General features: G+C 72.0%; 54 protein-coding genes and 3 pseudogenes (1 of these 57 only partly in view). 18 read left to right on the top strand and 39 right to left on the bottom strand.

Annotated elements, in window-relative coordinates; all coding sequences use genetic code 11:
• From HHX33_RS31715 to HHX33_RS31670, 10 genes are all read right to left on the bottom strand, one after another.
• On the bottom strand, positions 1 to 588 hold the 5' portion of the coding sequence (locus HHX33_RS31715) for a carbohydrate ABC transporter permease (protein ID WP_117409740.1). Its footprint begins 270 nt before the window's first position; only the first 588 of its 858 coding nucleotides appear in the window; its start codon is at positions 586 to 588; its stop codon lies off the left edge, out of view.
• The gene (locus HHX33_RS31710; protein ID WP_117409739.1) at positions 585 to 1,511 is read right to left on the bottom strand and encodes a carbohydrate ABC transporter permease; all 927 of its coding nucleotides are present in this window, start codon (positions 1,509 to 1,511) and stop codon (positions 585 to 587) included. Before HHX33_RS31710 ends, HHX33_RS31715 begins: the two co-directional genes overlap by 4 nt.
• Positions 1,512 to 1,518: 7 nt before the next feature.
• Positions 1,519 to 2,691, bottom strand: coding sequence for an extracellular solute-binding protein (locus tag HHX33_RS31705; RefSeq protein ID WP_310741611.1), 1,173 nt, complete (start codon positions 2,689 to 2,691; stop codon positions 1,519 to 1,521).
• A gap of 387 nt (positions 2,692 to 3,078) precedes the next feature.
• On the bottom strand, positions 3,079 to 3,666 hold the full coding sequence (locus tag HHX33_RS31700; protein ID WP_117409737.1) for a GTP-binding protein: 588 nt from the start codon (positions 3,664 to 3,666) through the stop codon (positions 3,079 to 3,081).
• Positions 3,647 to 4,021 carry a DUF742 domain-containing protein gene (locus HHX33_RS31695; protein WP_117409736.1) on the bottom strand — a complete coding sequence of 125 codons (375 nt, stop codon included), beginning with the start codon at positions 4,019 to 4,021 and terminating at the stop codon, positions 3,647 to 3,649. The genes HHX33_RS31700 and HHX33_RS31695 overlap by 20 nt, the downstream gene beginning before the upstream one ends.
• Positions 4,018 to 4,452 (bottom strand): roadblock/LC7 domain-containing protein, encoded by a 435-nt coding sequence (locus HHX33_RS31690; RefSeq protein ID WP_117409735.1) that lies wholly within the window; start codon positions 4,450 to 4,452, stop codon positions 4,018 to 4,020. Before HHX33_RS31690 ends, HHX33_RS31695 begins: the two co-directional genes overlap by 4 nt.
• Entirely contained in the window at positions 4,449 to 6,731 is a 2,283-nt protein-coding gene (locus HHX33_RS31685; protein ID WP_182877791.1) for a nitrate- and nitrite sensing domain-containing protein, read from the bottom strand. The genes HHX33_RS31690 and HHX33_RS31685 overlap by 4 nt, the downstream gene beginning before the upstream one ends.
• A 204-nt stretch (positions 6,732 to 6,935) precedes the next feature.
• Positions 6,936 to 8,501 (bottom strand): prenyltransferase/squalene oxidase repeat-containing protein, encoded by a 1,566-nt coding sequence (locus HHX33_RS31680; RefSeq protein ID WP_310741610.1) that lies wholly within the window; start codon positions 8,499 to 8,501, stop codon positions 6,936 to 6,938.
• 2 nt (positions 8,502 to 8,503) lie between these two features.
• On the bottom strand, positions 8,504 to 9,406 hold the full coding sequence (locus tag HHX33_RS31675) for a terpene synthase family protein (RefSeq protein ID WP_182877790.1): 903 nt from the start codon (positions 9,404 to 9,406) through the stop codon (positions 8,504 to 8,506).
• Positions 9,403 to 10,674, bottom strand: coding sequence for a cytochrome P450 (locus HHX33_RS31670; protein ID WP_220502412.1), 1,272 nt, complete (start codon positions 10,672 to 10,674; stop codon positions 9,403 to 9,405). The genes HHX33_RS31675 and HHX33_RS31670 overlap by 4 nt, the downstream gene beginning before the upstream one ends.
• 754 nt (positions 10,675 to 11,428) lie before the next feature.
• Between HHX33_RS31670 and HHX33_RS37795 the strand changes: the two are divergent.
• Positions 11,429 to 12,028: pseudogene (locus HHX33_RS37795) on the top strand (SGNH/GDSL hydrolase family protein); the annotation flags it as partial.
• Between the two features lie 5 nt (positions 12,029 to 12,033).
• Here the strand turns inward: HHX33_RS37795 and HHX33_RS37790 are convergent.
• Complete coding sequence (locus HHX33_RS37790; RefSeq protein ID WP_396786129.1) at positions 12,034 to 12,261, bottom strand: hypothetical protein; 228 nt, start codon at positions 12,259 to 12,261, stop codon at positions 12,034 to 12,036.
• Positions 12,262 to 12,283: 22 nt separating this feature from the next.
• On the opposite strand from HHX33_RS37790, the pseudogene HHX33_RS37785 reads away from it, so the two are divergent.
• Together HHX33_RS37785 and HHX33_RS31660 are read left to right on the top strand one after the other, a co-directional pair.
• Positions 12,284 to 12,571 (top strand): annotated as a pseudogene (locus HHX33_RS37785) (cellulose binding domain-containing protein); the annotation flags it as partial.
• Between the two features lie 294 nt (positions 12,572 to 12,865).
• Positions 12,866 to 15,091: a sialidase family protein gene (locus tag HHX33_RS31660; protein WP_182877788.1), complete on the top strand. Its 2,226-nt coding sequence runs from the start codon at positions 12,866 to 12,868 to the stop codon at positions 15,089 to 15,091.
• Here the strand turns inward: HHX33_RS31660 and HHX33_RS31655 are convergent.
• Positions 15,075 to 15,989: an SDR family oxidoreductase gene (locus tag HHX33_RS31655; RefSeq protein WP_182877787.1), complete on the bottom strand. Its 915-nt coding sequence runs from the start codon at positions 15,987 to 15,989 to the stop codon at positions 15,075 to 15,077. The two genes, HHX33_RS31660 and HHX33_RS31655, sit on opposite strands and share 17 nt — an antisense overlap.
• A gap of 107 nt (positions 15,990 to 16,096) precedes the next feature.
• On the opposite strand from HHX33_RS31655, the gene HHX33_RS31650 reads away from it, so the two are divergent.
• Complete coding sequence (locus HHX33_RS31650; RefSeq protein ID WP_117410479.1) at positions 16,097 to 16,300, top strand: EF-hand domain-containing protein; 204 nt, start codon at positions 16,097 to 16,099, stop codon at positions 16,298 to 16,300.
• A 185-nt stretch (positions 16,301 to 16,485) separates the two neighbouring features.
• Positions 16,486 to 17,139 (top strand): IclR family transcriptional regulator, encoded by a 654-nt coding sequence (locus HHX33_RS31645; RefSeq protein ID WP_259403069.1) that lies wholly within the window; start codon positions 16,486 to 16,488, stop codon positions 17,137 to 17,139.
• 3 nt (positions 17,140 to 17,142) lie between these two features.
• On the opposite strand, the gene HHX33_RS35330 is transcribed toward HHX33_RS31645, so the two are convergent.
• The gene (locus tag HHX33_RS35330; RefSeq protein WP_220502411.1) at positions 17,143 to 17,319 is read right to left on the bottom strand and encodes a hypothetical protein; all 177 of its coding nucleotides are present in this window, start codon (positions 17,317 to 17,319) and stop codon (positions 17,143 to 17,145) included.
• A gap of 87 nt (positions 17,320 to 17,406) precedes the next feature.
• Here HHX33_RS35330 and HHX33_RS35325 point away from each other — a divergent pair, with 87 nt between their 5' ends.
• From HHX33_RS35325 to HHX33_RS31625, 4 genes are all read left to right on the top strand, one after another.
• Entirely contained in the window at positions 17,407 to 17,544 is a 138-nt protein-coding gene (locus tag HHX33_RS35325) for a hypothetical protein (RefSeq protein WP_220502410.1), read from the top strand.
• 406 nt (positions 17,545 to 17,950) lie between these two features.
• Positions 17,951 to 19,123 (top strand): homogentisate 1,2-dioxygenase, encoded by a 1,173-nt coding sequence (locus HHX33_RS31635; protein ID WP_182877786.1) that lies wholly within the window; start codon positions 17,951 to 17,953, stop codon positions 19,121 to 19,123.
• Positions 19,120 to 20,211 carry a fumarylacetoacetase gene (gene fahA / locus HHX33_RS31630; protein ID WP_182877799.1) on the top strand — a complete coding sequence of 364 codons (1,092 nt, stop codon included), beginning with the start codon at positions 19,120 to 19,122 and terminating at the stop codon, positions 20,209 to 20,211. The genes HHX33_RS31635 and fahA overlap by 4 nt, the downstream gene beginning before the upstream one ends.
• 38 nt (positions 20,212 to 20,249) lie before the next feature.
• Positions 20,250 to 21,482: a L,D-transpeptidase gene (locus HHX33_RS31625; protein ID WP_310741608.1), complete on the top strand. Its 1,233-nt coding sequence runs from the start codon at positions 20,250 to 20,252 to the stop codon at positions 21,480 to 21,482.
• Positions 21,483 to 21,503: 21 nt separating this feature from the next.
• On the opposite strand, the gene HHX33_RS31620 is transcribed toward HHX33_RS31625, so the two are convergent.
• A complete protein-coding gene (locus tag HHX33_RS31620) occupies positions 21,504 to 22,619 on the bottom strand; it encodes a sensor histidine kinase (protein WP_220502409.1) in 1,116 nt (371 codons plus the stop codon).
• An 82-nt stretch (positions 22,620 to 22,701) separates the two neighbouring features.
• Complete coding sequence (locus HHX33_RS31615) at positions 22,702 to 23,355, bottom strand: response regulator transcription factor (protein WP_117410482.1); 654 nt, start codon at positions 23,353 to 23,355, stop codon at positions 22,702 to 22,704.
• Between the two features lie 147 nt (positions 23,356 to 23,502).
• On the opposite strand from HHX33_RS31615, the gene HHX33_RS31610 reads away from it, so the two are divergent.
• From HHX33_RS31610 to HHX33_RS31600, 3 genes are all read left to right on the top strand, one after another.
• Positions 23,503 to 23,961, top strand: coding sequence for a hypothetical protein (locus HHX33_RS31610; RefSeq protein WP_182877785.1), 459 nt, complete (start codon positions 23,503 to 23,505; stop codon positions 23,959 to 23,961).
• A gap of 110 nt (positions 23,962 to 24,071) precedes the next feature.
• Positions 24,072 to 24,503, top strand: coding sequence for an NfeD family protein (locus HHX33_RS31605; protein WP_117410474.1), 432 nt, complete (start codon positions 24,072 to 24,074; stop codon positions 24,501 to 24,503).
• A gap of 5 nt (positions 24,504 to 24,508) precedes the next feature.
• Positions 24,509 to 25,621, top strand: a complete 1,113-nt coding sequence (locus tag HHX33_RS31600) for an SPFH domain-containing protein (RefSeq protein WP_182877784.1) — start codon at positions 24,509 to 24,511, stop codon at positions 25,619 to 25,621.
• Between the two features lie 22 nt (positions 25,622 to 25,643).
• On the opposite strand, the gene HHX33_RS31595 is transcribed toward HHX33_RS31600, so the two are convergent.
• From HHX33_RS31595 to HHX33_RS31555, 9 genes are all read right to left on the bottom strand, one after another.
• Positions 25,644 to 27,464 (bottom strand): YfjP family GTPase, encoded by a 1,821-nt coding sequence (locus tag HHX33_RS31595; protein ID WP_182877783.1) that lies wholly within the window; start codon positions 27,462 to 27,464, stop codon positions 25,644 to 25,646.
• The gene (locus HHX33_RS31590) at positions 27,461 to 29,200 is read right to left on the bottom strand and encodes an ABC transporter (protein WP_182877782.1); all 1,740 of its coding nucleotides are present in this window, start codon (positions 29,198 to 29,200) and stop codon (positions 27,461 to 27,463) included. The genes HHX33_RS31595 and HHX33_RS31590 overlap by 4 nt, the downstream gene beginning before the upstream one ends.
• A gap of 131 nt (positions 29,201 to 29,331) precedes the next feature.
• Complete coding sequence (locus tag HHX33_RS31585) at positions 29,332 to 29,994, bottom strand: hypothetical protein (protein ID WP_182877781.1); 663 nt, start codon at positions 29,992 to 29,994, stop codon at positions 29,332 to 29,334.
• A gap of 3 nt (positions 29,995 to 29,997) precedes the next feature.
• Complete coding sequence (locus HHX33_RS31580) at positions 29,998 to 31,509, bottom strand: sensor histidine kinase (protein ID WP_259403068.1); 1,512 nt, start codon at positions 31,507 to 31,509, stop codon at positions 29,998 to 30,000.
• On the bottom strand, positions 31,484 to 32,173 hold the full coding sequence (locus HHX33_RS31575; RefSeq protein WP_182877780.1) for a response regulator transcription factor: 690 nt from the start codon (positions 32,171 to 32,173) through the stop codon (positions 31,484 to 31,486). Before HHX33_RS31575 ends, HHX33_RS31580 begins: the two co-directional genes overlap by 26 nt.
• Positions 32,170 to 32,790 (bottom strand): hypothetical protein, encoded by a 621-nt coding sequence (locus tag HHX33_RS31570; RefSeq protein ID WP_182877779.1) that lies wholly within the window; start codon positions 32,788 to 32,790, stop codon positions 32,170 to 32,172. The genes HHX33_RS31575 and HHX33_RS31570 overlap by 4 nt, the downstream gene beginning before the upstream one ends.
• A gap of 53 nt (positions 32,791 to 32,843) precedes the next feature.
• A complete protein-coding gene (locus HHX33_RS31565) occupies positions 32,844 to 34,142 on the bottom strand; it encodes an ABC transporter permease (protein ID WP_182877778.1) in 1,299 nt (432 codons plus the stop codon).
• Complete coding sequence (locus HHX33_RS31560) at positions 34,139 to 34,879, bottom strand: ABC transporter ATP-binding protein (RefSeq protein ID WP_182877777.1); 741 nt, start codon at positions 34,877 to 34,879, stop codon at positions 34,139 to 34,141. Before HHX33_RS31560 ends, HHX33_RS31565 begins: the two co-directional genes overlap by 4 nt.
• Positions 34,876 to 36,027 carry an efflux RND transporter periplasmic adaptor subunit gene (locus HHX33_RS31555; protein ID WP_182877776.1) on the bottom strand — a complete coding sequence of 384 codons (1,152 nt, stop codon included), beginning with the start codon at positions 36,025 to 36,027 and terminating at the stop codon, positions 34,876 to 34,878. Before HHX33_RS31555 ends, HHX33_RS31560 begins: the two co-directional genes overlap by 4 nt.
• Before the next feature lie 133 nt (positions 36,028 to 36,160).
• Here HHX33_RS31555 and HHX33_RS31550 point away from each other — a divergent pair, with 133 nt between their 5' ends.
• The gene (locus HHX33_RS31550; RefSeq protein ID WP_182877775.1) at positions 36,161 to 38,122 is read left to right on the top strand and encodes an efflux RND transporter periplasmic adaptor subunit; all 1,962 of its coding nucleotides are present in this window, start codon (positions 36,161 to 36,163) and stop codon (positions 38,120 to 38,122) included.
• Between the two features lie 9 nt (positions 38,123 to 38,131).
• On the opposite strand, the gene HHX33_RS31545 is transcribed toward HHX33_RS31550, so the two are convergent.
• From HHX33_RS31545 to lhgO, 4 genes are all read right to left on the bottom strand, one after another.
• Entirely contained in the window at positions 38,132 to 38,431 is a 300-nt protein-coding gene (locus HHX33_RS31545; RefSeq protein ID WP_182877774.1) for a helix-turn-helix domain-containing protein, read from the bottom strand.
• The gene (locus tag HHX33_RS31540; protein WP_182877773.1) at positions 38,428 to 38,784 is read right to left on the bottom strand and encodes a type II toxin-antitoxin system RelE/ParE family toxin; all 357 of its coding nucleotides are present in this window, start codon (positions 38,782 to 38,784) and stop codon (positions 38,428 to 38,430) included. Before HHX33_RS31540 ends, HHX33_RS31545 begins: the two co-directional genes overlap by 4 nt.
• Before the next feature lie 117 nt (positions 38,785 to 38,901).
• Positions 38,902 to 39,624 (bottom strand): response regulator transcription factor, encoded by a 723-nt coding sequence (locus HHX33_RS31535; RefSeq protein WP_182877772.1) that lies wholly within the window; start codon positions 39,622 to 39,624, stop codon positions 38,902 to 38,904.
• 18 nt (positions 39,625 to 39,642) lie between these two features.
• Positions 39,643 to 40,827: an L-2-hydroxyglutarate oxidase gene (gene lhgO, locus HHX33_RS31530; protein WP_182877771.1), complete on the bottom strand. Its 1,185-nt coding sequence runs from the start codon at positions 40,825 to 40,827 to the stop codon at positions 39,643 to 39,645.
• Positions 40,828 to 40,917: 90 nt separating this feature from the next.
• Between lhgO and HHX33_RS31525 the strand changes: the two genes are divergently transcribed.
• Together HHX33_RS31525 and HHX33_RS31520 are read left to right on the top strand one after the other, a co-directional pair.
• The gene (locus tag HHX33_RS31525) at positions 40,918 to 41,280 is read left to right on the top strand and encodes a hypothetical protein (protein ID WP_117408357.1); all 363 of its coding nucleotides are present in this window, start codon (positions 40,918 to 40,920) and stop codon (positions 41,278 to 41,280) included.
• Positions 41,281 to 41,333: 53 nt separating this feature from the next.
• Positions 41,334 to 41,768 (top strand): CBS domain-containing protein, encoded by a 435-nt coding sequence (locus tag HHX33_RS31520; protein ID WP_182877770.1) that lies wholly within the window; start codon positions 41,334 to 41,336, stop codon positions 41,766 to 41,768.
• A gap of 120 nt (positions 41,769 to 41,888) precedes the next feature.
• On the opposite strand, the gene HHX33_RS31515 is transcribed toward HHX33_RS31520, so the two are convergent.
• The gene (locus HHX33_RS31515) at positions 41,889 to 42,968 is read right to left on the bottom strand and encodes a hypothetical protein (RefSeq protein ID WP_182877769.1); all 1,080 of its coding nucleotides are present in this window, start codon (positions 42,966 to 42,968) and stop codon (positions 41,889 to 41,891) included.
• A 92-nt stretch (positions 42,969 to 43,060) separates the two neighbouring features.
• Positions 43,061 to 44,170 carry an epoxide hydrolase family protein gene (locus HHX33_RS31510; protein WP_182877768.1) on the bottom strand — a complete coding sequence of 370 codons (1,110 nt, stop codon included), beginning with the start codon at positions 44,168 to 44,170 and terminating at the stop codon, positions 43,061 to 43,063.
• Positions 44,171 to 44,232: 62 nt separating this feature from the next.
• Here HHX33_RS31510 and HHX33_RS31505 point away from each other — a divergent pair.
• Positions 44,233 to 45,183, top strand: a pseudogene (locus tag HHX33_RS31505) (helix-turn-helix transcriptional regulator); the annotation flags it as partial.
• 6 nt (positions 45,184 to 45,189) lie between these two features.
• Here the strand turns inward: HHX33_RS31505 and HHX33_RS31500 are convergent.
• From HHX33_RS31500 to HHX33_RS31490, 3 genes are all read right to left on the bottom strand, one after another.
• Complete coding sequence (locus tag HHX33_RS31500; protein WP_182877767.1) at positions 45,190 to 45,942, bottom strand: SDR family NAD(P)-dependent oxidoreductase; 753 nt, start codon at positions 45,940 to 45,942, stop codon at positions 45,190 to 45,192.
• A gap of 116 nt (positions 45,943 to 46,058) precedes the next feature.
• The gene (locus HHX33_RS31495; protein ID WP_182877766.1) at positions 46,059 to 46,640 is read right to left on the bottom strand and encodes a TetR/AcrR family transcriptional regulator; all 582 of its coding nucleotides are present in this window, start codon (positions 46,638 to 46,640) and stop codon (positions 46,059 to 46,061) included.
• Positions 46,641 to 46,677: 37 nt separating this feature from the next.
• Positions 46,678 to 47,850 (bottom strand): FAD-dependent monooxygenase, encoded by a 1,173-nt coding sequence (locus HHX33_RS31490; protein ID WP_182877765.1) that lies wholly within the window; start codon positions 47,848 to 47,850, stop codon positions 46,678 to 46,680.
• Positions 47,851 to 47,902: 52 nt separating this feature from the next.
• On the opposite strand from HHX33_RS31490, the gene HHX33_RS31485 reads away from it, so the two are divergent.
• Positions 47,903 to 48,472, top strand: coding sequence for a PadR family transcriptional regulator (locus tag HHX33_RS31485; protein ID WP_259403067.1), 570 nt, complete (start codon positions 47,903 to 47,905; stop codon positions 48,470 to 48,472).
• A gap of 33 nt (positions 48,473 to 48,505) precedes the next feature.
• Here HHX33_RS31485 and HHX33_RS31480 read toward each other — a convergent pair whose 3' ends face one another.
• Entirely contained in the window at positions 48,506 to 50,935 is a 2,430-nt protein-coding gene (locus tag HHX33_RS31480; RefSeq protein ID WP_182877764.1) for a substrate-binding and vWA domain-containing protein, read from the bottom strand.
• A gap of 62 nt (positions 50,936 to 50,997) precedes the next feature.
• The gene (locus tag HHX33_RS31475; RefSeq protein WP_182877763.1) at positions 50,998 to 51,219 is read right to left on the bottom strand and encodes a hypothetical protein; all 222 of its coding nucleotides are present in this window, start codon (positions 51,217 to 51,219) and stop codon (positions 50,998 to 51,000) included.
• Between the two features lie 548 nt (positions 51,220 to 51,767).
• Here HHX33_RS31475 and HHX33_RS31470 point away from each other — a divergent pair.
• Positions 51,768 to 52,736: an aldo/keto reductase gene (locus HHX33_RS31470; protein ID WP_111697532.1), complete on the top strand. Its 969-nt coding sequence runs from the start codon at positions 51,768 to 51,770 to the stop codon at positions 52,734 to 52,736.
• 112 nt (positions 52,737 to 52,848) lie between these two features.
• Here the strand turns inward: HHX33_RS31470 and thpR are convergent, their stop codons facing one another.
• The 4 genes from thpR to HHX33_RS31450 all read right to left on the bottom strand — a co-directional run bounded on the left by thpR (position 52,849) and on the right by HHX33_RS31450 (position 55,547).
• Positions 52,849 to 53,421 (bottom strand): RNA 2',3'-cyclic phosphodiesterase, encoded by a 573-nt coding sequence (gene thpR, locus HHX33_RS31465; protein ID WP_111697531.1) that lies wholly within the window; start codon positions 53,419 to 53,421, stop codon positions 52,849 to 52,851.
• The gene (locus tag HHX33_RS31460) at positions 53,384 to 54,637 is read right to left on the bottom strand and encodes an MFS transporter (RefSeq protein WP_182877762.1); all 1,254 of its coding nucleotides are present in this window, start codon (positions 54,635 to 54,637) and stop codon (positions 53,384 to 53,386) included. Before HHX33_RS31460 ends, thpR begins: the two co-directional genes overlap by 38 nt.
• 5 nt (positions 54,638 to 54,642) lie before the next feature.
• Positions 54,643 to 55,086, bottom strand: a complete 444-nt coding sequence (locus HHX33_RS31455) for a MarR family winged helix-turn-helix transcriptional regulator (protein ID WP_182877761.1) — start codon at positions 55,084 to 55,086, stop codon at positions 54,643 to 54,645.
• Positions 55,087 to 55,289: 203 nt separating this feature from the next.
• Positions 55,290 to 55,547, bottom strand: coding sequence for a VOC family protein (locus tag HHX33_RS31450; RefSeq protein ID WP_220502406.1), 258 nt, complete (start codon positions 55,545 to 55,547; stop codon positions 55,290 to 55,292).
• Between the last annotated feature and the right edge of the window lie 166 nt (positions 55,548 to 55,713).

The raw sequence follows: 55,713 nt of genomic DNA, 5'->3' as shown, positions 1-55,713 counted from the left end.
CAGGATCCGCCAGAAGAAGCCGAACGGGGTGCACCCGTCGAGGATCGCCGCCTCCTCGATCTCTCCCGGGATGGCCCGGAAGAAGCCGCGCAGGATGATGATCGTCATCGGCATGCCGAAGGCGGCCTGCGGAAGGATCACGCCGAGCGGGTTGTCGAGCAGCCCGAACATCCGCAGCAGCACGAACAGCGGCAGGATCGCCACCGCGAACGGGAACATGAGCCCGGCGGCGAACATCGTGAACAGCGCCTCGCGGCCACGGAAGGCGAACCGGGCGAACACGAAGGCCGCCAGCGCCGAGACCGCGACGACCACGAGCGTGGTCAGCACCGCGATGTAGGTGCTGTTCCAGAGCATGTGCCAGAACGACCCCGAGGCGAGAATGCCTCCGTAGTTCTCCGGCATCCAGGGGTCGGGCAGGCCGATCGGGTTGCTGGAGAGCTGCCGGGTTGTCTTGAAGCCGCCGAGCACGGCGTACACCAGCGGGACAGCGACGAACAACGCCGTGATCACGACGATCGTGTGCAGGGACAGGCTGCGCAGGAGACCGCCCGACGCCGGCGACTGCTTGTGGCGGTTGGTGCTCATCGCTGTTCTCGCAGCACGGTGGAGGCTCCTTGGAGGTCACGCCGCATGACGTATCTCTGGTAGAAGAGCGCGAACACGAGGCTGATGAAGAACATCACCACGCTGATCGCACTCGCGTAGCCGACCTGGAAGCGCTTGAAACCGAACTGGAACATCGTCACGGCCATGGTCTCGGAGGAGTGCGACGGGCCTCCGCCGGTGATGATCCAGACCAGGTCGAACAGCTGGATCGCACCGATGACCGACAGGAACACGCTGATGCGGATGGTGGGGCCGAGCAGCGGCAGCGTGACGTAGCGGAAGACCTTCCAGCCGGTCGCGCCGTCGATCTGGGCGGCCTCGGTGAGCTCCCTCGGGATGCCCTGGCGCCCGGCGATGTACAAGATCATGTGGAAGCCGAAGTACTTCCAGGTCATGACGATGAACACCGACATCATCACCGACGACGGGTCCGCGAACCAGTCGAGGGGGTCGACCCCGAACCAGCCCAGGACGACGTTGGCCAGGCCGTCCGTCGGCGACAGGATCATCATGAACAGGACCGCGGTGATCGCCTCGGACAGCATGTACGGGGCGAAGAACAGCAGGCGGAAGAAGGCCCGGCCGCGGATCCTCTGGTTGAGCAGCATGGCGATGCCCAGCGAGAGGGGAAGCTGCACCACCAGCGACAGGATGATCAGCAACAGGCCGCGCCACAGGTCGCCCAGGAAGACCTCGTCCGCCAGCAGGCGGGTGAAGTTCGCCAGCCCGACGAAGTCGGTGGGCAGGCCGCGCATGCCGTTCCACTTGAAGACGCTCGCGTAGAAGGCGAGCAGGATCGGCGCCACCACAAGCCCGAAGAAGAGCACGAGCGCGGGCAGCAGGAACAGGAGGATCGTGGTGAACCCCCGGAGCCGGCGGCTCCGGGGTCTCGTCGTCTTCACGCGGCAGTTACTCCGACTTCGCCGTTTCCGTGATGGCCTGAGCCACCTGCTCCGGCGTCTTGGTTCCACCGATCAGCTGGGCCACGCTGTCGTTGACCTCCTGGCCCACGGCCGGCGGGTACGCCTGGTCGAGGTAGAGCTGGAACCCGGTCGCCCCGGCGAGGTTCTTGGCGACCACGCTCAGGTTGGGGTCGGTGACCGCGTCCTCCTCGCCCTTGAGCACCGGAAGCACGCCGCCGGTCGCGACGGCCTTGCGGTGCTCGGTGCTCTCGGTGAGGAACTTCACCCACTCGATCGCCTCGGCCGGCGCCTCGGCGCCGATCGCGAAGCCGCCACCGCCGCCGAAGGCGTCGGTGACCGCGCCGGCGCCGCCGTCGACGGCCGGGAAGGGGAAGAAGCCGAGGTCGTCGCCGAGGCCCTTGCCGGCGTCCTTCTCGACCGCGGGCGCCCACTGGCCCATCAGCTCCATGGCGGCCTTGCCGTCGCCCATGGTCGCGGCCTGGCCGCCCGGGTCGCCGTACGTCGCGCCGAGGAAGCCCTTCTGGAACGGCTGGAGGTCAGCGAGCTCCTTGAGCTTCTGCCCCGCCTGCACGAAGGGCGCGCCCGTGAAGTCCTTGCTCTCACCGGCCTGCTTCAGCGCGTCGAGGCCGCCGATCCGCATGGCGAGGTAGGCCCAGTAGTAGTGGCCCGGCCACTTGTCCTTGCCGCCGAGGGCGATCGGGGTGACGCCGGCCGACTTGAGCTTCTTGACGTCGTCGATGAGCTGCGACCAGGTGCTCGGGGGCTCGGCGATCCCGGCCTTCTTGAACAGGGCCTTGTTGTACCAGAAGCCGACCATGCCGATGTCGTCCGGGATCGCGTACGTCTTGCCCTCGATCTGGTACGCCGACAGCGCCGCGTCGGTGAACGTGCCGAGCCAGGAACCGGCGTCGCCGGAGAGGTCCTTGACCAGGCCCGCGTCGACCTGCTGGCCGAGCACGCCGCCACCCCAGGTCTGGAAGACGTCCGGCGCCTTGCCGGACTGCGTGAGCGTCGTCAGCTTCGCCTTGAACGCCTCGTTCTCATAAGGAACGCTCTTGATGGTGATGTTCGGGTGCTTGGCCTGGAAATCCTTGATCGCCTGAGCACCGTAGCTCTTCAATGGCTCGGTGGTCCAGATGTTCCACCACTCGACCGTCACCTTGCCCTCGGCTGAGCTCTTGCTCTCGCCGGCATCGTTCCCGGTACTACCGCATCCCCCGAGGACAAGCGCGGACACCGCCAGCAGCGCCGCACTCCGACGACTTAAATTCACGGTGGTTTCCCTTCTGGATTCCAACCGAAACTTTCGGAATTCAGACCGATAGTTTCTGCGATGGGGCAGAGGCTACAGCGGGCTCACGCTCATATCAACGGCTGTTGTGCAGCTGTTACGAGCCGCCGGAGGCGAAAGGAAGGCATGTTCGCCGCTCTAATCACAAAAGGGCTATAAAGGAATAAATCCGTCTTTACTGCACGAACCTCTCAAGTCACTTGAAAACGGAAGGAGGCCGTGTGGGGACACGGCCTCCTGAAGACGCGGGACGCGTCAGTGCGCGGCGGCGGTAGGCCGCCGGCCGTACGCGTGCTTGACGAGCGCGATCAGGACCTCCTTGCCCGACTCCCGCTTGCGCGCGTCACACAGCAGGATCGGCACGTCCTGGCCGAGGTTCAGCGCGAGCTTGACCTCGTCCAGGTCGAAGACCGGTGCGCCGTCGAAGCAGTTCACCGCGACGACGAAGGGGGTGCCGCGCCGCTCGAAGTAGTCGACGGAGGGGAAGCAGTCGGCCAGCCTGCGGGTGTCGGCCAGCACCACCGCGCCGAGCGCTCCCCGGGCCAGCTCGTCCCACACGAACCAGAACCGCTCCTGGCCCGGGGTGCCGAAGAGATAGAGAACGAAGTCCTGCCCGATGCTGATGCGGCCGAAGTCCATGGCCACAGTTGTGGTCGCCTTCGCCTCGACCCCGGACAGGTCGTCCACACCGACGCTGAGGTTCGTCAGCGTCTCCTCGGTGCGCAGGGGGCGGATCTCCGAGACCGCGCCGACCATCGTCGTCTTGCCGACCCCGAAGCCGCCGGCGATCAGCAGTTTGATCGCCTTGGGCATCTTCAGGGTGTCAGAGCGCCCGGAGACCATCGAGCACCGCCTTGTACATCCGCTCGTCGAGCACGTCCATCTCCGGTTGGGGCTGCTGCACGGCCACGAACCCCCGGTCGAACAGGTCGCCGAGGAGGACCCGGACGATCCCGGCCGGCAGGTCCAGGTGGGCGGCGATCTCCGCCACCGACATCGCCCGGCGGCACAGCCGTACGATCGCCTGGTGCTCGGGGTCGAGCCCGATCTCCGCTCCGGTGGTGGGGCGGATCGTCACCGCGAGCGAGATGAGGTCGAAGCGGTCCTGCGCCTCCGTACGGCCGCGCGCGATGACGTACGGGCGGATCGTCGGCGCGTCGAGTAAGCGTTCCTCGTCCGGGCTCCAGTCAAGGTTCACAGGCGGACCTCCCTGCCCGTGGCCCGGTCGATCGTCGTCCGCGCGGGCGAGGTCAGGTACTGCCCGACACGCGCGACGAGCATCGCCATCTCGTACGCCACCAGGCCCACGTCGGCGTCGCCGGTGCAGAGCACGGCCAGGCAGGCGCCCTGCCCCGCCACCGTCACCATCAGGAAGGCGGACTTCATCTCCACGATGGTCTGCCGTACCTGCCCGCCCTTGAAGCGCTCGCCGACGCCGCGGGCGAGGCTCTGCAGCCCGGACGCGACGGCGGAGAGATGCTCGGCGTCCTCCAGGCGCAGGCCCTGGGAGGTCGCCAGCAGCAGACCGTCCGTGGACAACACGATGCCGTGCTCCACCTCGCGGACCCGCGCGACGAGGTCGTCGAGCAGCCACGCGAGGTCCGCGGACGCGCCGGTCTTCTGTGTCACAGGTTGTCCTCCCCTTCACCTAGCAGCTTGGCGGCCTCGGATCTGCCGCGCCTGGTCCCCGACTGGAACGAGCCCATGATCTTGCGGATGTCCTCCGGCGAGCGGTCCTCCTCGTCCTCCGGTTCCGCGCCGCCCTTCGGCTCCTCGGCGAGCGCCGGAGCGAGGCTCGCCTGGGGCACCCGGAACGGCAGCCCGGACGGGGTGAACGCGGCCGGGGGCTCGGGCCCGGCCGGCTCGGCGGCGATCGGCGCGGGCCTGGGCGTCTCTGCTGCCCTCGGCACGGGAACCACCTCCTGGACTGGTAGCGGGTCCGCGTCGGGCGCGCCCACCAGCGCGATCTCGCGCGCCCCGCGTTCCCGTCGGTCGAGACGAGGACGGGTCTCCTGCTCGGGGTGTTCGTCGCCGCTCTCCATGACGAGCTCGCGCGGCAGCAGGACGACCGCGGTCGTGCCGCCGTACGGCGACGCCTTGAGCGACACCCTGATGCCGTGCCGCTCGGCGAGACGGCTGACCACGTACAGGCCCAGCCTCGCGGTGCTGGACAGGTTGAACTCGGGCGGATCCGCGATCCGCTGGTTGGCCGTCTCCAGGTCGTCGGGGCTCATCCCGAGACCCCGGTCCTCGATCTCCAGGGCGTACCCGCTGGCCACCACCTGACCGCCCACCTGCACCATCGTGTACGGCGGGGAGAACGACACCGCGTTCTCGATCAACTCCGCGAGCAGGTGGATGACGTCGCCGACCGCGCGTCCGCTGAGCGATGTCTGCCCCATGGGCAGCACGGTGACCCGGGTGTAGTCCTCGACCTCGGCCAGGGCGCCGCGCACGACGTCGACCATGGGCACCGAGCGCCGCCAGGCGCGGGCGGGGGACGCCCCGGACAGGACGATGAGGTTCTCGGCGTTGCGCCGCATGCGGGTGGCGAGGTGGTCGATGCGGAACAGGTCCTTCAGCTCCGCGGGGTCCGACTCGCGCCGCTCCATCACGTCGAGCAGGGTCAGCTGGCGGTGGACCAGCGACTGCGTACGCCGGGCGAGGCTCAGCAGGATGTCGCGGATGCTCTGCCTGAGCTGCGCCTCCTCGACCGCGGTGCGGATCGCGGTCTCCTGCACGGTGTTGAACGCCGCGCCCACCTGGCCGATGACGTCCGGGCCGAAGTCCAGCGGCGGCGCCTCCGCGCGGACGTCGACCTTCTCGCCCTGGGCGAGGCGGGCGACCACTCCGGGCAGCCGTTCGTTGGCCAGTTCGAGCGCGGCCTCCCGCAGCTTCTCCAGCTGGCGGACGAGCGCCCTGGCCGTCGTGACCGACAGGACGATCGACGCGACGACCGCCACCAGGCCGAGCACACCGGCCAGCAGGAGCCGGGCGATGACGGCGGCGGCGACGGGAGTGGTCCGCTCGACCAGGCGGTCACCGGCCTCCAGGATCGCGCTCTGCAGCTCCGCCAGAGCGGGCTCCGTCGCGGCCCGCCACTGCTCCGCGCCGATCGGCGGAAGGCCGCCCGGCCGCGAGCTCTGCATGACGTTCTCTTCGAGCGCACGCAGGCGGGTGAAGCTCTGTCCCCGCTCCAGGCGTTCGAAGATGGCGCGGTCGGAGTCGGGCAGCGCGATGACGGCCTCGGCCTTGTGGAAGCGCTGAACGCCGACGATCTCCGTGAACCTCGCGCGTTCCGACACGGTCAGCCGCCCGGAGGCGAGGGCTCCGGCGAGCAGCGCGTCCTCCTCCGAGAGCAGTTCCCGTGCCCGGCTCAGGTCGATGAGCGTACGCGTGTCGTGCGCGACGTCCTTGTCGTCCAGGGTGGCCAGCGCGTCGTAGGTGCGGTAGACGGAGTCGACGACCGTCGTGTAGGAGTCGTACGCCCTGCTGCGGTCGGACTGTCCGCCGTCGACGAGACTGCGGTTCTTCGGCAGCCCGTCGAGCTGGCGGATCATTTCGTCGATACGCCGCTTCAGCACCGCGTCGGCGGCGAACTGCACGTTTCCGCCCTTGGCCAGGCGGCGGAACTCGTCGGCCGCCGCGTCCGTCCGCGCCCGCTGCGCGCGCAGGTTGCCGCGGTCGGCCGAGGGGTTCCCCATGGCGACGACGGTGAGCCGCCGTTCCCGCTGGAGCTCGACCAGGAGCGTCTCGCTCGGCTGCGCCACACCACTGTCGTAGACGGCGACCCAGACCAGGTTGAGGCCCTCCCGTAGCGTCACCCACGCGGCGAACGCCCACAGCGCGACAAGGGACAACAGCAAAGCCGTCACCTTGGTCCGCACGCTGGAATTACGGAAGCGCATGAGACCACCCTGCGAAATCGGCGATACGCGAGCGTTTCGCGGCGATTAACATCGCCCGACGTCAAGGGGTCGCACGCGCTGCTCACCCAAAAACCCGCGCTACATCTCGGACACCTTAGCAAATGCTAAGAAAACCCCTCAAGCCGGAGCAATGTGGCCAATAATGTCCACTTTTCCGAAAATGACGGATTTCCCGAGCGTTGATCATACTTGACCAGCGAGCCTCACAACAAGTGATCGAGACTGTGCGAGGTGCATCGCCGCCAGAACGGCCGCCCGCACGACCGCCAGCGGCCGATAGAGATCCTTGTCGTGCCACAGCGGCGGTCCCTCGGACACGTCGGCCGACCGCAGCAGGTAGGCGTACCCCCGCGCCGCCGCCTCCGTCACCCGCCGCCCGCTGCCGGCGAACAGGAGGAGTTGCAGGGCGTAGGCGGTCTCCTCCACCGTACCGGCCCAGCGGCCCCATCCGCCGTCGTCGCGCTGGGTGCCCAGCACCCACTCGACACCGGCCCGCACCGCGCCCGCCGCCTCCACTCCGCCGAACTCGTGCAGCGCGAGGCCACAGGACGCGGTGCCGTAGTACGGCGACGCGTGCCACCGGTCGTCCCAGCTCCCGTCCTGCCGCTGCTGTTCGCGGAGCCATCCGGACAGCTTGCGGATGGCCGGCGCGTACGCCGGGGCGGCCTCCGGCCGTACGGCGGCGTACTGCCCGAAGGCGTCGAGCACGTGAGCGTTAACACTGACGGATGCGCCCTCTTCTCCCTGCCAGGTGCAGAAATGCGTCGGCGTCTCGAACGCCCACAGGCTGCCGGGATCCTGGGGCAGGCCGAGCAGCGTCAACGCGTACAGGGCGACGGAGGTGGTGTCGGCGTCGGGCGGCAGTCCCGCGCCCGCCGGCGTGCCCGCCGGACCGATCGCCGTCCTGAGGTCCACCAGCATCTCCGGAGGGACCTCGAACGATATGCCGGCCCGCGCCAGCGAGCTCAGCACCCATCCGCGCTCGAAGACGGTGATCGGCAGGCCCACCGGCACCGGGCCGCCGTGCCGCCGGACCACCGCCTCGAGGTGCCAGCGGACGGGATGCCCGGGCTCACTGGGTCCTCTGTCACCCAGCCATGCCGCACTCGCCGCGGGCGACGCCCCGACCGTGCCGATCTCGGTCACGTGGACCGCGGCCGCACCGTGGGCCGCGTCCCCGGCGATCTCCAGCGCGTGCAGGAGCTTCTGGGGGATCTCCTCCTCCGACGCCACCCACCTGCGGACCGCCGCCAGCGGGGCCTCGCTCATCCCGGCGGGCAGCGCGAGGGCGGCGCTCATCCCGTTCGCGGCGAGATGGTCGTTTATGCGAGCGACCAGCGACGGGACGATCAGCTCGATGGCCGGCATGTCGGGCAGCGACAGGCGCGGGTCGCCGAGGCAACGGGACAGCCGCCGCAGCCCCCGCGCGGCGGCCTCCCGCAGCGCCTCCACCCGCACACCGGTGTCCTCGCCCCGGCCCAGCACCGAAAGGAGGGCCTCGGTCGCGCTGAGGGAGGGCACCAGCCCGTAACCGTCCGGGGCTCCCCATCCTCCGTCCGGGCGCTGGTTGCCCAGCAGCCAGCGCACGCGCTCGCCATGCCCGGTGAGCCAGGGGGCCAGGGTCACCAGGCGGCCGGTCTCGTAGACGGACGGGGATACCTGTCCCCACGGCATCGACATCAGCCCGAGCACCAGGTCCTGGGCCGCGCCCACGACGTCGGTCGCCGGCGGCGGGGCAAGGTCGTTCACTTTCACAGTTCGCCCCAGTAGTCCGCGAGCCCGTAGAAGCCCGTGCTGTAACCGATCTGCCGTTCGAGATAGGCCGACTCGTCCGGGCGGCCGCTCCGCAGCGACCGGAGCCGCTCCCGGCAATCCTTCGTGAGGATCCCGATGTGCGCGACCACCTCGTCCCTGGTCACGCCGAGCAGGAGAGCGTTGAGATCACCCCAGGTGACGTCGCGCTCGTAGGTGGCGAGGTCGTTCAGCAGACGCAGCACGCGCTGCACCGCGTCACTCGCCTCGGTCAGCTCGTCCAGGCGGGGAACGACGCCGGGGTCTCCGGCGTGGATCCAGTGCGAGACGTTGACGAACGTCGACCCGAAATTCCCGGCGTTCCCGAGATACTGCTCGAAGGAGGGCATCGAGTCCCCGCCGGAGACCTGGTGCTTCCAATCCCACTCGCGCGCCATTGCCGTGAGCATCCGTTCGAGCTCGTCCCGCCAGGCCGCGCGCAGCGGTGGGAAGAGCGGGGACCCGGCGAGCTCGTCGCGGATTACGGCGAGGAACCGCGTGAGCGGCGTGTCCGGATCGGGCGCGCGGTCGTCCGCGACCGCGAGCGCCCCGCGCACGATGTCGTCGATCTCCGTCCGCGAGGTGGCCTCGTGATCGATCAGCCAGTCGGCCGCGAAGATCCACAGGGACGTACGGTTGGCGATCCTGAGCCGCTCGGCGGTCGCGTCCGGAGACCCGAACGCGTTGGCCAGGGACACCGACGCGTACAGCGTCGCGTCGAACGGCCTGGCCGCGAACAGCTCGGGGAACGCGGCGGCGCACTCCTGGAGGTCCCGCTGACAGCGCGCCGCGAGGGCGCAGGTCCTGCCACTTGCCACCGCCGACGCCCGCTGCCCGGCGTCGGGGCGTGGTGCCGTGCTCATGCCCCGGCGCCTCCGGCGACGGGCTCAAGGCGCACCTCGATTGTCTCCTTGGGCCGCATCGACGCGCCCGGGAACGGCGTGAGCGGCCTGGGGGCGCGCACCTGCGGCCGGAACCGCGCCAGGATGCCGGCCACGATCAGCGGCGCCTCCATGTAGAAGAGGTGCTGGCCGATGCAGAGATGGGGGCCTCCGCCGAAGGGGAAGTAGGCGTACCGGTGCCGCCGCTCACGCCTGTCCACCGCGAACCGCTCGGGGTCGAACTCGTCCGGACGGTCCCAGAACTCCTCCAGCCGCTGGGTCACGTAAGGGCTGATGAGCAGGGTGGAACCAGGCTCGATCGGCACGTCGCCGAGGAGGTTGGCCCCCAGCGCCATACGCGGCATCATCCAGCCCGGCGGATACAGCCGGAGCATCTCCTGGAACACCGACTTGAGGTAGGTCAGCCGGGGCAGGCAGGACGCGTCCACCGGGCCGCGCCCGACGACCGTCTCCACCTCTTCGTACAGACGCGCGGCGACCTCTGGGTGATCGTGGAGGAGCGGCCACAGCCAGGTCAGCGCCACCGCCGTGGTCTCGCCCGACGCGCCGTAGATGCTGACGAGGTCGTCGCGGATCCGCCGTTCGGCGGCCGGGCCGTCCTCGTCGGCACGGGCGCGGGCGAGCGCCGAGATGATGTCGTTGCCGTCACCCGGATCCCTGCGGGCCTGCCTGACCAGCGGCAGCACCACGTCGTCGATCACCTCGACCGCTCGCCTGAAAGCCCGGTCTCCGGGCATCGGGAACCACTCGGGCGCGAAGGGCACCAGCAACCGGGAGGTGAACGAGGTCGCGGCGATCGCGTACGCCGGGGCCAGCCGCTCGGCGTCCGCGACGGAGATCTTGTCGCCGAACAGGACCCGGATGACGATCCGGCTCACCAGGCGGGCCAGCTCCTCGCAGATGTCGATCCAGCGCCCCTCCCGGGCGTACGCCTCCCAGGCCGTGAGCTCCTTGTCGATCGTCTCGGCCATGTCCTGGGCCAGGCTCGCGACGTACCTGGCGGTGAAGAGGGGCTGCAGGATTCTCCGGCTGGACTCCCAGTCGGGGCCCTCGGTGAGGATGCTCCGGCCGGCCAGCCGCTCCACCGGCTTCCAGAAGACGCCCTCCCGCGGGTGGTTCTCCCAGTCGCCGCGCAGAACGTGCTGTACGTGGTCCGGATGACTTACGAGGTAGGGGCGGAACGGACCCAGGTTGAGCCGGACGACCTCGCCGCGCGCCTGCCGGGCCAATCCGGCGAGCGTGTTTACCGGGTCACGAAGCAGGGGACGGAGGGTACGGCGCAATGGCAGGGATAACGATCTCGCCGGTGGCCTGATGTCGATCGCCTCGGAAGTCACGGCCGTCTCCCTCTCGCGGTAGGCATGTGGCCGGACGCCCCTCGCCTGGGCCTCGTCCAGTGACCACACCGATCGTCACTGGCGGAGTATCACACGCCGAGGAAGTTTTGATCAAGATTCTGGCCTAGTGATACTTTTGTAGGGATTCATTACCAGATAGACCATCGGGGACCCCTTGGCGTGGTTCGGGAACGCCGAAACCACCGCAACCAGGCACAACGGAAAAGGGCCGGACCATGACGGTCCGGCCCTCACGGCTCGGCGTCAGCCGTGGCTGGTCACCAGCAGCGCGATGCCCACGAGGATGACGATGGGGATCAGCCACACCACGACCTCGCCGAGGAACTCCTTGTACATGGGGACCGAATCCTCTCGGTGACGTGCGAAAAAGCGAACGGACCTGCAGCATATTCGGTCCCGCCGCCCCGGCGGAACCCGCATCGCCCCAGGCGACGGCGGGTGCGGGCCGGTCGCGGCACCCGTCCCGGCCAGGTCCCGTTCAAGATCGCACGCAGGATCCTGATGCAAGATCAAAACTGAAACGTACATGAATCGTCCCAGGTAGGCCCGTTCTCCCAGGGCCGTCCCTGGGCCGGACGGCTCACCGCTCCCTACCATCGCGCCGGACGGCACGAGGGAGAGCGGTATGTCGAAGAGAAGCGCGGCCCTGGCGGCCCTGCTCGTGGTGCTCGGGCTGCTCGTCACCCGGCCCGCACAGGCGGCCCCGGTGCGGATCATGGCGCTGGGCGACTCCATCACCGGATCGCCCGGCTGCTGGCGGGCCCTGCTCTGGAACAGGTTGCAGAGCAACGGCTTCACCAACATCGACATGGTGGGAACGCTGCCTCCCCAGGGCTGCTCGGTCGCCTACGACGGCGACAACGAGGGTCACGGCGGCGCGCTGGTCACCAACGTGGCCGACCAGAACCAGCTGCCCGGATGGCTCTCGGCGACCCGTCCCGACATCGTGCTGATGCACTTCGGCACCAACGACGTGTGGAGCAACAAGCCCACCGCGACCGTCCTCGCGGCGTACGGCAAGCTCGTGGACCAGATGCGGGCCAGCAACCCGAACATGCGGGTGCTGGTCGCGAAGATCATTCCGATGAACCCGGGCACCTGCCCCGAGTGCGGGCAGCGGGTGGTCGACCTGAACAACGCCATCCCCGGCTGGGCCGCCGCCAAGACCACCGCGGCGTCCCCGATCCAGGTGGTCGACCAGTGGACCGGCTTCAGCACGAGCGCGGACACCTACGACGGCGTCCACCCCAACGCGAGCGGCGACCAGAAGATGGCCGACAGGTGGTACCCGGCCCTGGCGGCGCTGCTCAGCGGCGGACAGCCGTCGCCGTCCGCGTCGCCTTCGCGTTCGCCGTCGCCGTCGCCCTCCGCGTCGCCCTCACGTTCGCCCTCTCCCTCGCCGTCACCGTCCGCATCGCCGTCGCAGTCGCCGTCCCAGTCGCCGTCGGCCCGGCCCAGTTCCTCGGGCTGCGCCGCCTCCTATGTGGTCACCAACCAGTGGGGCGGCGGCTTCCAGGCCGAAGTCACGGTGAAGAACACCGGCGCGGCCCCCATCAGCGGCTGGACCGTGACCTGGACCTTCGCGAACGGCCAGCAGGTGTCCCAGGCGTGGAACGGCACAGTCGCCCAGAGCGGGGCGAACGTGACGGCGAAGAACGTGAGCTGGAACGGCTCCCTCGCCGCGGGCGCCACCACCACCCTGGGCTTCCTCGCCTCCTGGAACGGCGTCAACTCCGCTCCCGCTCCGGGCTGCGTGGCCATCCCCTGACCTCCACCGGGCCCGGCCGGTCACGGCGCGGCGGCCCGCCCGGCAGGCGCGCGTCCCCCGGCGTCCCCCGGCGTCCCCCGGTGCCCCGAGCGGGCCCCGGGGGACGCGCGTGAACGGCGGCGGCACGGCCCCACGCGAACGACCCGCCTGTCCCCCCACTCCGCGTCACCGCCCTCGGGCGGCGCGACCCGCCGCCCGGGGCGAGGCGGCGGTGGACATTACCGGTAGATGCACATGAATTGAATTCCCTACGACCGCCCTGTCTGCCGTCTGGCGGGCGTGTTCCCTGGGACGATGGCACAGTCTGACCGGTCGTGGCCCGATATCGACGTGGTCGGCGCCGCCGTCCGCGACCCCGTCACCGTGTACAGCCGGGTAGATGGCCGCGCCGAGGGCCCGGCGCCGGGCGAGCTTCCGCACGAGGGCAACCGGGTGCCCGACATCGCCGCGCTCGACGCCCGCCGTCTCGTGGTGGCCTGGCGTGCCGGAGTGGCCGACGCGCACGACTCCTCCCCCACCGACCAGGGCGCGATCATGTACGGCCGCTCCGGCGACGCGGGCCGCACCTGGACAATCGGCACGCTCGCGGCCGACACGTCCGAGCACCGCTACCACTACGTCATGTTCCTCAAGGACGGCGGGACGCTGCTGGCGCTCCTCGGCCGGATCACCATCGGCGCCGACCGCGACGCCGCCGGGAACGTCGACGGCTTCCCCGTCACAATGGTCGCGAAGAAGAGCACCGACGGCGGCCGCACGTGGACCGGCTTCCCCGTGTCGGTGGCCGTGCCCGCCAACACCAGAGGGGTCGTGGTGGCCGGCAAACCGCTGAGGCACGACGGCCTGTGGCTGGTGCCGTACTGGCAGGCGGCGGGGGGCACCACCAGGGCCGGCGTGCTGCGCTCGGCGGACCTGGTCACCTGGACGCCCGGCGCTCTCGCGGCCAACCCGCCCGGCCTGTCGGTGGAGGAACCGCAGGTCGTGGTGGCCCAGGACGACCCGGGCACGCTGCTCATGGTCGCCCGCACGATCCGCGGCGGCACCGCGGCGGACAAGGACGCGTACTACCGCTCGCACGCGGCGTACGCCGCGACCGCGACGAGCGTGGACGGCGGGCTGACCTGGTCCGCCTTCGCCGTGGACCCGGAACTGCCGAACTACTACGTCAAGACGTTCTTCACCCGGGACTCCGACGGCCGCTACCTGACGATCTACAACACGCTGGCCGGTCCGTTCACCGGCCCGGCGTCCGGCAAGCCCGACCAGTACCGCGAGGTCCTCCACTACAAGGTCAAACTGCCGGGCACGCCGTGGGGCCCGGGACGGCTCTTCGCCGACGGCAGGAGGCTGACCTCGGGGGCGGCCCGCGGCTGGGACGTCTACGCCTCGGCCGACGAGTACGAGCCGGGCCGGTTCTTCGTCGTCTGGGAGCACAACCAGATCGAGATCAGGGCCGCCCGGCTCGACCTGCCGGAGGTCTTCACCGGGATCGCCCCCGGATGGAACGGATGGACCCGGCGCGGCGGTGTGACGGTGCCGGACCCGGCGGGCGCGCTGCGCCTCGCCGCCGGGCGGATCAGCCGTCCGTACGGACCGCCGGGCGGTTTCGTCCTGACCTTCCACGGCAGGGTGACCCGATTTCCCGCCTCGGGTGAGGGCCTGAGGATCGAGGTGGACACGGGCAGGCGGCTCCTCACGGCCGTCGTCCGTCCCGGCGGGCCGCAGGTGCTGACCGCGCAGGGGCCGGTGCCCGTCCCCGGCGCGGGCGACCGGTGGCGGTTGATCGTCGACGCCGCGGGCACCGTGGTCGCGCAGTCCCTCCCCTCCGCCTCCCCAACGGCCTCCCGGTGGGCCCTCCCCGCGTCGTCCGGCCCGAGGGGCGTGTCGGTCCGGAGCGACGGGGAAGCCGTGCTCGACCTGCTGGAGGTCACCGACCATGTGGCCGGCGGGTCCTGGCAGGGCTGGCGGCTCGACCCGGCGGGCGGAGCGTCGCTCCTGGACGGCGGCCTGCGCCTGCGCAGCACCACGAGCCGGGTCGCGGCGGCCACGCTGCCGCTCGACGTGACCACGGCCTGCGACTTCACTCTGGAGTTCCACGGCCGGGTGATCGACGACAGCGCCCTGGATCCCCGCACCGGACAGGGGGTCGCTCTCGGCTGCAAGGTCGCCAACGGCGCCCGGCGGCTGATGCTGACGGTGCAGCGGAGCGGTGTGTGGACGATGAAGAAGGGCTCCGGCACCTGGGAGAAGGGCTCCGGCACCTGGGAGAAGGTCGTCTCGCTCACCGGCGCCGGGCGGCCGGCCACCTGGAGGGTCGCGGTGGACAGCGCGGGCGTGGCCCGGCTGTCCCGCGACGGCGTCGACACCGGGGCGACCTGGGTCGTGCCGGACAGCAGGGAGGCGCCGCAGGTCACGCATTGGGTCGCGGGCACGGCGGGCGGCAACGCCGCCGTCGCCCACGTCGACTGGACCCTGGTCACCGCCACCCTCGGCGGCTCCGCCGCTACCGATATCCGGTGACGTCGGCGGGGCGGCCGGCGTCCTGCACCTCGACCATGTAGCGCCAGGCGTCCGGGCGGCTGCCGTCCACGTCGGTGAAGCCGTAGACCTGGGCGAGCCCCCCGCTGGACAACGACTGCCCGTTCCAGCGGCTCACCTCGGGGTCGGCGGCCAGGGCCGCGACCGCCCGCCCCACGAAGGCCGGGGTCTCGGAGATGGCGAAGTGCGGCTCGCGAACCAGCGCGTCCCGCCAGGTCGCCTCCGTCACGCCGAAGTGCTCCAGCATGATCTCCGAGCGCAGCCAGCCGGGCGTGAGCGACACCGCCGCCGCGCCGTACGGCGCCAGCTCCTTGGCCTGCGCGAACGCCATGCGGAGCACCGAGGTCTTCGCGAGGTCGTAGAAGAACGAGAGGCGGTAGTTGGCGGCGTTGTACTCCGCCGTGCCGTCGGTCACCTCCACGACCAGGCCGCCCGGCCTGCGGATCAGCAGGGGCAGCGCGTAGTGGCTGGTGACGATGTGCGTGTCGACGGCGAGCCGCAGAATGCGCAGGCCGTCGTCGAGGGAGTGCTCCCAGAGCCGGTCGCTCCAGCTGAACAGCAGCTCCCCGCCCCAGATGTCGTTGACCAGCACGTCGAGCCCGCCCTGCTCGGCGTCGATCCGCTTCACCAGGGCCTGCACCTGGTCGTGGTCGAGATGGTCGACCGGCACGGCGATCCCCCGCCCTCCGGCGGCGGTGACCAGCTCGGCCGTCTCCTCGATCGTCTCCGGGCGGTTCATCTCCGAACGCCGCTCACGCGTGGTGCGGCCGGTCACGTACACCGTCGCACCCGCCGCGCCCAGCTCCACCGCGATGCCGCGGCCCGCGCCGCGGGTCGCCCCGGCGACCAGAGCGACCTTCCCCTCCAGGCTTCCCGTCATGGGTCGTCATGCTGCCAGACGCCACCGACGAAAAGTGTTGGCCGCGATCCCTGTGGGCAGTGCGTGCTTTCGGTTAGGGTGCTGATCGCGATCCCGAGGAGGACGGCATGAGCGAATACGCGGCGACTTTCAACCTGATCGACACCGACCAGGACGGACGGATCTCGGCCGCGGAACTCGTCCGCCTGATGGAGGTGCTCGGGCAGCCGCTCACGCCCGAGGGCGCACAGGGGGCGATCAACAAGGTCGACGCGGACGGCGACGGCCTGATCGACCTCGACGAGTTCGCCACCTGGCTCAGCGGACGCTGAGCCGGCGCCGGGCGGGCGCTGAAGGCGGCGACGAGGTCTGGGCGGGCGCCCGCGAGCCCGTACGCGTCCCTGCCGATGGGCGACCGTCCTGCCCGGTCCTCGCCGCCCCGGACCAATGCGGGGCGCACCACTGAAGAGCCGCGAAGCACGCCGCTCCAGGGTGCCGGGGCGGCGATAATCGAGTCATGATGGCGGCCGAGTCGGCGCAGACGCTCGAACGGGGCTTACGGCTGTTGCGGCTGCTCGCCGAGGCCAACCGGGGGCGGACGCCCACCGAGCTGGCCCAGGAGCTGGGCCTCAGCCGGCCGATCGTCTACCGGCTGCTGACGACGCTGCAGGCCGAGGGGTTCGCCCGGCGGGACGCGAACGGCCGGGTGCACCTGGGCTTCGGCGTGCTGGTCCTGGCCCAGGCCGTGCATCCGCTGCTGCGGGCGGCGGCCCTGCCGGAGCTGCGCGCGCTCGCCGAGCACGCGGGGGCGACCGCCCACCTGACCGTGGCCGAAGGCGACGAAGGGCTCGCGGTCGCAGTGGTCGAGCCCTCGTGGACCGATCTCCACGTCGCCTACCGCGAGGGATCGCGCCACCCCCTGACGCGCGGCGCGGGCGGGCGGGCGCTGCTCGCGCTGAGGGGGGGCCTCGCGGAGCCGCCGCTGTACACGAGCAGGGGGCAGCTCCAGGAGGGGGCGCAGGGCATCGCCGCCCCGATCCGGGGTCTTCCCTGGCTGGAGGCGTCGGTCGGGGTGATCAGCTTCGCCGACCTGGACGCCGAGAAGGTGGGCCCGCTCGTCCTGGACGCGGCGGCCCGGCTCACGACCGCCCTGACCGAACCTCCACGCTGACGGTCACCCTCGCAGCAGCCGCGGCCCGGCGAAGACCGTGTTGTCGACGACCACGTCGGCCCGCGCCAGCGGATCGGCCTCCGCGATATAGACGCGCTCGGCGGGCAGATAGCGATGCAGGTGGAGCGCCTCGGCCTCGGACCCGGCCCAGTCCTGGTCGCGTTCGCCTCCGCGGCGCACCAGGTCTCCGGGGACACCTCCACCCAGATCCGCAGGTCCCAGTACGCGTCGATCTCCGGACGGAACGCGAAGACCCCGTCGACGATCGTGACCGCGTCGGAGGCGGCGTTCGTCAGCGTCAGCGAGTGGTCCACCTGGGTCAGCGGGTCGATGGAGCACAGCGTGACCCGCCCCGATCCGTCCGGTCCCGCCGGTTCGAGCAGCAGGGCGATCGCCGCGTCGTAGTCGTAGGCGTTCCGGTAGTAGCCCTCGCCCGACTCCCGGTCGTACAGATGACGGTCGCGCCACGGCCGCTTGAAGTCGTCCAGGCTCGCCCGCAGCACAGGGCGCCCGGCCCGGGCGATGTGCTCGGCGAGCTCGTGGCCGAGGCTCGTCTTGCCGGCGGCCGTGAGCCCGTCGACGCCGACGCACAGGCGGCCCGGCCCGAGGGCCAGCACCCGCTTGGCGATCCGTCCGACCAACGCCGTACGCGCCCGGGACGCGGGCGGGGGCGACGGCTGCCGCCAGGTCGAGACGGACAGGTGGATCTCCGCTGTGCTCATGGCCGCAAGCTTGACATCGGGGCGGGCATGGCGAATCGTCGTACATATATAGGACATGCTCGTCCGATAGCCGGACACATGGAGGCGTCATGCCGTACTACCGGGTGGTCGGGGAGGTCCCGCGCAAGCGCCATGTGCAGTTCCGCGCCCCCGGCGGCGGACTGTACAAGGAGGAGCTCATGGGAGAGGAGGGCTTCTCCTCCGACTCCTCGCTGCTCTACCACCGCCACGCGCCGACGGCGATCGTCAAGGCCGAGGCCGTGGACGCGGGAACGCCCGCTCTCACGCCGAACCTGCCGCTCTCCCCCCGGCACTTCCGCACCCAGGACCTGAAGCCCGGCGGCGACCTGGTCTCCGGGCGCCTGCCGCTCGCGGGCAACTCCGACGTCCGCATCTCGTACGCCTCGTGCGACGCCCCGAGTGAGCTGTACCGCGACTCGATGGGCGACGAGTGCGTGTACGTCGCGAGCGGCCGGGCCAGGTTCGAGTCGGCGTACGGCGCGCTGGACATGGCCGAGGGCGACTACGTGGTCGTCCCGACCGGGACCGTCCACCGCTGGGTGCCCGAGGGACCGGTGACCGCGCTGGTGATCGAGGCGGCCGGGCACATCAGGCCGCCGAAACGCTACCTGTCCCAGTACGGCCAGTTCCTGGAGCACGCGCCGTACTGCGAGCGGGACCTGCGGGCGCCGGCCGAGCCGCTGCTCGTGGACGGCGAGGAGGTGCCGGTCCTGGTCAGGACGCGGGGCGGGCTGACCCGGCTGACCTACGCCAACCACCCCTTCGACGTGGTCGGCTGGGACGGCTGCCTCTATCCGTACGCGTTCAACATCCGGGACTTCGAGCCGATCGTGAAGCGGACCCACGCGCCGCCGCCGGTCCACCAGACGTTCGAGGGGCCCGGCTTCGTCGTCTGCTCGTTCTGCCCCCGGCCGCTGGACTTCCACCCGGAGGCGGTGCCGATCCCGTACAACCACCACAACGTGGACTCCGACGAGTTCATGTTCTACGTGGGCGGCGACTACACGGCCAGGAAGGGATCGGGCATCGACGTCGGCTCGATCTCGCTGCACCCCGCGGGCTTCACGCACGGCCCCCAGCCGGGCGCGGTGGAGGCCGCCGTCGAGGCCGTGCGCCAGGGACACACCGAGACCACCGAGATGGCCGTGATGATCGACACGTTCCGCCCGCTCGACCTAGGGCAGGCCGCTCTCGCCTGCGAGGACACCGGCTACGCGTGGACGTGGGCGGCGCGGCGATGAGCTTCGGCCTCGGCAACCTGCCGTACGGCGTGTTCTCCCGGGCCGGGGAGCCGCGCAGGGTCGGCGTCCGGGTCGGGGACCACGTCCTCGACCTGGCGGCCGCCCTGGGCAGGGACGTCTTCGCCGCGCCCAGCCTCAACCCGTTCCTCGCCCTCGGCCGTACGGCCTGGCAGGAGGCGCGGGGACGGGCGCGCGAGGCCGCGGCCGCGGGCGACCATCTGATCCCGCTGACGGAGGTCACCCTGCACCTGCCGGTCGAGGTGGCCGACTACGTGGACTTCTACGCCTCGCTGGAGCACGCGTCCAACCTCGGGCGCATCCTGCGGCCGGGCGAGGAGCCGCTGAAGCCGAACTGGCGGCACCTGCCCGTCGGCTACCACGGCCGGGCGGGCAGCGTCGTGGTGTCCGGGACGCCGATCAGGCGGCCGTGCGGGCAACGGCCGTCCTTCGGGCCCTCGGCCAGGCTGGACATCGAGGCGGAACTCGGCTTCGTCGTCGGCGTGCCGGCGCCGCTCGGCGGGTGCGCCGGCGCGTTCGAGGACCACGTCTTCGGGGTCGCGCTCGTCAACGACTGGAGCGCCCGGGACATCCAGGCGTGGGAGTACGTCCCGCTCGGCCCCTTCCTGGGCAAGTCGTTCGCCACCTCCATGTCGGCGTGGATCACCCCGCTGGAGGCGCTGGAGGAGGCCAGGGTCGAGGGCCGGTCGCAGGACCCGGAGCCCCTTCCGTACCTGACCAGGCAGGCGCCCTGGGGCCTCGACCTCACCCTGCGGATCGACCTGAACGGCGAGACGGTCTCCACGCCTTCGTACCGCGACATGTACTGGACTCCCGACCAGATGCTCGCCCACCTGACCGTGAACGGCGCGGGTCTCCGCACCGGCGACCTGTTCGCGAGCGGGACCGTCTCGTCCGCCGGGCAGCCGGGCTCGCTCATCGAGCTGACCTGGAACGGCGCCGAGCCGGTGAAGCTGCCGGGCGAGACCCGCACGTTCCTGGAGGACGGCGACGCCGTGACGATCACGGCCTGGACCTCGCACGGGATGAGCCTCGGCGAGGTGTCGGGGACGATCCTTCCGGCGACTTAGCGTATTTCTGTCGTCACCCCCCGCTATCTTTGGGGCTCGTGGAGTCACCCGAGCGTCCCCAGCGAGGCATCCGGCCCGGCAGGCCGGACCGGCACACGCCCGACGGCCGGTTCGCCGCGCCGCCCGTGGGCCGCGCGGTGCTCGCGGTGCTGCTCACGTGGTGCGCGGTGCTGTCCGCCGGCTGCGCCGTACGCGTGCCGCCCGCGCCGCGCATCACGATCGCCCCGGCGTCGGGCACGGCGGAGGCGCCGCCCGACGCGGGCCTCGTCGTCAGAGCGGAGGGCGGCAGGCTCACCACCGTGCTGGCGTTCGCGGGGCGTGATCCGGTGCCCGGCGCGTTCGATCCGTCCCGCACCGTGTGGCGGTCCTCCTGGACGCTGCGTCCCGGCACGCAGTACGTGGTCGACGCGGTCGCCACCGGAGCCGAGGGCGTGACCGGCCAGGCCGCCGCGAGCTTCCGCACCCTCCGCCCGCGCCGTGAGGTGGCCGTCGCCTCGGTCGCGCCGTACGACGGGGAGACGGTGGGGATCGGCATGCCGATCGTCGTGACGTTCACCCGGCCGGTGGAGGACCGCGCGGCCGTCGAACGCGCGCTGGAGGTGCGGGGGCCCGTCAAGGGCGCCTGGCGCTGGCCGGGGCCCGCCCAGGTCGTCTACCGTCCCCGCAGGATGTGGCCGGCGAACACGACCGTGCGCTTCACCGCCCACCTGGCCGGGGTCCGCGCCGGCCCCGCCACGTACGGCGCCGCCGACCGGAGCGTGGCCTTCACCGTGGGCCGGGCGATGGTGAGCACCGTCGACACCCGGGCCCACCAGATGGTCGTACGGCAGGACGGGGTGGTGACGCGGCGGATGCGGATCAGCGCCGGCATGGCGACCACCAGGGAGTACACCACTTCGAGCGGCACCCATCTCACGATGGACAAGGGCAACCCCGTCCGCATGGTGTCGCCGGGCCGCCGCGAGGGCGACCCCGGCTACTACGACAAGCTCATCGGCTACGCCGTGCGGATCTCCAACAGCGGCGAGTACGTCCACGCGATGGACAACACGTGGGCGCAGGGCAGGGTGAACGTCAGCCACGGCTGCGTCAACGTCCGCCCCGACGAGGCCCGATGGTTCTACGACCACGCCCTCCGCGGCGACCCCGTCGTCGTCACCGGCACCTCCCGCAGGCTGGAGTGGGACAACGGCTGGGGCTACTGGCAGCTCTCCTGGCCACAGTGGCTCGCCGGCGGCGCCCCGCGCCCCGCCCGCGCCGCTCCCCCCTGACGCACCTCCGGAGCGCGACGGTCAGGCCTGGCCTTCCTCCAGGACGGGACCGGGCAGGGCGACGGTCACGTCGAGCCCTCCCTCAGAGAGGGGGCGGACGTCCAGCGTGCCGTGGTGGGCCTCGGCGATCGCGGCCACGATCGACAGTCCGAGTCCGAGCCCGTCCCGGCCCGCCTTCCTGCCGCTCTGCAGCCGCTGGAAGGGCTGAAGCAGCAGGGGGACGCGCTCCGCCGGGATCGGCGGGCCGCTGTTGCGGATCCTGAGCGTGGGGAGGCCTCCTGTCACGCCGGTCCACACCGTGATCCACCCGCCCGGCACGTTGTACCTCCGCGCGTTGTCGAGAAGGTTCGCCACCAGACGTTCGATCAGAGCGGGATCGGCGAAGGCGGGCGCCGGGTGAAGCGACGCCTCGATCCGGGGGCCGGGGTCGTCCCCGTGCCTGAGTGCCTGCGCGGTGACGGCCGCGAGGTCGAGCCGCTCCCGCCGGTGCAGGCCCTCCTGGCTGCGGGCCAGGGTGAGCAGCGCCTCGATGAGCCGTTCCTGGTGTTCCCCGGCCGCCAGCATGCGTCCCAGCACGGCCCGCAACGACTCGGCGTCGGCCTCCGGATCGGCGAGCGCGATCTCGGCCGTGGCCCGTTGCAGTGTCAGCGGAGTGCGCAGCTCATGGGAGGCGTTGGCGACGAACCTCCGCTGAGCGGTGAACGCCCCCTCCAGCCGGTCGAGCAGGTCGTTGAAGGTGACGGCCAGCCGCCTGAGCTCGTCGTCCGGCCCGGAGACGGGCAGCCGCCGGTCGAGCCGTTCGGCGGTGATGCGCCGGACCGTCGCGGTCATCGCCCCCAGGGGCCGCAGGGCGCGCCCCGCCGCGAACCAGCCCAGGACCATCGCCGCGAAGGCCGCCACCACGAACGCGACCAGGGAGTTCACCAGCAGGCGGCGCAGGTTCGCGGCCTGCGCGACGTGATCCGGTCCGAGTGTCCCGGCGGGCGGTCCGCCACCCCCGGGAGCCGTGGGCGCGGGTGCCGGGCCGGGGAACGGCGAGAAGCGGGCCAGGACGTAGACGAGGGCGACCAGCAGCGCCCCGGCCACCAGGAACAGGCCCGTGTAGAGCAGGGTCAGGCGCAGCCGTACGGTCTTCACGGAACCCTCCAGACCGGCGGTCGTCTGTGATCGGTGTGGCGATGGGAGCCCCGCGGGCCGGGGCGGCCGCGACGGGAGCGGCTCAGACGCGGTATCCGGCCTGCGGAACGGTCTCGATCAGCGGCGGATCGCCCAGCTTGCGGCGCAGCCGGCTGACCGTCACCTTCACCGTCTGGGTGAAGGGGTCGGCGAACTCGTCCCAGGCGTGTTCCAGCAGTTCCTCGGCGGAGACCACGGCGCCCTCGGCCGCCAGCAGCAGTTCCAGGACGGCGAACTCCTTGGGACTCAGCAGCAGGCGGCGCCCGGCACGGGTGGCGGTCCGCGCGGCCGGATCGAGACGGAGGTCGCCGTGGACGAGCACCGGCCGCAGGGCCCGTTGCGACCGCCTGGCCAGCGCCCGGATCCGGGCCACCAGTTCGGCATAGGCGAACGGTTTGGGCAGGTAGTCGTCGGCGCCGATGCCGAGGCCGGTCACCCTGTCGTCGATCGTGCCGGCGGCGGTCAGCATCAGCACCCGCGCCGGGTGCCCCGATTCGACCAGCGACCTGCACACCTCGTCGCCGTGCAGGCCGGGCAGGTCCCGGTCGAGGACGATCACGTCGTAACCGTTCACGGCGGCGTTGACGAGCGCGGCGTGGCCGTCCAGCACCACGTCGACCGCCATGCCCTCACGGCGCAGGCCCGTGGCGACCGTCCCGGCCAGCTCCTCGTGGTCCTCGACCAGCAGCACCCTCACGATCTTCAGCATGCCGCGTCCACCGGTTACAGCGGGGTAACCGTTCCGGTTCCGTCCCCGTAACCGGTGCCCCGCTTGGCTCGGACGCGTCGACAGATCCCCACTCTCCGAGGAGCAGCCGAGATGACGCGACCGACGATCAGGCGAATGTCAGATGCCGTCGCAGGCCCGGCGATCGTGCTGGGTGCCGTGGCGGCCGTGGCCGTGATCGCCGTGCTGGCCGGCCTGATCACAGGCGGGGCCACGGGCGGCAAGGCCGCCGGAAACCGCGCGACCGGCGCGGACACCGCGACCGCGAAGCGTACGGCCGTGACCGCCACGACCACAGTGAGGACCGCCGCCGTGAGCAGCACGACCGGCGCGGAGACAGGCGCCGCCTTCACGGCCTGCATGCGCGCGCACGACCTGCCCGGCTTCCCCGACGTCACCTTCTCGTCGGACGGCCTGGTCAACCTGGACATCAGAGGCGAGAAGGTCGACGGATCGTCGCGGATCTACGGAGCGGCGGTGGACGCGTGCGAACCGCTGTTGCCCGCCGGGTCACGGCTGCCGGGCGCTCCGTCAGCGCCGTCCGCTCCGTCCGCGCCGGACGTCACGAGAAGCTGAACCGCCAGGCCCCCGCCCGCGATGCTCCGGTACGGCCGTTTCCCCGGCACGTTAGGTTTGAGGGAGGAACCAGACGGTGATGACATTCGTTCATTGCTATGGAGGCGGCAATGGACTCCTGGATCGTATGGCTCATCCTGGCGGCGGTGCTGGGCGTCGCGGAGATCTTCACGCTGACCGCGGCGCTGGGACTGTTGTCGATCGCGGCTCTTCTCACGACGGTGGTCGCGCTCGTCGGGCTGCCGCCCGCGCTCCAGCTCGCCGTGTTCGTCATCGCCTCCGCGGCCGGCCTCGCCGGAGTACGGCCCCTCGCGTTGCGGCACATCAAGCAGCCTCCGCCGCGCCGCTTCGGGGTGTCCGCGCTGATCGGCAAGCCCGCGTACGTGACCGCCGAGGTCACCGGCAGGGACGGCCGGGTACGTATAGGCGGCGAGGAGTGGTCGGCCCGCGCATACGACGAGACGCTCGTGATCCCGGCAGGGGCCACGGTCGACGTCATAGAGATCGAGGGCGCCACCGCCCTCGTGTACCCCCGGGAGTAGTGAGCATGGACGGAGCAGTAATCGCCGGAATCGTCATCGCCCTGGTCGTGGTCTTCACAGTCCTACGGTCGGTCCGCATCGTGCCGCAGGCCCGGGCCGGCAACGTCGAACGCCTGGGCAGGTACTACCGCACGCTCGGTCCCGGCCTGAACTTCGTGATCCCGTACATCGACCGGGTCCGTCCGCTCCTGGACCTGCGCGAGCAGGTGGTGTCGTTCCAGCCGCAGCCCGTCATCACCGAGGACAACCTGGTGGTGGACATCGACACGGTGCTGTACTTCCAGGTCACCGATCCCCGGGCGGCGGAGTACGAGATCGCCAACTTCATCCAGGGCGTCGAGCAGCTCACCGTGACGACCCTGCGCAACGTGGTCGGTGGCATGGACCTGGAGAAGACGCTCACCTCCCGCGACGTGATCAACAGCCAGCTGCGCGGCGTGCTCGACGAGGCCACCGGCAAGTGGGGCATCCGGGTCAACCGGGTCGAGATCAAGGCGATCGACCCGCCGAAGACCATCAAGGACGCGATGGAGAAGCAGATGCGCGCCGAGCGGGACAAGCGCGCGGCGATCCTCACGGCCGAGGGCCAGCGTCAGTCGCAGATCCTCACGGCGGAGGGCGAGAAGCAGAGCGCCATCCTGCGGGCCGAGGGCGAGCGGACCTCGCAGATCCTGAAGGCCCAGGGCCAGTCGCAGGCGATCGACGAGGTGTTCCAGGCCGTCCACCGCAACGACCCGGACCCCAAGCTGCTCGCCTACCAGTACCTCCAGGTGCTGCCCCAGCTCGCGCAGGGCGAGGGCAACACGTTCTGGGTGATCCCGAGCGAGGTCACCTCGGCGCTCAACTCGGTGTCCAAGGCGTTCACCGAGGCGCTGCCCGCCTCCTCCGCCACCACGGCGGAAGGCGGCAGGCGTGAGCTGAGCGCGGCGGGCAGCGAGGCGGTCGCGGAGGCCGAGCGCGCCGCCGCCGAGGCGAAGGCGGCGGCCGAGGACAGCGAGATGGGCCCGCGCCGGATCGAAGCCGGCCGTCCCAACCTCGACACCCTGGCCAACCCCGACCCCGCCCACGCCGTCACGCCCGACCCGTCGGGCACCATCCCGCCCGCCGAACGCCCCTGACCCGGCGCGTCCCGGCGGGTGGTCAGGACGCGGCGACGGTCACGCACTCGGCGAACCTGGCATAGCGGGACAGCTCATCCCGTGTAGGGGTGACGATCAACTCCACGGCGACCTGCTCGATCCGGGCGCGCAGGGCTCTGGCGGCCCTGCGTGCCCGGCGTCGCCCGCCCAGCCAGGCCGCCGCACGGCACACCAGGGCGATCAGCACTCCCAGCAGCGCGCCGCCGATCAGCAGCACGGTCGGCCAGGGCGCCCGGCCCAGGGTCGGGGTGAACGGCCGGGGCAGCATCAGATAGTCGAGCCCGAACACCACGAGCAGCCAGATCGCCCCGGCCGCCATGGCGGCCACGGTCAGCCACTGGGCCGTCCCGGCCACCCGCCACCAGCGCGGAGCCCGGGACACGCCGCCGGAGACGGTCGCGACCACCCGGTCCAGGGTGTCGGTCAGTTCACCGGACCGCGAGCGGGCGGCGTGCCGTACGGCTGTCGCCCACGGCTCGGGCACCCCCGCCGAGGCGGCGGCCCCCACATCTCGCAGCGCGGTGTCGAGGGCGGACGCCTGCACGGCGGTGGCCGGGGGCAGCGACGACCGGCTGCCGCGGGCCAGGTGCAGGCGGCGCAGCGGGTCGGGCCTCAGCTTCCGCAGCCAGCGCGTCACCGGCCATCCCGTCGCGGCGGTCGAGCGGTGCCGGTGTGACTTCGCGACGGCGTCCACCACGACCGGCACCCCGGCCGCCTGTGCGAGCGCCCGTGTCAGGGCCCTGCTCACGGTGACCTCCGGCACGACCACATCCCCCGGCGCCGACGCCCGGTCCTGCCCGGCCGGCGTCGTCCCCGCGTGCGCCGTCCCGGCCGGTGCGGGGCCCCGCCACGCCGTGTCCGGAGTCCGGGCGTCCGCGCGCGAGGGCGTCGCCTCCACCGGAGCGGAAGCGCGGGCCGCCGTCTCCGCCGGAGCGGAAGCGTGGGCCGCCGTCAGCGCCCGGGCGTCCGGGGTGGGGGCGAATGCCCGTACGGCCGCCGGCACGTCGCCCGTGACCGCGGGCCGGGTGTCGGCCCAGAGCGCCGCGGCGGACGAGGCCACATCGGCGGCGAGGCGCGACGACCAGGCACGGCGGCGGGAGACCTTCCGGTCGAGCAGCTCCCGCAGCTCGGGGATGCCCGCACCGGTGCGGGCGGACACGGCGAGGAGCGGCACGTCGTCGAGGCCGTCGGCCTCCAGCAGTCCCCGCAGGTCGTCCAGGCAGCGCTTGACGGCGTGCTCGGGCAGCCGGTCCACCTGGTTGAGCACCACGACCATGACGTCCCGGTGCCGGGCGAGCGGCCGCAGGTAACGCTCGTGCACGGCCGCGTCGGCGTACTTCTGCGGGTCGAGCACCCAGACCAGCAGGTCGACCACGGCGACGAGACGGTCCACCTCCTCGCGGTGGGACAGCTCGATCGAGTCGTGGTCGGGCAGGTCGAGCAGGATCAGCCCCGACGTCTTCCCTTCGACGGTGTGCCGCACCGGGACGCCGAGCCAGTCGAGCAGCGGGCCGGAGCCATCTGGGCCCCACAGGGCCGCCTGCGCCTTCGACGTGGTCGGGCGGGTCACACCGACGGTCGCGAGCTCCGTCCCGGACACCACGTTGAACAGCGACGACTTCCCGCTGCCCGTCGCTCCCGCGAGAGCCACGGCCGTGTGGTCCACCGACAGGCCCCGCCGTACGCCGGCCCGGGTCACCACGGCGCGGGCGCGCTCGACGGAGTCGTGGCCGAGCCGGCCCTCCGCCAGGTCGGCGGCCTCCGCGAGCGCCTCCAGGCGGGCGTCCAGCGACACCTCCGCCTTCCTGCGCAGGAGCTTCAAAGATCGCCCCTCTCCTGTACGGCCTTGGCGGCCTCCCGCAGCCGGGCCGCCGTCTCGGTGGCCGGGCCGAGCCCCTCGACCAGCGAGGAGAAGCGGGCGCGTTCCTCGTCGAGCAGCGCCCGGACCCGGCGGCGCAGGTCCTCCCGGGCCTCCTGGGTCAGGGTGCGTACGGCCTGGTCGCCGAAGACGGCCTCCAGCAGCTTCTGGCTCAGCACGCCCGTGCCTCCGGCGATGCCCAGCTCTATGCCGGTGATCCCGCCCGTCGTGGAGAAGACCGCCAGCATGATCAGCACCCCCAGGCTGTTCACCCCGAACGACGCCGCCCGGGCGAGTGTGCGCCGATCGGCGCCCTCCGACCTGACCAGGTCGAGCACGTGGCCCTGCCAGGCGCGTACGGCCTCGCCCGCCCGGCGGGGCAGGTCGGCGGAGGCGCGGCCGAGACGTCCGGAGACGGCGACGCCGGACCTGTCCAGCACGTCGCGCCCGGCGGGCAGGGCCAGCCACGCCTCGACGGCCCGCTCGGCGGCGCCGTCGGCGGTGGACCGGATCAGTGACTCGACCCCGCTCTCCAGCGCCACGCGCAGCTCCCGGTCGGGGGCGGGACGGCCGCGGAACGCCGCCGCGATCCGGTCGCGCAGCCAGCCGATCCGCGACTCCAGCGACCGCATGAGGTCGCCGGTCCCGACGAAGTCCTGCCAGCGGGCCAGCACCTCCCCGCGCAGCAGCCTGCCGTCCCGCATGCCCTCGCCGAACGCCGACATCGCCACGTCGTACGCCTTGTCGGCGATGGCGCGCAGTTCGGCGATGCCCGCGCGCTGGCGCTCGACGCGGTCGGCGAGATCGGGCACCCGGGTCGCGAGGCTGTCGAGCGCCCCGGTGAGGGTGCGCCGGACCACCTCGGCTCGGGCCTTGGCGTCCACCGACAGATCGGCGAGCCAGGTCGCGATCGGCTGCACGACGGCCGCGGGCAGCCGGGCCCGTTCCGAGGGCAGCGCCAGCTCCGGTACGGCGAACAGCGGCGTGCCGGCCAGGCCGTTGTCCGCGAGCAGCCGGGCCAGGTCGGCGGCCACGGGCTCACGCGCCTCGTCCGGCACCCGCTGGAGGATCACCGCGAGTGCCGTGCTCCGCTCCCGGGCCAGGCGCAGGAAACTCCACGGCACCTCGTCCGCGTACCGCGCGGCGGTCGTGACGAACAGCCACAGGTCGGCGGCGGCGAGCAGTTGCGCGGCCAGTTCTCGGTTGGCGGTGACGACCGAGTCGATGTCGGGGGCGTCGAGCAGCGCCAGCCCGGGGGGCAGCGCCTCCACGGGGGCGATCCGGAGGGTGCCGGGCTCGCCCCGTCCCCCGCCGGACGCTCCCCCGATCGCGCCGCCCGTCACCCTGGCCAGGCCGGGCAGGATCACCGGGGAGGTGAACCAGGGAGAGTCGGCGGGGTTGCACACCAGCGTCGGCGCGAGTGTGGTGGGCCGCAGCACCCCCGGCTCGGTCACGGTCGTGCCGACGAGCGAGTTGACCAGCGTCGACTTGCCCGCCCCGGTCGAACCGCCGACGACGGCGAGCAGCGGAGCGTCGATGGCCGCGAGCCGGGGCAGCAGGTAGTCGTCGAGCTGTCCGCGCAGCTCCTTCAGCACGCGCCGATCGGCCGCGGCGTCCCCGATCTCCAGAGGGAACAGGTCCTGATCGAGGTGACGCCGCAGGCTCTCCAGGGCCGCTCGCAGCCTGTCGTTCCCCGCCATACCACCCGACCTTCCCCGGGGAAGGCCCTCGAATCAGCCGCCGGGGCCGGGGTTGGAGCGGCGGCCGGCCCGTTTCGCCGGCACCCGGCCGCGAGCGGCGGACGGCGTCCGGGTCGTCAGCGCGCGGGTCGTCAGGCGCCGAGGGCGGGGGTGGGCGTGGCGGTGGGCAGCAGCACCCTGCACTTCTCGTACGCCTTGGCAGCCTTGGGGTCCGCCGTCGCGAGGTCACGGACGCGGACCGCGCCGGAGATCTCGGCGCCGTTGTCCTTCATGCAGGTGCGGAACGCCTGTAAGGCCTGGGGATCTCCACCGCGCCGACCGAAACCGCCCTGGCCTCCCTGCGGCATCAGCGAGCGGCACGCCTCGAACGCCTTCCGCGTCGCCGGGTCCATCGAGCGGAACCCGCCGAAGCCCCCGCCCGGCCTGCCACTGGGCCTTCCGCTGGGCCACGCGGTCGGCCGCCCGCTGGGCCAATCGGTGGGCCGCCCGCTGGGCCACGCGGTAGGGCGGCCACTCGGCGGCGCGACGCCGTTCTGGCGCAGGCACTCGGCGAACGCCGCCCGGGAGCCGGCGTCCGCGGCCCGGCCGGCGGTCGCGGCACCGCCCGCACCACCGCCGCCACCCGCGCCGCCACTCGCGCCACCGGCCGCAGCGCCACCACCCGCGCCACCACCGGCCGCAGCGCCACCGGCGCCGGCGTCTCCACCACCGCAGCCGGCCACCGTGGCCGTGAGGAGCACCGCGACCACGGCGGCGTACGGACGACGTAAGGCGGATCTCGAAGTGCCTGGCATCTGTCAGCCTTTCTCGACGGGCGGGCAGGCGGGGATGCGGATGCGGAACACCGCGCCGCGCCCGGGTTCGCTGTCCGCCGTGATGGTGCCGCCGTGCGCCTGCACGAGGGCGGCGGCGATGGACAGCCCCAGTCCCGTTCCGCCGGAGTCGGACCGGCTGCGGGCGGGGTCGGCGCGGTAGAACCTCTCGAAGACGCGGCCGGCGTCGCCGGGCGCGAGACCGGGCCCGTCGTCGGCCACCTCGATCACCGCGAACGGGCCCGGCAGGTTGCCCACGCCGACGCGGAAGGCGGTGCCGTCGGGCGTGTGGCGCAGGACGTTGCTCACCAGGTTGCCGACGACCTGCCGCAGCCGCGCCTCGTCGCCGAGCACCCGCACCGGCCCGTCCGACCCGTCCAGCCGGAGCAGGTCGATCTCCCGGTCCGGCGCCAGGGTCTGCGCGTCCAGGACCGCCCCCGCCGCGAGGCTGAGCACGTCGACCGGGCGGCGTTCGAGCGGACGCTGCTGGTCGAGCCGCGCGAGCAGCAGCAGGTCGTCCACCAGCAACCCCATCCGTACGGCCTGGTCCTCGATGCGGCGAAGCAGCGTCTCCGGATCCTGCGACCGCTGCTGCCGGTACAGCTCGGCGTAGCCCCGGATCGAGGTCAGCGGCGTACGCAGTTCGTGGGAGGCGTCGGCCATGAAGCGGCGCATCCGCTCCTGCGACGCCTCCCGCTCCCGGAACGCCGTCTCGATCTGGGTGAGCATCCCGTTGATGGACCGGCCGAGCCTGCCCATCTCCGTGCGCCGGTGGCGGAGCGGGACACGCCGCGACAGATCGCCCGCCGCGATGGCTTCCGCCGTCCGCTCGATCTCCCCGAGCGGACGCAGGCTGTGCCGTACGAGCCAGTAGCAGGCGACCCCGAGCGCGACGACCACGGCGAGGCCCACCCCGGTGACGATCATCGCGAGCCGGGAGACCGTGCCGTCGATGTCGGCGAGACTCACCGCCGCGACGCGGAAGCGGGCACGCCGCTCCTCGCGCACGACGATCCCCCGCCACCGGTCCCCCGAGGGGGACTCGACCGTGAACAGCCACTGCCCGCGGTCCGCCCTCGGCTTGGGCAGCACGGGCGGATCGGAGTTCGGCGGCTCCTGCACCGTGTGCAGCAGCCTGCCGTCATTGTCGAGCAGGACGATGTAGAAGAAGCCGAACTGCCTCGGCGGCCGTGAGAACGTCTCCGTGTCCGGGTCTCTCGGCCGCGACACGGAAGGCGGCTCCGACGGGCGCCGGGCGAACGCCGAGAGCTGCGCGTCGACCCGGTCCACCAGATAACCGCGCAGGAGCTGTACGGCGAAACCGCCGGTCAGCGCGATCGCGAGCGTCACGAGCAGCAGCGTCCCCGCGACGAGCCGCAGCCACAGCGGGGTCCGCGCGGCCCGCCGCCGAAGCTCGCGGACGCCGAGCAGGCGCAGCCTTCGGCCCGCCCCGGTCATGGCGCGGAGCCGCTCACGCACGCGGGGCACGGAGGACATAGCCGACACCGCGCAGGGTGTGGATCAGCTTCGGCTCGACCGCGTCCACCTTGCGCCGCAGATAGGAGACGTACGACTCGACGACGTTGCGGTCTCCGCCGAAGTCGTAGCGCCAGACGTGGTCGAGGATCTGCGTTTTCGACAGCACCCGGCCCTGGTTCGCCATGAAGTAGTGCAGCAGCTTGAACTCGGTGGGCGAGAGCCGCACCGGCGCGCCGCTGCGCCACACCTGGTGCGACTCCTCGTCGAGCTCCAGGTCGGCGACGCACAGCCGGGCGGGGAGCGGCTCGCCCGAACGGGTGCGGCGCAGCACCGCCCGGATCCGGGCGAGCACCTCCTCCAGGCTGAACGGCTTGGTCACGTAGTCGTCGCCGCGGCCGAGACCGGCGAGCTTGTCCTCGGCGGCGTCCCTCGCGGTGAGGAACAGCACGGGGATCCGCCGCCCCGTCTGGCGGAGCCGGTCGGAGACGGCGAAACCATCCAGGTCGGGCAGCATGACGTCGAGCACGACCAGATCCGGGCGCGCCTGTCCGGCGAGCTCCACCGCCTCACGCCCCGTCGCGGCCGTGATCACCTCGAATCCGGCGTACCGCAGGCTCGCGGACAGAAGCTCCCTGATGTCGGGCTCGTCGTCGACGACCAGCAGACGACCCTCGGTGGTCACGAGCCCGCCCTCCTGCCGGCGGGCGAGCCCTGGGTGACGGACGTGGCCGCCACCTGCCCCTCCGCGTCGGCGGTCCCCGCGACGGTGACGAAGCTGCCGGGCTCGATGTCCGCGACCTTGCCCGCCCGGGTCACCTGGACGCGGGTGTCCCGGGAGGTGGTGACCGTGACCACCCCACCGCTCATGGTCTGGACGTAGATCTTGTCGCCGTCGACCAGTTTGACGGTGCCGAAGGTCATGCCACCCGCGCCGCCTCCGCCTCCGCCTCCGTTTCCAGCTCCGGCGCCCCTGCCCGTGCCGCCGCCCGCACCGCCGAAGGCTCCGCCTCGCGCGTACCCGCCCCCGGCGGCGCCCTGGCCGCCCTGAACACCGGCGGGGCCCTGGCCGCCGCCGTACGCTCCCGCCCCGGCGGCGCGGCCCGGTCCCGCCGCGGAACCGCCGAAGAGCTTGTGCGCCTGGATGCCGAGGAGCAGCCCGGCCACCAGCAGGACGCCTCCGGCCAGGGCCAGGGTCACCCTGGACGCGCCCGCCCGCGCCGGATGCGCCGCCAGCACCTCCTGGAGGTCGTCGCCGAACGGCGAGCTCTCCAGAAGCTCCTCTGTGTCGTGTCTGCTCACATCCGTCTCCCTTCTGTGGGTCCGCGGCTCGGGTTGTGGATTGGGGGTCCGGGTCATTCGAAGCGCAGGGCCTCGATCGGCCGCAGTCCGGCGGCGCGGTTGGCGGGATAGCTGCCGAAGAACAGGCCGATCGCGACCGACACGCCCAGCGCCAGCGCGATCGAGGCCGGGACGATGACCGGCCGTACGCCCGCGATCGTGAACTGTGCGCCGACGACCGCGATCAGCACGCCCAGCAGGCCCCCGACCAGGCTGAGCATCGTCGCCTCGGCGAGGAACTGTCCCAGTATCGCCCCCCTGGGCGCGCCGATCGCCTTCCGGATGCCGATCTCCCGGGTCCGCTCGGTGACCGTGACGAGCATGATGTTGGTGATGCCGATGCCGCCGACGAGCAGGCTGATCGCGGCCACCGCGCCGAGCAGGACCGTGAACGTCGCGGTCGCCGCGCTGACCGTCTCCTGCAGAGTCGCCTGGTTGAGGATGCGGTAGTCGGCGCCCGCCGCGTTCGTGATCCCGTGCCGCTGGTCGAGCACCCCGGCGACCTCGCTCTGCGCCGCGTCCACCGTCTCGGCGCTCTTCGCCTGCACGAGGATCTGTCCCAGCGGCCCGAACCCCGTCAGGCTCTGCTGTACGGCGGGCAGCGGGGCGATCGCCAGGTCGTCGGCGTCCTGGAACCCCGACGAGCCGGCCTCCTTGAGCACGCCCACGACCGTGAAGGGCACGCCCGACACGGTGATCTGCCGGCCGACCGGATCGACCGCGCCGAACAGGTCCTCGGCCACCGTGTGCCCGATGACCACGACCTTCCGTGCGGCGAGCACGTCGTCGTTGTAGAAGTAGGCGCCCTTGACGACCGGCTTGTTGGACGTCTCGAAGTAGCTCGGATAGGTGCCGACGAGCTGCCCGATCGAGTGGCTCGCCCCCTCGTACGTCGCGGTCTGGGACTGGGCGGTCACGACCGGCGAGACGCTCTTGACGGACGGGGCGTTCGCCGGGTCGGCCAGCGCCCGCGCGTCGTCCAGGGTCAGGTCCCTGGCCTGGGTGCGGGGGCCGGTGTTCTGCCGCGCGCCCTGGCCACCGCCTCCCCCGCCTCCACCTCCGCCGCCGAGGAGCCGGGCGAACCCTCCGCCGGGTCCCCCTCCGCCACCCGAGGTGGAGGGCGTGATGGTCAGCGAGTTCGCCCCGAGCCGCTGGATGTTCTGCTGGATCTGCCGGGAGGACCCCTCGCCCACCGCGACCAGCAGGATCACCGCGGCGACACCGATCAGGATGCCGAGCATGGTGAGCGCGCTGCGCATCCTGTTGGCGGCCAGGCCGCGCAGCGCGAAGCGCAGGACCTCCGCGGCGTTCACGAGGCCACCCCGGCGAGCCGCGGAGGCAGGCCGCCCACCGGGGTGGTGCGCACGTCGTCCACGATCCGGCCGTCCATGAGGCGGACGACCCGCTTGGCGTGGGCGGCGACCTCCTCCTCGTGCGTGATGAGGACGAGGGTCCGGCCGCTCGCGCTCAGCCGGTCGAAGATGCTCATGATGTCTCCGCTGGACGTGCTGTCGAGGGCCCCCGTGGGTTCGTCCGCGAGCAGCAGGGTCGGCGCGGTGACGAGCGCGCGGGCCACCGCCACCCGCTGCTGCTGGCCGCCGGACAGTTCGTTGGGCTGGTGGTGGACCCGGTCGGCCAGCCCCACCCGGTCGAGCGCGGCCAGCGCCCGGCGGCGCCGCTCCGCGGCGTGGACCCCGCCGTACGCCAGGGGCAGCTCGACGTTGGCGAGCGCGCTCATCCGGGGGATCAGGTTGAACGACTGGAAGACGAACCCCACCTTCCGGTTGCGGACGATCGCCAGCCGCCGCTCGTCCAGGGCGCCGACGTCGGTGCCGTCCAGGTGGTAGGTGCCGCCGGACGGCACGTCAAGGCAGCCGATGATGTTCATCAGCGTCGACTTGCCGGACCCCGAGGCCCCCATGATCGCCACGTAGTCGCCGCGCTCGACCGTGAGCGACACCCCGCGCAGCGCGCGCACCGCGGTCTCGCCCTCGCCGTACACCTTGGTGACCTGGCCGAGGACGAGCACGGGCGGCGGGGTGGGGTTCATCGGCCACCACCGCCCCTGTTCGCGCCCCCCGCGCCTCCACCCGCGCCGCCGCCGAAGCCGCGGCCGAATCCGCCTCCACCGCCCGGGAACTGGATGCCGCCGCCTCCGCCGGTGGTCGTGGCCTGGGGCCGGACCACCTGGTCGCCCTCCTGGAGCCCCGACTTGATCTCGGTGGTCGTGTCGCCCTTCAGGCCCGCCTCCACCCGCCTCACCACCTGCCTGCCGTTCTCCAGCACGGTCACCAGCGACTGGCCGCCCGCCGTGGTGACCGCCGAGGACGCCACCGTGAGCACGTCGTCCGCCTTGCCCACCGTCACCTGGACCGTGGCCGTCTGCCCGAGCCGTACGGAGGAGGGGACGCCGGTCAGCGTGACCGTCACCGCGTACTGGACGACGTTGTTGTTCGTCTGCGGCTGCGGGTCGATCACGGACACCTTGCCGGCGGCCGTCACCCCGGTGAGGGCGTCGAAGGTCACCGTCGCGGGCTGGCCGGTCCTGATCCTGGTGACGTCGGCCTCGGTGAAGTCGCCCACGATCCGCAGCCGCGCGGGGTCGGCGATCTCGACGAAACCGGCGGACCCGCCCTGTGACTGAGACTGGGACTGTCCCTGCCCGGTTTGGGAGGAGGAGGCGCCGGACCCGCCCGAGGACCCGCCTTCCGCGCCGTTGACCGCCGTGACGATCCCCGCGAACGGCGCCTTGAGCACCGTTCCCGCCAGCGCCCGCTTCGCCGACCGGTAGGCGTTCCTCGCGCTGATGTACTGCGAGTAGCCCGAGGCCGTCGAGGTGTCGGCGTCGTCGGCGGCGTCCAGGCTCGCCTTGGCCGCCTCCAGGCTCTCCCGGGCCGCCGTGTCGTCGAGACGGGCGAGCACCTGGCCCTTCCTGACCTTGTCGCCGGTCTCGACCAGCACGGCCTCCACCGTACCGTTCGTGCCGAACGAGAGCGTCCGGGTCCGGGCGCTCTCGACGGAACCGGACGCCGACACCGACGCGAGCACGGTGCCGCGGGTCACCCGGGTCGTCAGCGGCGCGGCCCCGGCGGAGGAGTCGCCTCCCAGTGACGCCCAGGCCGCGGCGATCCCGCCGAGCAGCAGCACCACCAGGACGCCGTTGATGACCAGCGTCCGGCGCTTCGTCGACAGCTTCACGACGTGGAACCCTGGCAAACCCCGCTTCGGGCAACCTCGGCCGATGCTGAGGGTTTGCTGACAGTCCGCATACACAGACAACTTTCAGGTGCGGCCAAGCCATCGGTGACGTGGCGCCAGCAGGATGACCGCCATGAGATCGAGCGCTCCATACCGCGTCGGAGGGCTCGCGCTGGCGGGGATCGTCATCGCGAGCGTCGCCGTGATCTCCGCCACCGGCGGCGACCCCTCCGACGCCGGCCGGATGTCGCTCGCCTCGGTCAGGCGGGGCACGGTCACGGCGTACGTCTCGGCCGCGGGCAACACCGTCGACACGGGGGTGCGCGATCTCGCCTTCGGGGCGGAGGGCGTGGTCGAGAAGGTCTACGTCAAGGTGGGAGAGAAGGTCCGCCGGGGCAGGGTCCTCGCCCGGATCGACGACACCATCGCCCGGGAGGACTACGAGGCCGCCAAGGCCGCCCTCGCCGCCGCCCGCGAGACCCTCGACGACGTCAGGAACGGCACCGCCACATCTTCAGGCGGCGCCGGAGCGGGAACCGCCGCGGCCGGATCCGCACACGGCACCGGGACGGGAAGTGGAGCGGGAGCCGGCGCCGCCGGATCGAATACCGGCGCCCCCAGCGGTCGCTCGGGCCCGGGAACGACCGGCGCAGGGGCAACCGGCGCAGGCACCACCGGGGCGGGCGCCGGATCAGCCGGGCGGGGAGGTTCCGGCGGCGGCCAGGCCACCTGCCCGACGCCCTCCGCCCACCCTTCGGCGCACCCGACCGCGCAGCCGTCCCCGCGTCCCACGGCCCGCCCGTCCGCCCGGCCCTCGTCCGGCACCCGGGCGCGGGCCGTTTCCTCCTGGGATGTGGACCGGGTGCCCGCGGCCGCCACGGCCCTGCTCGCGGCGTACGCCCCGACCGGCGGCACGAGCACCGTCCTCGCGATCAGCCAAGACACCGAGATCTACGCGGGCGACGGAACGACGGGCACCGCGAGCAGCATGCTCGTGTCGTACCAGGGGGGCGGTTCCGAACCAAAGCCCGATCCCAAGCCCGAACCCAAGCCAACGTCCTCGCCGAGCCGGCACCCGCACCCGCATCCGACGCGGACGCACCGCCCGAACCCCGGACACGACGGCAGGACCGGGCCCGATCCCGAGGTGAGCATCTCGATTCCGCCCACCGCACCACCCGAGCAGTCACCCGGGCAACAGGGAAAGCCGTCCGCCGCGGCGAGCCCCTCCCCCGGCCGTCCCTCCGGCACCTGCGCACCCGGCCAGGGCGGTCAGGGACAGAACCGGCAGGGACAGGAAGGCCGCGGCACTCAGGGACGTACGGGCCTCGGCGGCGGTCAGTCCGGCGGTCGAGGCGGACAGGCGGGTCAGGCCGGGCAGGACGGCCGTGGCGGACAGGCGGGTCAGGGCGGCGCGCGGCTCACCGAGGCACAGGCCGAAGCGCAGGTCAGCCAGGCGACGACCGAACTGGCCGAGGCCAAGGAGGCCCTCGCGGGCGTCCGGATCAAGGCTCCGGCGGACGGCACCGTGCTGTCGATCGCGGGGACCACAGGCTCCCGTTACACCTCGGGCGCCTTCGTCACCCTGGGCGATCTCGACAACCTCCAGGTGCAGGCGCTGTTCACCGAGTCGGACATCCGCTTCCTGAAGACCGGTCAGCCCGCCGTCGTCACGCTGCCCACGCAACCGGGACGGGAATTCAGCGGGACGGTCGCCCACATCGACCCGACCGCGACCACCTCCGACCGGCTCGTCCGCTACGGCGTACGCATCGACCTCGACAGCCGCCCCGCCCGGCTGCTGCTGGGGCAGAGCGCCACCGTCCGGGTGACCACCGACGAGGCGGCCGACGCGCTCTACGTCCCCTCCCAGGCCGTACGCGTCCAGAGCGACGGCACGGCGGTGGTCATGGTGGCCGACGGCGGCGCCCAGGTCCGGCGGACGGTCGGAGTCGGCGTACGCGGCGACACCTACGTGGAGGTCGTCACCGGCCTCTCCGAAGGCGACCAGGTCGTCCTCCCCGCGACGACCACCGCCTTCCCCGACGAAGGCTTCCCCGCCCCCGCTGAGCCACCGGCAACTGGAACACCGTAAGGGGCGTGGTCACGCAGCGGGAGCGCGCGGTGTAAGACGGACCTCGACCTCCGCGTCCAGAGCGTTCGCCAGACGCTCGATGACAGGCAGGGTGGGGACCGTCCCTCCCGCCTCGAACCGCGCCACCGCCGACTGGGTCATGCCGGCCTCACGAGCCAGATCGTTCTGGCTCCAGCCACGCGTCTCCCGCATCGCGCGGACAGCCCTGCCCAGCTCGTAGGCGAGACGCGCTGCTTCATATGCCTCTGCCGCGCCGGGCTCGGCCATCCGGCGATCCCGGAGCTCCCGCCAGGTCTCCTGCTCGCTCATACCGCTTCTTCTTCCTCGTCCACGGTGTGCGCCGACTCGACACAACGACGCAAGGCTCGACGAGCCCGCTCTATCTCACGGTCATCGCGTGGGCGCGACTTGTAGAACACCGTCAGAAGCACGATCCTGCGACCGGAGGCTATCCAGTAGGTGATTCGGACGGCGATGTCGTTGAGATGGAACCGTAGCTCGCGTAACCTGCCGTCCAGCTGTTTGGTGTAAGGCTCCCCCAGTAGAGGCCCCTCTGCCGCAAGCAGATCGACATAGAACACCACCCTCGCAAACGATTCGGCAGGCAGGTCTTCCAGCCACTGCCGAACCTCTGGTTCCAGCTCAACGGTACCCCAGCACATAGCAGCGATGCTATGACGGACGTTGTTGTGACTCAGTGCTTTCAGGTGAATTCATGGCGTGACGATGCTCGTGGCGGTCCTGAGTCGGATCTGCGGCGGGGCCCTCGGGAGTACGGCTCAGGGCCGGGTGGGTGGGGTGCGCATGACGTAGCCGACGCCGCGCAGCGTGTGGATGAGCCGAGGGTGGGCTCTGGACTCGGCGTTGTCGAGCTTGCGGCGCAGCACCGAGACGTACGACTCGACGATCCCGGCGTCGCCGCGGAAGTCGTAGTCCCACACGTGGTCGAGGATCTGCGCCTTGGACAGCACCCGACCGGCGTTGACCATGAAGTAACGCAGCAGCTTGAACTCCGTGGGCGACAGCGACACGACATGGCCGCCGCGCCAGACCTCGTGGGACTCCTCGTCCAGTTCGATGTCGGCGAAGGTCAGCCGCGGCGGGGCCGGCAGCGGGTCTCCGGCGGCGCGGCGCAGCACGGCCCGGATGCGGGCGACGACCTCCTCCAGGCTGAACGGCTTGGTCACGTAGTCGTCGCCGCCGAGCGTCAGCCCCCGGATCTTGTCCTCGGTCGCGTCCCGCGCCGTGAGGAAGACGACGGGAGTGTGGGTGCCGCCGCCGCGGAGCCTCCGTACGATGTCGAACCCGTCCATGTCGGGCAGCATGACGTCGAGCACGATCAGGTCCGGGCGGTGCCGGTAGGCCGCGGCGACCGCCGCGCCGCCGTCGGAGGCGGTGTGGACCTCGAACCCGGCGTAGCGCAGGCTGGCCGCGAGCAGTTCGAGGATGTTCGGCTCGTCCTCGACGATCAGCAGCCTGGCTTCGGAAGTTTCAGCGACCATGGCGCCAGAACTCTAGACCTAGGAGGTTAAGGGAACCGTTAAGGCGATGTGCCGCGCGATGGCCAGGCTGCTCGTGGCGGCCGGCGACGGCGCGTTGCGCACCAGCACGATCCGCCCGCGCACGTCGATCGCGAAGTCGTCCAGGAGCCGGCCGTCCCTGGTCACCGCCTGGGCCCGCACGCCGGATCCGGTGCGGACGAGATCGGCCGAGGTCAGCGCGGGCACGTACCGCCGGACGGCGGCGGTGAACGCCCGCTTGACCAGCGAGCCGTACACCTCGCGCACGCCGGTCCGCCAGTGCTCGGCCGCCATCTTCCCGGTGCCCGGCCAGGACAGGATGCCGCGCAGGTCGCGCAGCGAGGCGCGGCCCCACGAGTAGCCCTCCAGGGCGAGCGCCGGGACGGCGTTGGGCCCGGCCAGGACCTCTCCGTCGATCCGGCGGGTCAGGTGGACGCCGAGGAAGGGGTAGCGGGGGTCCGGCACGGGATAGATCAGCCCGCGTACGAGGCCCGCGGCCGGTCCGGCGAGCCGGTAGTACTCCCCCCGGAAGGGGACGATGCGCACGTCGCCGCCGGCCCCCGCCAGATCCGCCACGCGGTCGGTGCCGAGACCGGCGCAGGAGATCAGCCGGTCGAAGGCGAACCTCTCCCGCCCCGCCGCCACGAGCACGCCGTCCGTGGTCTGCCGGATCGCGCGTACGGGATGCGAGAGCCGTACGGACCCGCCGGCCTCGGCCACGTCGGCGGCGAGGCGGCGCGCGACGGCCGCGAAGTCGGTGATCGCGGTGTGCGGCGAGTGGACGGCGGCGACCCCGGCCGCGTACGGCTCGATCTCCCGCAGGCCGATCGCGTCGAGTTCGGCGACGCCGGGCACGCCGTTCTCCCTGGCCCGCTCGGCGATGCGGCGCAGCCCCGGCAGTTCGGCCCGGGTCGAGGCGACCACGAGCTTGCCCGCCTCCTCGTACGGCAGACCGTGCTCGGCGCAGTACTCGCGCAGCATCGCGACGCCCTCCCGGCAGAGCGTGGCCTTGAGCGAGCCGGGCTGGTAGTAGATCCCGGCGTGCACGACCCCGCTGTTGTGCCCGGTCTGGTGGGCCGCGACGCGGGACTCCTTCTCCAGCACGGTCACCTCGGCGCCCTCGCGCGCCATCCGCCGCGCCACGGCCAGGCCGAGGATGCCGGCACCGACGATCCCGATTCTCATGACGCCAAGGTTGTCGACAGCATGTGGGTCATTGTCTCGCGACCGGAGCCGCCACGTCGTGATCGAACCTCTGTTCGGTATGCTTGCGGGGTGTACGTGCCACCCGGCTGGCCGCCGGAGGTCCGCCCGCCGGGCAGCCCCGACTGGGAGACGTCGGCCGTGTCGTGGCTGCTCGACGCCGTGCCGCCGGACTACCGCGCGTACGGCGTGCTGCGCCGCTATCCGCTCGCGCTCGCCCGGATGGCCCGGCAGCAGGTGGGCGCCTCGATCCAGGCGGCCAGGGAGGGATACCGCGGCGCCGCCGTCGATCTCAAGGAGCACCTGCCGCCGCACGCGGTCGCCTCCGTCCTGGACGCCTACCGGCGGGAGGGGCCCCGCCTCGTCCGGCTGGCCGAGTCGATCACGCTCGTGGAGCGCGCGCTGCGCGGGGAGCACTTCCTGCCCCGACTGTGAATCACGGATATAACGGGGCATAACCCCCCAAAAGAGGGAATCGGGGGTAAGCCATGACCACAGAGGGAGTGAACAAGACCGCGGGCCAGGTCATGCACGAGGGCGCCGAGTGCGTCGGCGAGCACGAGAGCCTGCGCAGGGCCGCGGAGATGATGCGGGACATGAACGTCGGCGCGCTCCCCATCTGCGGGGACGACGACCGGCTCAAGGGCATCATCACCGACCGCGACATCGTCATCAAGTGCGTCGCGGAGGGCAAGGACCTCGACCAGACCACGGCGAGCGAGCTCGCCCGCGGCCTGGTCTGGGTGGACGCCGGCGCCAGCGTCGAGGAGGCCCTCGTGAAGATGGAGGAGCACCAGATCAAGCGGATGCCGGTGATCGAGAACCATCGCATCGTCGGGATGATCAGCGAGGCCGACCTCGCCAAGGAACTGCCCGACAGCAAACTCGCCGAGTTCGTCCACCGCCTGTACGCGCACGGCTGAGGCCCGTGGCGCCGGGAGTCCGGCGGATCCCGCCCGGGGCCGCGCGCGGCAGGGCCTGATCCGCCGGAGCTCCCCCGAGGGGCCGGGCGCCGACGGCGCCCGGCCCCTCGGGGAACGGCCTCAGCGGCCCGTACGGTAGGCGAGGAACCCGATGGCCCCGATCGCTCCCAGGGCGACCGCGGCCCATAACACCGGCATCGGCACGCCCAGCCCGCCGTTCCCCTCGGCCTCCTCGCCCCGCGCCGCGACCGCACGCGGCCTCGCGGAGGCCCGGACCCGGCTCGGGGCGGGGCTGGGCCGCGCGGCGGCGGGCAGAGCCACCCGGTAGACCGGGCTCCTCTCGCCCTCGCTCCCGGTCAGCAGGGCCATGCCGTCGCCGGTGTACGCGATCGACTCCGCCTGGTCGAGCGGCGGCATCGCGACGCGCGTGAGCGGTTTCCCGGGCGCGCGGTAGACGGACGCGGAGAAGTACGTGCGGACGACGAAGCTCGACCCGTCGGGGGCGTACGCCGCGTCGGTGGCCATGAGGGGCGCGTCGCCGACCCGCCGCAGGACGTTCACCCGGTCGGTACGGAGCTTCGCGGGGGCGGCGTAGACGCTCCCGGAGAACTCCTTGCTGACGACGTAGAGCCGGCCGGTGCGGGGGTTGACCATCAGCCCTTCGGCGTTGCGGGGGCCGTCGGCGTAGCGGAAGCGGTACCGGACGGCCCGCAGCGTCGCGTCCGCCATCGTCCGGGGCTCGACGACCTTGTAGACGGACACGTCCGGCCAGCCGTTCTTCCCGCCGTCCGCGAGGTTGTCCCCGATGTCGCCGATCCACAGCACTCCACGGCCGGTGGCGGGATCGACGGAGGCCGCGATGGCCTCCCAGTCCCTGGCCTCGGCGTTCCCGATCGTGAAGGTGGCGCGGGTGCGGCCGTCCGGGCCGACCGCGAAGACCTGCGCCAGGTGGCCGCTGTCGTTGTGGGTGTAGACGATGCCCTTGTGGGTGGGCGAGACGGCCAGGCCGCTCGACTCGGTGATGCGCTCGTCCCGGAACCGGAACAGCAGGCGCTCCCCGTCGTCGGCCCGCGCCGCCGTACCCGGCAGCGCCGTTTCCGTGAGCACGGTGCCTGGCAGCGCCACGCCCGCGGCCGCGAGGAGCGCCAGGACGGCCCGCGGAATCCGTCTCGTCCGCGTCCGCCCCGTTGCTCGCCCCATGTGGTCATCATTCCCGATGCCCGCTCCGCGTGCGGCGACCGGCATTCCCCCGCACGCCCCGGATCAGGTCAAGAACCCGGATATGCGCCGCTTCATCGCAGGGCGTCGTAGAAGTCGCGCAGGTCGGCGGCGAGCACGTCCGGCCGCAGGTGGGCGGCGTAGTGGCCGCCCTCGCCGTAGGACCTCCAGTGGACGATGTTCTTGTGGTCGCGCTCGGCGAAGGTGCGCATGGACACGAAGTCGCCCTCGAACATCGCCAGGCCGAGCGGGACCGTCGTCGGCTCCTTCGGGTGCTCGGCATGCGCGTCCTCGTAGTAGAACCGGGTCGCCGAGGTGGCGGTGCCGGTCGCCCAGTAGAGCATCGTGTTGGTCAGGATGAAGTCGTCGTCGACGTCCTCACCGAACAGCTGGGCGTTCCAGCCGAGCAGCCCGGCCGGCGAGTCGAAGAGCCCGTACGACAGCGTCTGCGGCTGCTGCGAGTGGACCATGTTGAACGACATCTTGTTCTCGTAGAACCACTGCAGCACCTCCAGGCCCCGCCGCTCCTCGTCGCTGAGATTCGCCATCTCCGCCGGGTCGCCGGAGGGGAAGGAGAAGATCTGCGTGACGTGGACGCCGACGACGTGCCCGGGGTCCACCCGGCCGACCTCGGGCGAGACGAACGACCCGCCGTCGTTGCCCGCCGCGCCGTACCGGTCGTAGCCGAGCCGCCGCATGAGCTCCGCCCAGGCCCGCGCCGTACGGTAGCGGTTCCAGCCCTTCTCCCTCGTCGGGCCGGAGAAGCCGAAGCCGGGCAGCGAGGGGATCACGAGGTGGAACGCCCGCGCCGGGTCCTCGGGGTTCGTCAGCGGCTCGACGACCTTCAGATACTCCGCGATCGAGCCCGGCCATCCGTGCGTGAGGATCAGCGGGAGGGCGTTCTCGTGCGGCGACCGGACGTGCAGGAAGTGGATGTTCTGCCCGTCGATCTCAGTGGTGAACTGGGGATACCGGTTGATCTCGGCTTCGTGGGCCCGCCAGTCGTACCCGTCGCGCCAATAGTCGGCCAGCCGCTTCACGTACTCGACCGGCACGCCGTAGTCCCATCCCGCGCCGGGGATCTCGTCGGGCCAGCGGGTCCGGGCGAGCCGGTCCTTCAGGTCGTCCAGGTCGGCCTGCGGGACGTCGATACGGAAGGGAGTGATCTGCGTGTTCTCGCTCATGAGGAAGACGTTACGGACCCTTCCGGACAGGTTCTGTCCGGAAGTGCCGTCAGACTGAGAACATGCTGGAAACCTCGGCGCGGCTGCTGCGCCTGTTGTCGTTGCTCCAGGCCAGACGCGACTGGCCCGGCGCGACCCTGGCCGACCGGCTCGGCGTGAGCGAGCGGACGGTGCGCCGCGACGTCGACCGGCTGCGCGAGCTCGGCTATCCGGTGGAGTCCTCCCGGGGGACGGACGGCGGCTACCGGCTGGTCGCCGGGACCGCCATGCCGCCCCTGCTCCTGGACGACGACGAGGCGGTGGCCGCGGCGATCGGGCTCCGGGCCGCCGCCGGCGTGGCGGGCGTCGAGGAGGCGGCCGAGCGCGCCGCCGCCAAACTCGAACAGGTGCTGCCCTCTCGCCTGCGCCGCCGGGTCGGGGCCCTGCAGACGCACAGCGAGCCGGTGCCGCCGGACCGGCCGGGCCCGGCGATCGATCCCGCCGTGCTGGGCGTCCTGGCGGCGGCCTGCCGCGACCGCGAGCGGCTGCGCTTCGACTACCGGGCGCACGACGGCTCCTCCGGCGTCCGGATCGTGGAGCCGTACCGGCTCGTCTCCTGGGGCCGCCGCTGGTATCTGGTGGCCTGGGACACCGGCCGGGACGACTGGCGCACGTTCCGGGTGGACCGCGTCGCGCCGCGCACGCCCACCGGCCCCCGCTTCCCGCCCCGGGACCCGCCCGAGGGCGGCGCGGCGGCGTACGTCGCGCGGGGCGTGTCGGCGGCGGCCTGGCGGCACCACGCCCGGGTGCTCGTCCACGCCCCCGCCGAGGTGGTCGCCCAGCGGATCAACCCCGCCGTCGGCGTCGTGGAGGACGTCGACGGCCACACCTGCGTGCTGGTCACGGGCGCGGACACCCCGAACGCCCTCGCCGTCCACCTCGGTCTGCTCGACCTCGACTTCGAGGTCACCGGCCCGCCGGAACTGGTCGACCACCTGCGCACCCTGACCGTCCGGTACGCCCGCGCCGTCGCGGGACGGTCACGCCGAGGCGCCGCCGTCGATCACCAGGTCGAGCCCCACGGCGAAGCCGGCGTCGTCGGAGGCGAGCCAGAGCACGGTCCCGGCGAGCTCGTCGAGGCCGCCGACCCGGCCGATCGGCAGCACGTCCGCCAGCCGGGCCGCCCGGTCGGCCGCTGACTCGCCGGGCCGCAGGGACATCGCCGTGTCCAGCGGCCCCGGGCTGACCGCGTTGATCCTGATGCCCGCCCGGATCTCCTCCAGCGCCGCCGTACGGGTGAGCGCGCTGACGGCGGCCTTGGACGCGGCGTACGCGCCGAGACCGGCGAAACGGACGTGGGCCCCGATGTTCGAGGCGACGTTCACGATCACTCCGGATCCCTGCGCGCGCATCGCGGCGATCTCGTGCTTCATGGCGAGGAAGACGCCCGTCGTGTTGACGTGGAGGACCCGCGCCCAGTCCTCCTCCGGCATGTCCGCGACGGCGCCTCCCGCGAAGATCCCGGCGTTGTTGACCGCGACGTCGAGCCGGCCGAACCGGGTGACGATCTCCCGGACGAGCCCGGCCACGTCGGACGAGTCGGTCACGTCGGCCGTGATCGCGGCGGCCCGGCCGCCCTCGGCCTCGATGAGCTTGACGGTCTGCTCCAGCGCCTCTCGCCCCCGGGACGCCGCCACGACGACGGCGCCCTCCCGGGCGAACCCCCGGGCGACCGCCCTGCCCGCCCCGGAACCCGCTCCGGTGACCAGCACCACCCTGTCCACGAACCTCATCCGCACTCCTTGGTCGGTCGACGCGGCGGCGATCAGCCGCGGCCGCAATGAAACTGGAACGAACGGTCAAAAATCGACACATGACGAACCCTCCCGCCGGCAGGTCGGCCGGGAGGTCAGCGCAGCAGCGTGAGCGCCTGGGCGGCGGCGTCGCGGAGGCGGGCGGGTCCTCCCTCGCCCTTCCCCATCACCCGCAGCCCCTGCAGGAAGACGAGCAGGAACCGCGCCAGCGCCCGGGGGTCGGCCTCCGCGGAGATCTCCCCCTGGGCCCGGGCGCGGATCAGCGCCGAGGTCAGCGCCGTCTCCAGGCCGGTCCAGCTGGCCTCGACGAACCGGGCGACGGGCTGGTCGTCCGGCAGCAGCCCGGCCGCGGCGTTCACGATCATGCAGCCGCGCCGGTCGCGGTCGCCGATCGCGTCCTCGGTGTACAGCTCGACCAGGGCGCGTACGGCCGGCAGCGCGGGACCGGGCTGGGACAGCAACTCCACGAGGTTCGGGTCGCGGGTCTGGACGTACCGCTCCAGGGCCTTCAGGTAGAGGTCGTGCTTGCCGCCGAAGGTGGCGTACAGGCTGGCGCGGCCGATGCCGAGGTGCTCGACCAGGTCGGCCATCGACGTGGCCTCGTATCCACGCCGCCAGAACAGGTCGAGTGCCCGTTCGAGCACCGTGTCGGGGTCGAACTCCTTGGTCCTGGCCATGACCCCGACCCTAGACCATTCGAGAACGATCGGTCAATTAAACGGCGACGCGGTCGTCCCAGGCGATGCGGTGGTCGCGCAGCCAGGCCAGGGCGTCGCGCTTCTCGACCTGCCGCAACACCACCGGGAGGAACAGGTCGCGGACGAAGGCCCCGGCGACGCCCGGCGCCTTGCCGTCACCGTTGCGTTTGCCGTGCGCCACGACCCGCTCGACCCGCTCGCGCCGCAGCCGCTCGAAGGCGGCGAACGCGTCCGCGGTGTCCGGCACGTCGCGCAGGCACTTCCCGAGCACGACCGCGTCCTCGGCGGCCATCGACGCACCCTGTCCGGAGGACGGCGAGGTGGCGTGGGCGGCATCTCCGACGATCACCATGCGATCGGTGAACCACTTCGGCACGGTCGGGAAGTCGTAGGTGTTCCAGCCGGGCAGGATGTGCGGCGTCGCGGCGATGATCTCCCGCATCGGCCCGGCGTCGCCCTCGAACAGGTCCAAGAGCCTGGCCCGCCACTGCTCCGGGGTGATCTCGGCAAGCTCCTCCGGCGTGGGCTCCCTGCGACTCGGCGGATTGGCGAACCACCACACCTGCCCCTCCGGATGGATCAGGTAGCCGAAGAAGCACCGCCTGCCGAAGACGAAGTAGGACACTCCCGGCCGGCCCGGCACTCGCACTCCCTCCGCGAAGCCGCCCGTGTTCAGCAGTCCGACGTACCGGGCGCGCGGGGCGCCGGGATCGATGAGGGCGCGGGTGCGTGAACGCAGCCCGTCGGCACCCACCAGCAGGTCGCCCTCGGCCCCGCTTCCGTCGGCGAAGATCGCGCGGACACCGTCGCCGGTGACCTCCGCGTCCACCAGCCGTCTGCCGTAGTGGACCCGCACGCCCCGCCGTACGGCCTCGTCGCGCAGCGCCTGGTAGAGATCGGCGCGCTTCAGCGTGCGGCTCGGCTGCCGCACGGTGGCCAGCCGCCTGCCCCGCGAGTTGCGCATCTCCATGACGGGCGTGTCCATGCCGAGGTCGCGGACGAGTTCGTGCAGGTCGAGCACCCGCAGAGCCTCCAGTCCGTTGACCGCCAGCGTGAGGAAGGCGCCGACCCCGTCGGCTCCCCGGTCGTACGCCTCGAAGACCTCGGCGTCGAGGCCCGCGCGCCGCAGTGCCATGGCCGTGACGGGACCCGCGATCCCGCCGCCGATGATGATGGCTTTCTTGGTCATGTTATGACTATACATATTATGACTACAGCGCGGCAAGAATACGATGGAGCCCATGCCCACGCGCCGCTCTCCACTGGCCATGGCGCTGTTGTCGCTGGTCTGCGAGGCGCCGATGCACGCGTACCGGATGCAGCAGTTGATCAAGGAGCGGCACAAGGACGACGTGGTCAACGTCGCGCAGCGCAACAGCGTCTACCAGACGATCGAGCGCCTGCTCCGCGACGGGCTCCTGGCCGTACGCGAGACGGAACGCGAGGAGAACCGGCCGGAACGCACCGTCTACGAGGCCACCGAGACCGGCCGCGAGACGCTGCGGCAGTGGATGCGCGCCATGCTGTCCACCCCGGCCCGCGAGTTCCCCGAGTTCCCCGCCGCGCTCGCCTTCCTGCCCGTGATACCGCCCCAGGAGGCGCTGGCGGCGCTGCGGCAGCGGATCGCCGCGCTGGAGGCCCGGCTGTCCGCGCTCGACACCGAGATCGCGGGCCTCCGGACCTTCATCGCCCCGCTGTTCCTCGTGGAGAGCGAGTACCAGCGGGCCCAGATCGCGGCCGAGCTCGACTTCGTCCGCGGCCTCGCCGACGATCTCGGCGAGGGCCGCCTCGACTGGGACTACCGCATCTGACGAGGCCGAGGCCTGTCGCGCCCGGTGACCGCCTCAGAAGTTCGAGATGACGTGGGTCAGCACCCCCGCGATCGAGCCGGGGTCGCTCGCCTCGTACGCGCGGGCGTGGGTGGCCTCGGCGATCTGCCGCAGCGCGCCGGTGTCGGCCTTGCCGCCGTAGGCGATGGTGAACACGCGTACGGGCCGGCGGGGGTCGCCGATGTCGCGCTCGAGCTCATTGAGCGTGGGACCGCCGGTGGTCTCGTTGCGGCCGTCCGTCAGCACGACGACGGCGTTGATGGCGTCGCGGTCGTAGTGGTCGCGCAGTGACTTCACGGCCTCGCCGATGGTGCGGTAGAGCGCGGTGGCCGCTTCGGGATGAAGGGCCCTGATGTCGGCTTCGAGGTGCTCGCGGTGGGTCCTGCCGTCGGCGGCCCGCGCCCGCATCTCGACCACGTCGTCGTCGACGACGCGCCTGCTGGAGAAGTGCCACAGCCCGACCCGGTCACGGCCGGTGAACCCGTCCAGCAGGGGACCGTGCGCCTCCTTGACCAGGTCGAGCTTGCTCGGCTCGCCGGGCGCCCGATTGGGATCGTCCTTGGCGTTCCAGTTCATCGAACCGGAGGTGTCGATCAGCACCAGCACGTTGGCCGGCTTCCTGAGCTGCCGCCAGACCGTCAGGAGCCGGTCCACGAAGTCGGCGGGGGGCGCGCTGAGCGTCTTGGGCAGGGGGTCGGGCAGGGCGCCGTTCTCCTGGGTGATGTTCGCGGTGAGCTCGTGGGACGGGCCGCGGAACCCCAGCTCGGCGAAGCGGTCCCGGGCGGGCTTCGACGTGGTGAGGAAGTGGAGGAAGTCGGCGGCGACGGCGCGCCGCTCGTCGGGCAGTCCGTTCAGCGGGATGTAGGGGTGATCGGAGTAGATCGTGCCGACGCCGCTGTCGTCGGTGGGATAGAAGGCGACGAGCTTGACGCGCGGCGGGGTCCTCTTCGCGCAGCCGGGCTCGTCCGACCGGCTGCCGCAGGGATAACCCTCGTTGTAGGCGACGACGCTGTTCTCCTCGACGGTGACCGCGGAGATGTAGTCGGTCGAGTGCCCGGCGTCGTCGGCGCGGCGCAGGTTGGCGAGGAAGGTCAGGGTCGTGTCGCCGTAGTGGACCACGGCTTTCTCGATGGCCCGCACCTTCTCCTGGTTCCCGCGGTCGGTGAGGTCGCTCGGGACCAGCTCCCCGATGGTGCCGGTCCGCGTGTAGAACGCGGCCACGGTGGCGTTCAGGCCGGAGGTGGAGTATTCGGGGTTGGTCTTGCCGAGCGTCAGCCGGCCGTCCTCGGCCATCGTGGCCAGCTTCTTCCAGCCGATCCTCTCGCCGGGCCAGCCCTGGCGGCGGGCGATCGGCTCGGGCATGGCGATGGTCAGCGGGCTGGTGACGATCGAAGGGCCCGCGCGCTCCGGCAGCAGGTTCAGCGCGTCCCTCCCGGCGGCCCGCTGACGGGCGATCTGCAGCCACACCTGCGCGGCGGGCGCCCACACGTCCGGGCGCGGGCCGTCGGTCACGGGACTCCACCCTCGGGCCAGCGCCCGCATGGCGACGCCCGAGTCGACGCTGTCCACCGCGACGGTCACGCAGCCGCCGTGGCTCGAGCGTGGCCCGTAGACCTGCGCGAGGTCCCGGAGGATCGCGGACTTGTCGGTCGAGGAGGCGATCCGCAGCTGCGCGGTGGGCCGCCGGCAGGCCGCGAGCGCGGAGTCCTGGGACGCGGGGCTCCGCGACGCGGGGCCGCCGCCGTCCGCCCGAAGGCTGATGACGGTGACGGCGGCCACCACCACGACCAGCCCGGCCGCGAGGCCCGCCGTCCACCGGATCCGCGCCGCCCGGCCGCCACGCGATCCGCCACCCCCTCCGGACCCCGGCCCACCCGTCCCCGACTCACCAGACCCGGACTCGCCCGGCCCGGACCCACCCGTCCCCGACCCGCCCGTTCCCGATCCGTCCGAGCCGGCGCCGCCCGAGCCGGCGCCGCTCGGCGATGCCGATCCGGAGCCGCCTTCCCCAGTGGAGGCGCCGCCCTCTCCCTGCCCGCCCGGCCGTACGGACCCGGAATCGTCGCCCTCCGCGATGGAGGCGGCGGGAGGGGTCCAGGAGGCGAGGAGGTCCTGCGCGGTCCCCACCTGTTGTGCGGCGAACTGCTCCGGCAGGCTCGTGGTGCCCAGCTCGACGAACGCCTCCGCGAACCGCCGGAGCTCGTCCGCCCCCTCGCCGGACTTCTCCGCGAGGTCGCGCAGCCGCTCCCACGGCCCGGTGTCCTCGACGCCGTGGATCGCGAGGTATGCCCTCATGGGCCCCAGCGACGGCAGTTCCTTCCCGTTGGTCAGCCTGGAGACCCTGCTCTTGTCGTAGTTGATGAGGCGGCCGATCTCCTCCAGGGTCCGGTGGCCGTCGTGCCCCCGCGGGGGACGCAGCACGAACAGGGCCCACGCGAGCGCCATGAGCGGGCCCCTGTGCGGGTCGAGGTCGGGAGCCGGACGCCCCCGCCCTGCCTGCCCCGGACTCATCGCGCGTCCCGGCCCGGAAGCAGGGGTCCGAACACCTGGCGGATGACGTGCCCGGCGGTGAGGCCGGTGCCCACCACCACGGCCAGTGTGGTCGGCAGGTCGTAACCCGCCACCAGCAGGACGACCACCACGACCTGGATCACGACGAACACGCCCGCCCGCCAGTTCGGCGATACGGCGGCAGACTCCCGTACGTCGTTGTGCTGTGCCTTGCTCACGACGAACTCCTCCGGTCCGGACTGCGCTGCGGTGGGCCGCGGGACGTGTACGACGGCCGGGAGCTGCAACTCCCGGCCGGGCCCGGCGGCTGCCTCAAGAGTGGGCCACGCCGCCACCGCACACGAGCAGTAAATCGTCAAAAGCAACATGTAGCGGGCGGTTCGCAATATCAGTGGGCCCGTCCGCCGGCGCCTCCCCGCGCGGCGGGCCTGCGGTCTCCGCCGTGCGCGGCACCTCGCCGCGACGGCCGCCCGCCTTCCGGAGTCGCCGCAGGTCGGAGGGGAGGCGAATTGTTGCACTCCCTGCCGCGCAACAAAGCGCGGACCACATTCCACGGCGGCTGGACGACACTGGTGACCGATCCCGTCATGCCGGGATCGGTCACCGCGGAGGTCCTCTGGTCCGGACGCCGCGACGCCGGGGCCGGTCCGCCGCTGCAACGGAGGGCCGGCCCTCCACCCGCCCGGCAACAATTCCCGCCGCCGCGCCGAGCGTGGACATGCCGGCACTCGACTGGAGTCCACTCCAGGTTCCTAGGGTGGAGGGCATGGAATACGGACATCTCGGCCGCACCGGCCTGCTGGTCAGCAAGCTCTGCCTGGGGACCATGAACTTCGGTCCGCAGACCACGGAGGACGACTCCTTCGCGATCATGGATCGCGCGCACGAGCTCGGGATCAACTTCTTCGACACGGCCAACGTCTACGGCTGGAAGAAGGGCGAGGGGATCACCGAGAACATCATCGGCCGCTGGTTCGCCCAGGGCGGGGGCCGCCGCGAGAAGACGGTCATCGCCACCAAGCTGTACGGCTCGATGGGCGACTGGCCGAACGAGGAGAAGCTGTCGGCGCTGAACATCCGGCGGGCCGCGGAGGCCTCGCTGCGCCGGATGCAGACCGACTACATCGACGTCTACCAGGCCCACCACATCGACCGGGACACCCCGTTCGAGGAGTTCTGGGAGGCCATGGACATCCTCAAGCAGCAGGGCAAGATCCTGTACGTCGGCTCGTCGAACTTCGCGGGCTGGCACATCGCCAAGGCGCAGGAGTCGGCCCGCCGTCGCGGCTCGCTCGGCCTGGTCAGCGAGCAGTCCCACTACAACCTGCTCGTCCGCGCCCCCGAGCTGGAGGTCATCCCGGCGTGTGAGGACTACGGCCTCGGCCTGATCCCGTGGAGCCCGCTGGCGGGCGGCCTGCTCGGCGGCATCCTCCGCAAGATCGACAAGGGGCGGTCCGCGGACGACCGCATCGTCGCGCAGCTCGACAGGCACCGCGACAAGATCGAGGCGTACGAGGCGTTCTGCGACGAGCTCGGCGAGGACCCGGCCAACGTGGGGCTGGCCTGGTTGCTGCACCAGCGGGCGGTCACCGCGCCGATCATCGGTCCCCGTACGGTCGAGCAGCTCGACGGGACGCTGCGGGCGCTGGAGATCAAGCTGGACGACAAGGCGCTCGCCCGGCTCGACGAGATCTTCCCCGGCTTCCGGACCGCCCCGGAGGAGTACGCCTGGTGATCGGGCCCGTGATCAGGCGTTGTTGAGCAGCGCGCCGACGACCACGATGAGCACGAGCAGCGCGAGCACCGTGGGCAGCAGCCAGCGACGAGGACGATCCACGTCATGGAGCCTAGCCGCGCACCGCCAATGCGTACGCCTCGACCTGTTCGTACCGCACGGTCGCGCCGGTGTGACTGCGTACGAGGTGGACCGACGTCGCCTCCCAGCGCCGCCCGCCGAAGGCGCCCAGCGCGCCGCCGACCAGGGGGCGCAGGTCGTCGCCGTGGCCTGAACGGGCTCTGGAGCGGGCCAGGGTGAGATGGGGATGGAACCGCTTGCGGTCCGTCTCCTCCGCCCCGGCCCGCCGCGCGCCGGCCGCCACCGACTGGGCCAGTCTCGTCAGTGCCGGGCCGGCGTCGAGGCCCAGCCAGAAGATCCGGCCCCGGGCCGGGGAGGGGAAGGCTCCGGCGCCGCCGAACGACACCGTCTGCGCGGGGTGCCGGGCCGCCGCCCGGGCCAGCCGTACGCGCAGCTCGGGCAGGACCTCGTCGGGCACCTCGCCGAGGAAGGCCACGGTCACGTGCCACAGGGCGGGATCGACCCAGCGCAGCTCCGGCCACCCGGCCCGTACGGGCTCGACCGCCGTGGCGATCTCCGCCAGCGCCTCAGGCGGCGGCAGCAGCGCCACGAACAATCTGCTCACGCGTCGATTCTTCCCCGCGCTGCGCACGGGCCGCGACCATGCGGGTGACCAGCACGGCCAGGCAGACCCCGCACATGCTCAGCGCGCCCGCGGCGGCGACCGCGAGGCGGGGACCGGTCACCTCGGCGAGCCAGCCCACCAGCGGCGCTCCGATCGGGGCTCCCCCGGTGAAGACCAGCACGTAGATGCCCATCACCCGGCCGCGCATCTCGGGCGACGCGCCGAGCTGCACGATCGTGTTCGCGGTCGTGTTCACGGTGATCATCGCCATTCCCGCCGGGACCAGCAGCAGCAGGAAGGCCGGATAGCCGGGGGCGAGCCCGGAGGCGATCTGGAACAGTCCGAAGCACAGCGCTCCGGCGATCAGGAACCGGCGGCTCGGCTTGACCCGCCGGGCGGCCAGCAGCGCGCCGCCGAACGCCCCGACGGCGAACGCGCTGGACGCGATGCCGAACGAGGACGCCCCAGCGCCGAACACCTGCTTGGCCATCAGCGCGATGCTCGTCGAGAAGCTCTGCGCGAAGATCGCCATGAACGCCACCATCAGCAGCGGCAGCAACAGGTCGGGCCGGCCGCCGACATACCGCAGGCCCTCCCGCAACTGTCCCTTGCCCCGCGGCACCGGCTCCGGCGAGCGCAGCTCGGAGGACCGCATCAGCGCGAGCCCGGTGATCACGGCGGCGAACGACACGGCGTTCAGCACGAAGATCGGGCCGGTGCCCATCCAGTAGATCAGCAGCCCGGCCAGCGCCGGGCCGACGACCCGCGCGAGGTTGAAGGTCGAGCTGTTCAGCGCGATCGCGTTGGGCAGGTCGCGCCTGCCCACCATCTCGACCACGAACGACTGCCGCGTCGGCACCTCGACACAGGACACCAGACCGAGCGTGAAAGCCATGGCGTACACGTGCCAGACCTGGGCCGTCCCGGTGAGGACCAGCGCGCCCATGGTGAGCGCGAGCAGGCCCATGAGCGTCTGGGCGGCCATGAGCACCCTGCGCTTGGGATACCGGTCGGCGATCACGCCGCCGAACATCCCGAACAGCATCGTGGGCAGGAACTGCAGCGCGACGGTCACGCCGAGGGCCGAGCCGCTGCCCCGGGCGAGGTCGAGGACGAGCCAGTCCTGGGCGGTGCGCTGCATCCAGGTGCCGACGTTGGAGACGACCCCACCGGCGGCGAACAGCCGGTAGTTGTGGTTCCGCAGCGAGCGGAACATGCCGCCTACATCGTCGACAGCTTCTCCAGGATCGGCGCCGCCGCGCGCAGTGCCGCCCTCTCCTCCGGCGTCAGGTCCTTGAGCCGCTGCGCCAGCCAGGCTTCCTTCGTCCGGCGCTCCTCCTTGAGCAGCGCCGCCCCCTGCGGCGTCACGCTGACCGTCACCTGCCGGCGGTCGGTCGGATGCGGCTTGCGTTCCAGCAGGCCCCGGGCCTCCAGCTTGGCGATCACGCGGGTCATCGAGGGCGGCTGCACCTTCTCGTGCTCCGCGAGCTCGCCGGGGGTCATCGCGGTGTGGCGCTCGACGGCGACGAGCGTCGCGAGCTGTGTGGGTGTCAGTGAGTGGTGCGCGGCCTGCTTGCGCATCCTCCGCGTCAGCCGCGCGAGGGACACGCGCAGGGCGGACGCGAGAGCGGCGTCGCTGCGCAAGTTCTGGGCGTTCGTTAGCATGAGTCATTACCTTTGCTAACTATATGCCGCATGTCGTCATTCCTCCAAACGGTCCCCATCTGGGGTGATGCTCGTGGACCGACCGTACCGGCACGGAACCGATGTTGATCACGGAGCCGGCCAGGGAGGACGCAGTCTGTCAGCTGACGGAGAGGCCCGGCCCCCGCATCGGGGACCGGGCCTCTCCACGAACCGTTCCGCCGTCAGGCGAAGTCCCCCGGCGAGAACCGCTTCGGCTCCACGAGGACGAGCCAGTTGCCCTGGTTGTCCCGCATGACGGCCTCGACCCCGTACGGCCGCTCCGCCGGCTCCTGCAGGAACATCACCCCCTTGGCGGTGAGCTCCTCGTAGGTCTTCCGGCAGTCGTCCACGGCGAGCCCCAGGCCGCCTGCCTGCCCCTTGTCAAGTTGCCTGCGGTGGAAGTCGGCGCCCTCCTCGTCCAGCGGAGGCCCCGGCTTCATCAGGGTGATCTCCAGCTCCGGACGATCGGGAAGGCCGACGGATGCTCCTATGGATGTCAAGCGGCGACTTGTTGATCGTTCGCTGTGATGATCCGGTAGAGCTCTCGGGCGACGTAGCGTTTGAGGCAGCGGATGATCTCCTTCTTGGACAGGCCTTGTTTGGTTC

The sequence above is a fragment of the Microbispora sp. H10670 genome (genome assembly GCF_014161385.1).
Taxonomy (GTDB): Bacteria; Actinomycetota; Actinomycetes; order Streptosporangiales; family Streptosporangiaceae; genus Microbispora; species Microbispora triticiradicis.
The sequence above is the reverse complement of the archived record's forward strand: the minus strand, read 5'-3'. Positions and strand labels throughout refer to the sequence as shown.

What these genes read in the sequence shown, in the direction of transcription:
- HHX33_RS31700 (WP_117409737.1), bottom strand. Translation starts at nt 3,666, where the DNA reads ATGGTCTCCGGGCGCTCTGACACCCTGAAGATGCCCAAGGCGATCAAA.
- HHX33_RS31450 (WP_220502406.1), bottom strand. Translation starts at nt 55,547, where the DNA reads ATGAAGCCGGGGCCTCCGCTGGACGAGGAGGGCGCCGACTTCCACCGC.
- HHX33_RS31600 (WP_182877784.1), top strand. Translation starts at nt 24,509, where the DNA reads ATGGACGGAGCAGTAATCGCCGGAATCGTCATCGCCCTGGTCGTGGTC.
- fahA (WP_182877799.1), top strand. Translation starts at nt 19,120, where the DNA reads ATGAGCTTCGGCCTCGGCAACCTGCCGTACGGCGTGTTCTCCCGGGCC.
- HHX33_RS31455 (WP_182877761.1), bottom strand. Translation starts at nt 55,086, where the DNA reads ATGCTAACGAACGCCCAGAACTTGCGCAGCGACGCCGCTCTCGCGTCC.
- HHX33_RS31500 (WP_182877767.1), bottom strand. Translation starts at nt 45,942, where the DNA reads ATGAGGTTCGTGGACAGGGTGGTGCTGGTCACCGGAGCGGGTTCCGGG.
- HHX33_RS31560 (WP_182877777.1), bottom strand. Translation starts at nt 34,879, where the DNA reads ATGAACCCCACCCCGCCGCCCGTGCTCGTCCTCGGCCAGGTCACCAAG.
- HHX33_RS31610 (WP_182877785.1), top strand. Translation starts at nt 23,503, where the DNA reads ATGTCAGATGCCGTCGCAGGCCCGGCGATCGTGCTGGGTGCCGTGGCG.
- HHX33_RS31495 (WP_182877766.1), bottom strand. Translation starts at nt 46,640, where the DNA reads ATGGCCAGGACCAAGGAGTTCGACCCCGACACGGTGCTCGAACGGGCA.
- HHX33_RS31540 (WP_182877773.1), bottom strand. Translation starts at nt 38,784, where the DNA reads ATGTGCTGGGGTACCGTTGAGCTGGAACCAGAGGTTCGGCAGTGGCTG.
- HHX33_RS31510 (WP_182877768.1), bottom strand. Translation starts at nt 44,170, where the DNA reads ATGAGCGAGAACACGCAGATCACTCCCTTCCGTATCGACGTCCCGCAG.
- HHX33_RS31590 (WP_182877782.1), bottom strand. Translation starts at nt 29,200, where the DNA reads ATGGCGGGGAACGACAGGCTGCGAGCGGCCCTGGAGAGCCTGCGGCGT.
- HHX33_RS31660 (WP_182877788.1), top strand. Translation starts at nt 12,866, where the DNA reads ATGGCACAGTCTGACCGGTCGTGGCCCGATATCGACGTGGTCGGCGCC.
- HHX33_RS31685 (WP_182877791.1), bottom strand. Translation starts at nt 6,731, where the DNA reads ATGCGCTTCCGTAATTCCAGCGTGCGGACCAAGGTGACGGCTTTGCTG.
- HHX33_RS31490 (WP_182877765.1), bottom strand. Translation starts at nt 47,850, where the DNA reads ATGACCAAGAAAGCCATCATCATCGGCGGCGGGATCGCGGGTCCCGTC.
- HHX33_RS31520 (WP_182877770.1), top strand. Translation starts at nt 41,334, where the DNA reads ATGACCACAGAGGGAGTGAACAAGACCGCGGGCCAGGTCATGCACGAG.
- HHX33_RS31460 (WP_182877762.1), bottom strand. Translation starts at nt 54,637, where the DNA reads ATGTTCCGCTCGCTGCGGAACCACAACTACCGGCTGTTCGCCGCCGGT.
- HHX33_RS31515 (WP_182877769.1), bottom strand. Translation starts at nt 42,968, where the DNA reads ATGGGGCGAGCAACGGGGCGGACGCGGACGAGACGGATTCCGCGGGCC.
- HHX33_RS31675 (WP_182877790.1), bottom strand. Translation starts at nt 9,406, where the DNA reads ATGAGCACGGCACCACGCCCCGACGCCGGGCAGCGGGCGTCGGCGGTG.
- HHX33_RS31655 (WP_182877787.1), bottom strand. Translation starts at nt 15,989, where the DNA reads ATGACGGGAAGCCTGGAGGGGAAGGTCGCTCTGGTCGCCGGGGCGACC.
- HHX33_RS31650 (WP_117410479.1), top strand. Translation starts at nt 16,097, where the DNA reads ATGAGCGAATACGCGGCGACTTTCAACCTGATCGACACCGACCAGGAC.
- HHX33_RS31535 (WP_182877772.1), bottom strand. Translation starts at nt 39,624, where the DNA reads ATGGTCGCTGAAACTTCCGAAGCCAGGCTGCTGATCGTCGAGGACGAG.
- HHX33_RS31485 (WP_259403067.1), top strand. Translation starts at nt 47,903, where the DNA reads ATGCCCACGCGCCGCTCTCCACTGGCCATGGCGCTGTTGTCGCTGGTC.
- lhgO (WP_182877771.1), bottom strand. Translation starts at nt 40,827, where the DNA reads ATGAGAATCGGGATCGTCGGTGCCGGCATCCTCGGCCTGGCCGTGGCG.
- HHX33_RS31550 (WP_182877775.1), top strand. Translation starts at nt 36,161, where the DNA reads ATGAGATCGAGCGCTCCATACCGCGTCGGAGGGCTCGCGCTGGCGGGG.
- HHX33_RS31635 (WP_182877786.1), top strand. Translation starts at nt 17,951, where the DNA reads ATGCCGTACTACCGGGTGGTCGGGGAGGTCCCGCGCAAGCGCCATGTG.
- HHX33_RS31470 (WP_111697532.1), top strand. Translation starts at nt 51,768, where the DNA reads ATGGAATACGGACATCTCGGCCGCACCGGCCTGCTGGTCAGCAAGCTC.
- HHX33_RS31645 (WP_259403069.1), top strand. Translation starts at nt 16,486, where the DNA reads ATGATGGCGGCCGAGTCGGCGCAGACGCTCGAACGGGGCTTACGGCTG.
- HHX33_RS31605 (WP_117410474.1), top strand. Translation starts at nt 24,072, where the DNA reads ATGGACTCCTGGATCGTATGGCTCATCCTGGCGGCGGTGCTGGGCGTC.
- HHX33_RS31545 (WP_182877774.1), bottom strand. Translation starts at nt 38,431, where the DNA reads ATGAGCGAGCAGGAGACCTGGCGGGAGCTCCGGGATCGCCGGATGGCC.
- HHX33_RS31585 (WP_182877781.1), bottom strand. Translation starts at nt 29,994, where the DNA reads ATGCCAGGCACTTCGAGATCCGCCTTACGTCGTCCGTACGCCGCCGTG.
- HHX33_RS31580 (WP_259403068.1), bottom strand. Translation starts at nt 31,509, where the DNA reads ATGTCCTCCGTGCCCCGCGTGCGTGAGCGGCTCCGCGCCATGACCGGG.
- HHX33_RS31480 (WP_182877764.1), bottom strand. Translation starts at nt 50,935, where the DNA reads ATGGCGCTCGCGTGGGCCCTGTTCGTGCTGCGTCCCCCGCGGGGGCAC.